This is a genomic window from Microbacterium sp. GXF7504 (assembly GCF_054798235.1).
The window spans coordinates 55,449-112,100 of record NZ_JBSJZI010000006.1 but is presented as its reverse complement, the minus strand read 5'-3'; the positions used below and the strand labels follow the sequence as shown (position 1 = coordinate 112,100).

The window sequence follows — 56,652 nt, the reverse complement described above, 5'->3', positions numbered from 1 at the left end:
GACGGCATCCGCGTGCATGGCGTCTTCGGCGCGCACCCAGGTGGCGGCGATCGTCCGCACCGGTTCGCCGGTGCGGGCGTCGAGCACGTGGTGCAGCCCGTCGCCCCACACCCGACGGTTGACCGCCGATGCGCAGAGGGCGCCGTCGGTCACCTCCCAGACACCGACGACGCGGCGCGGGTCGTACGGATGCTCGAGGCCGACGCGCACCGGGCCGCCACGGACGGCGAGGTCGCCGCTCGCGTCGACCACCACCGACCCGGGCCCGAGGTCCGGCAGCAGCGCGAGCACGAGGTCGACCAGCCTGCCCTTGCCCGCCGCGCCGACGTCGACGACGGCGGGGGCGCGCAGGGTGATGGTCCCCGCATCCGCGGCCAGCAGCGTCCGCCAGTCGGCCGGCGCAGGCACCGCTCCGCGGTCGAGGCCCGACCCGGGGGCGTCGTAGCCGCGGCGTGCGATCGCGTCGCCGACGAGCGGGTTGACGGCGCCGCCGGTGGCGTCGGAGAGCGCCGCGTAGACCTCGAGGAGCGCCGAAGCGTCGGGGGGTGCGGGCGCGGTGCCGCCGGCCGCGGCCAGACGCGACACGGTCGAGTCCGGCCGGAACCTGGACCAGTCCCGGTCGAAGGCGTCGATGCACGCCGAGACCCGCGCCCGCACGTCGTCGCCGAGCGGCACCGGGGTCTCGATCTCCCAGCGGGTGCCGATCGCCTCGAACGCCCAGCGGGCGGCGGTCATGCCGCGGCTTCGGCCTTGATCTCCTGCAGCGCCTTCATGAAGCCGCCGCTGGTGAGTGAGGAGCCGGCGACCCGGCTCACGGACACCTCGTCGATGTCCTTGCCGACGACCTCGTCCGCGATCCCGCCGATGAAGAACCCCTGGTACTGCTGGGACTCGCGGGCCTTCGGGTCGCCCACCACCTCGACGTCGGTCACGACGTCGCCGGCGAGCGTGATCGTGACGGTCACGGTCTCGACCGTCTCCGGCGTCTGGTAGCTGCCCTCGGCGGTGTACACGCCGTCGACGTAGTCGCCCGCGGCGGCGCCCGAGTCGCCCTCGGCCGGCGAGGAGGTGGCGGCGGTCCCGGATGCGGGGGCGTCGTCGGCCGGTTCGGCTTCGGCGGGTGCGCAGGCGGCGAGCGCGAGGACGCCCAGGGCGCCCGCGGCCGCGGCGGCGGTGCGGACGGGACGTGGTGCGACGTTCCGGAGCATGACGGTCCTCTCGGTGTGCGTGTCCGCGGTCGCGGCGGTCGGCCACTGCATGCAGCGGCATGGACCATGCTCCCGGACGGGACTGGGAGGGGGCTATGAGACGACGACGGCGGGCCCGCCGGCAGGCGGACCCGCCGTGCGGGCGATGCGGGTCAGGCCGCGCCGTCGAACATGCTGGTGACCGAGCCGTCCTCGAAGACCTCGCGGATCGCGCGTGCGAGCAGCGGCGCGATCGGCAGCACGGTCAGGCTCGGGAACTGCTTCTCGGCCGGCAGCGGGATGGTGTCGGTGACCACGACCTCGTCGATCGCCGCATCCTGCAGCCGTTCGACGGCCGGGTCGCTGAACACGGCGTGGGTGGCGGCGACGATGACGCGCTCGGCACCGTTCGCCTTCAGCGCCTGCGCGGCCTTCACGATCGTGCCGCCGGTGTCGATCATGTCGTCGACGAGGAGGCACACGCGGCCCTCGACGTGGCCGACGATCTCGTTGACCGTCACCTGGTTCGCGACGTTCGGGTCGCGGCGCTTGTGGATGATCGCCAGCGGTGCATCGAGGCTGTCCGACCACTGGTCGGCGACGCGCACGCGGCCGGTGTCGGGCGAGACGATCGTGAGCTTCGCGCGGTCCTCGGGCGAGAGCGTCTCCTCGAAGTGGCGCAGCAGCACGGGCTTGGCGAACAGGTGGTCGACCGGTCCGTCGAAGAAGCCCTGCACCTGTGCGGCGTGGAGGTCGACGCTCATGACGCGGTCCGCGCCGGCGGTGCGCAGCAGGTCGGCGACCAGGCGGGCGCTGATCGGCTCGCGGCCGCGGCCCTTCTTGTCCTGGCGCGAGTAGGGGTAGTAGGGGGCGACGACGGTGATGCGCTTGGCGGACGCGCGCTTGGCGGCGTCGAGCATGATGAGCAGCTCCATCAGCCACTCGTTGACCGGCGGGCCGAACGACTGGACGAGGAACACGTCGCAGCCGCGGATCGAGACCTCGAACCGGGTGAGGATCTCCCCCGACGCGAAGGTGCGGTACTCGGTCGGCACGAGCTGCGTGCCGAGCGCCGTGGCGACCTCCTCCGCGAGACCGAGGTGCGAACGGCCCGCCGCGACCACGAGTCGCTTCTTGGTCTTCGCTACCAGCCCGGGTGCGATCCCGCGTGCGCGATCGAGGTCAACTTTCTTGTCTTTGCGTGCCATCGCCCGATTCCTGTGCGGTCCGGGCCCGCTGCGCCGCTGCAGCGGCGCCGGTCCCCGGCCTGTTCTTCTCGACCCACCCCTCGACGTTGCGCTGAGGGGCGACGGTCAGAGCCAGTGCGCCGGCCGGGACGTCCTTGCGGACGACCGCACCGGCGCCGGTCTTCGCGCCATCTCCGATCCTAACCGGCGCGACGAAGACGTTGTGCGATCCGGTGTGCACCTCGTCGCCGATCACGGTGCGGTGCTTGGTCAGGTCGTCGTAGTTCGCGGTGATCGCGCCGGCGCCGAGGTTCACGTTCCGGCCGATGTCGGTGTCGCCGATGTACGACAGGTGGGGCACCTTGCTGCCCTCGCCGATCTGCGAGTTCTTCACCTCGACGTAGGTGCCGATCTTGCCGTCGGCGCCGAGCACCGCGCCGGGACGGAGGTACGCGAACGGACCGACCGTGGCACGCGCGCCGATCACGGCGAGGGTGCCGTCGGTGCGCCGGATGACGGCGTCCTCCCCCACCTCGCAGTCGCTGAGGGTCGTGTCGGGGCCGATGGTCGCGCCGGCGCCGACGACGGTGGCGCGCAGCAGCTGCGTGTTCGGGAGGATCGTGACGTCCTCGGCGAGGGTGACGGTCGCGTCGATCCACGTGGTGGCCGGGTCCTGCACGGTGACCCCGGCACGCTGCCAGCGGCGCACGATGCGCTCGTTCAGCAGCCGTGCGGCCTCGGCGAGCTGCACCCGGTCGTTGACGCCGAGCGCGGCGGTCGCGTCGGGCGCGGGGGACGCGGCGACCCGCTCCCCCGCCCGGCGGGCGAGGGCGACGACGTCGGTGAGGTACATCTCCCGCTGGGCGTTGTCGCGCGTGACGTTCCCCAGGTGCCCGGCCAGCGCGCTCGCACGGAAGACGTAGACGCCCGCGTTGATCTCGGCGACCTGCAGCTCGTGGTCGGTGGCGTCCTTGTGCTCGACGATCCGCTCGACGTCGCCGGACGCGTCGCGCAGCACCCGGCCGTACCCGGTGGGGTCGGCGAGGTGGGCGCTGAGCACCGTGACGGATGCGGCGCGGCCCCGGTGCGCGTCGACGAGCGCGGCCAGGGTGTCCCGCTCGATGAGCGGCACGTCGCCGCTGAGCACGAGCACGTCGCCGTCGAAGCCCTCGAGCGCGTCGAGCGCCTGCTGGACGGCGCGACCGGTGCCGGGGATGTCGTCCTGGTCGACGACGACGGCGTCGGGGGCCAGCGAGGCGACGGCGCCGGCGACGGCCTCGCGCTCGTGGCGCACCACGACGACGACGCGTGCGGGGGCGAGGTCGCGGGCGGTGGCGAGCACATGGCCCAGCAGGGGCGCACCGGCGATCGGGTGCAGCACCTTCGGGGTGCGCGAACGCATCCGGGTGCCCTGCCCGGCGGCGAGGACGACGACGGCGAGGGCGGGATCGAACTGTTCGGACATGCTCCGCCGCCAGGACTCGAACCTAGACCTCACAGCTCCAAAGGCTGTCGTGCTGCCATTACACCACGGCGGACCGCGCCATCCGGCGCCGCTCCAGTCTGCCATCCCGGCGCGGCCGGCGCCGCCCGCGATAATGGTGGCATGGCGCAGGAGACGGACGAGGTCGACCGGATCGTCGGGGCGTGGCGCACGCAGCGCCCGGACCTCGAGTTCTCCCCGATGGAGGTGCTCTCGCGGGTCGACCGCCTCTCCCGCCACCTCGACCGCGCCCGCCGCGAGGCGTTCCAGCGCAGCGACCTGGAGCCGTGGGAATGGGACGTGCTGTCGGCGCTGCGGCGGGCGGGCGAACCGTTCCAGCTGAGTCCGAAGCAGCTGCTGCAGCAGACGCTCGTCTCCAGCGGCACCATGACCAACCGCATCGACCGGCTCGTGGGCCGTCGCCTGGTGCGACGCGAGGACGACCCCGACGACGGGCGCAGCGTGCTGGTGACCCTCACGGAGGAGGGCCGCATCCGGGTCGACGCCGCGATCACCCGCCTCGTGGACGCCGAGGCGGTGCTGCTGCAGCGGCTCCCCCGCGGCGACCGGGAGCGGCTCGCCTCGCTCCTGCGCAAGCTCTCGCTGGGATTCGACGCATGAACGCCGGGGGCGTCCGGCCGCTGCCCGCCCCGGGCCGGCGGGAGAGGTTCCAGGCGTGGTTCGACACCCGGTTCCGCACCCCGGCCACGATCTACGGCCTGCTCGTGTACGCGTCGCTGCTGCTCGTGATGAGCGACCACGACGAGGACGTCCTGAACTGCGTCGTCGAGGCGGTCAGCATCCTCATCGTCTTCTTCATCGCGCACCTGTTCGCGCACACGGTCGCCGACCACGGCGAGCACCCGCTGTCGACGGCGATCCGCAACGCGTTCGCGCACTCCTCGGGCATGCTGTACGCCGCGATCCCCGCCACGGCCGCGATGTTCATCGCGGGCCTCAGCGGCGACGACGCGGACGACGCCAGCGGCTGGGCGTTCATCGTGGCGATCATCACCCTGGGCGTCCTCGGCTGGCTCGCCTACTCGCGCAGCGGCGCGCCGGTCTGGGCCCGTGTCGCCGGTGCGGTGTCCACGGCGCTCCTCGGCGGGTTCGTCGCACTCCTCGAATACGCGTCGCACTGATCCGGCACGCAGGCCGCGCCCCGTAGCCTGGAGGGGATGGCACATCTGCTCGGGGCCGACTCGCTCCACCTGGAATTCCCCACCCGCGTCGTCTTCGACGCCGTCTCCCTCGGCGTGAACGAGGGCGACCGCATCGGCATCGTCGGGCGCAACGGCGACGGCAAGTCGAGCCTGCTGGCGATGCTGGCCGGACGCCTCCGGCCGGATGCGGGCAAGGTCACCGTCCGTGGCGGGGTGCGCGTGGGCGTGCTCGACCAGGCCGACACGCTCGCCGACGACGACACGGTCGGCCGGGCGATCGTCGGCGACGTGCCCGAGCACGAGTGGGCGGGCGACCCGCGGGTGCGCGACGTGCTCGCCGGCCTCGTGACCGACCTCGCGTGGGACGCGCCGCTGTCCTCGCTCTCGGGCGGTCAGCGCCGCCGCGTCGCGCTCGCGCGCCTCCTCATCGGCGACTGGGACGTGCTGGCCCTCGACGAGCCCACGAACCACCTCGACGTCGAGGCCATCGCCTGGCTCGCAGCACACCTGCAGCAGCGCTGGGCGAAGGATGCAGGGGGCCTGCTGGTCGTCACCCACGACCGGTGGTTCCTCGACGAGGTCTGCACCGCCACCTGGGAGGTGCACGACCGCATCGTCGAGCCGTTCGAGGGCGGGTACGCGGCGTACATCCTGCAGCGCGTCGAGCGCGACCGCCAGGCCGCCGCGATCGAGGCGCGCCGGCAGAACCTCGCCCGCAAGGAGCTCGCCTGGCTGCGTCGTGGCGCGCCCGCGCGCACGTCGAAGCCGCGGTTCCGCATCGACGCCGCGAACGCGCTCATCGCCGACGTGCCGGAGATACGCGACCCCGTGCAGCTGCAGTCGCTCGCGGTCGCCCGGCTCGGCAAGGACGTCGTCGACCTGCTCGACGCGGCCGTCTCCTACGACGGCCGGCAGGTGCTGCATCCGATCGAGTGGCGCCTCGCGCCCGGCGAGCGCACCGGCATCCTCGGGGTGAACGGCGCCGGCAAGTCCACCCTGCTCGGACTCATCGCCGGGACCGTCCAGCCCACGACCGGCCGGGTGAAGCGCGGCAAGACCGTGAAGGTGGCGATCCTCAGCCAGCGCATGGACGAGCTCGACCGGCACATGGACGAGCCGGTGCGGGTGGTCGTCTCGGGTCTGCGGACCAGCTACACGCTCGGCACCGGGTCGAAGGCGCAGGAGCTCACCCCGGGGCAGCTCCTGGAGCGGCTCGGCTTCGCGAGCGCGCAACTGTCCACGCCGGTGAAGGACCTCTCCGGCGGTCAGCAGCGTCGGCTGCAGCTGCTGCTCATCCTGCTCGACCAGCCGAACGTGCTCATCCTCGACGAGCCCACGAACGACCTCGACACCGACATGCTCGCGGCGCTCGAGGACCTCCTCGACTCGTGGGCCGGCACGCTCATCGTCGTCTCGCACGACCGGTACTTCATGGAGCGCGTCACCGACCAGCAGTATGCGATCCTCGACGGCCGGCTCCGGCACCTCCCCGGCGGCGTGGACGAGTACCTGCGGCTGCGCCGCGACGGCGTCGGGCGCACCGACGCACGGCCGGCGGCCGCCGCATCCGCCGACGAGGCGTCCACGCTCTCCGGCGCGGACCGTCGGGCTGCGCAGAAGGAGATCGCCGCGATCGACCGCCGACTGGCGAAGCTCGGCGGCGAGATCGCGGCGGTGGATGCGGACCTCGCCGGTGCGCACGACGACTATCCGCGGCTGATGGAGCTGCAGCGCACGCGCGATGCGCTCAGCGACGAGGTCGCGACGCTCGAGGAGCGCTGGCTGGAGCTGCAGGAGGCCCTCGACGGCTGAGCGCCGAGGGCCTCCGCGGGTCAGCCGATGAGGCCGTTCTCGGTCAGCCAGCGCGTCGCGATCTCGGGTGTCGAGTCCTGATCGACCGTGCTCTGCACGTTCATCGCGACGAGGCCCTCCGGGGTCAGCGCCGCGCTGACGGCGTCGATCACGGAAGCGATGTCGTCGGCGATGTCGGTGCTCACCAGCGGCACCACGTTGGATGCGAGGAACAGCGCCTTCGGGTCCTCCAGCACGACCAGGTCGTCGGTCTGGATGCGGGGGTCCGCCGTGAACACGTTGGCGACGTTCACGGTGCCGGCGAGGAGGTCCTCCACGGTCGTGTCGCCGGTGGGGCTGAAGCCGACCTCGATGCCGTAGACCTCCTGCAGGCCGTCCGGTCCGTAGGGGCGTTCGGCCAGCTCCGGCGGCCCGCCGAGGGTCAGCGGCACGCCGACGCCGGCGAGGTCCTCGATGGAGGTGAGGCCATACTCCTGGGCGAACGCGGCGGTGACCGTGTAGGAGTCCTGGTCGGTCGCGGTCGACTGGTCGAGGACCGTGAGGCCCTCAGGCAGCGCCTCGGTGAGGGCGTCGTACACGTCCTCCGGCGAGCGCGCCTCGGTCTCCGGGTCGAAGTACTGCAGGAGGTTGCCGGAGTACTCGGGGAACAGCGTGATCGCGCCCGCCTCGAGCTCCGGGAGGTAGGCGTCGCGCTGGCCGATGCCGAACTTGCGCTCGACCGTGAAGCCGGCGTCCTCGAGCGCCTGCGCGTAGATCTCGGCGATGATCTCGTTCGAGTAGTACGACTGCGAGCCGATGACGATCGTGCCGTCGTCGACGCGCTCGGTGGGCTCGGCGAGCGGGTCTGCGCCGGCGCAGCCGGAGAGCGCCAGGGCGCCGCCGAGGATCGCGGCCACGGCGAACGTGGCGCGGGTGCGGTGGATGGACATGGGATTCCTCTCTGGGGGACGGACGTGTTCAGGCGGTGCGGGTGAGGGTCCTGCGGCGGGTGACGCCGCGGTCGTCGCGGGCGGCGCGCAGGCCCCGCGGGACCGTGGCGCGCTGGACGAGGGCGAGCAGGCCGTCCAGGGCGAGGGCGAGGACGGCGACCAGCAGGGCGCCGCCGAGCACCTCGTCGTAGCGGCGGAGGCTGAGGCCCGCGATGATCGGCTGCCCGAGTCCGCCGAGCCCGACGTAGGCGGCGATCGTGACCGTGGCGACCACCTGCAGCGCGGCTGCGCGAAGGCCCGCGACCAGCAGCGGCAGCCCCAACGGCACCTCGACGCGCCAGAGCACCTGACGCCCGGTCATGCCCATCGCCCGGGCGGCGTCGATCACCTGCCGGTCGATCGCCTCGAAGCCGGTGTAGGCCCCCGCCAGCAGGGACGGAAGGGCGAGCAGGACGAACGTGATGAGCGCGGCCTCGGGCTTGTGGAGCACGCCGAGCAGGAGCACGAGCAGCACGAGCAGGCCGAACGACGGCACGGCGCGGGCGAGGCCGGCCGCTGCGGTCGCCACGTCGCGGCCGCGGCCGGTGTGGCCGATGGCCCAGCCGGCCGGCACGGCGATCACCGCGGCGACCAGGACCGCGGCCGCCGTGTAGGCCAGGTGCTGCCCGAGCAGGACCGCGAGGGAGCCGCTCCCCTGCCACTGTTCGGGGTCGAGGATCCAGGCCAGCGCCGCGGCGAAGAGGTTCACGGGGTCGCCTCCGCGGTGCGCCGGGCCCCGGCGCGCGCCGGCCGGGCGAGCCTGGTCCAGGGCATCAGGAGGCGCCCGGCCATGACGAGCAGGAGGTCGACGAGGAGCGCGACGATCACGACGGCGAGGACGCCGGTGAGCACCTCCGGCACGATGCGACGCTGCAGCCCGTTGGTGAAGAGGTAGCCGAGGTTGGTGATCCCCACGAGCACCCCGACCGTGGCGAGCGAGATCGTGCTGACGGCGGTCACGCGCAGCCCGGCGAGGACGACGGAGCCGGCGAGCGGGAACTCGACGGTCCAGAACCTCCGCATCGGTCCGTACCCGACGGCGGTGGCCGACTGCCGCGCGTCCGGCGGCACGGCGTCGAGCCCGTCGGCGACGGCGCGCACCATGATCGCCACGGCGTAGACCGTCAGGGCGACGACGAGGTTCGCCTCACTCGTGACCCGGTAGCCGAGCACCCCGGGCAGGATCGTGAGGAGCGCGAGCGAGGGGATGGTGTATAGGAGCCCCGTGACGGTGATGACGGTGCCGCGCAGCAGCCGGTACCGCCAGGCGAGCCACCCGAGCGGGACGGCGATCACGAACCCGAGGACGATCGCGATCACGCTCTGGCGCAGATGCACCAGGAGCAGGCCCGCGATGAGCGGGAGGTTCGCGAGCACCCAGGTCATCTCAGCCGTCCGCCGCCAGCGCGCCCAGTGCCCGCCCGTCGCCGTCGACGACGACGTCGCCCGCATCCGTCCGGCGGATGCGGAGCGTGCGTCGTCCCCGGTCGGCGCCGATGAAGGCCGCGACGAAGTCGTCCGCCGGGGCGGCCAGGATCTCCGCCGGGGTCCCGAGCTGCACCGGTCGGGCGCCCTTCGCGAGGATCACCACGTGGTCCCCGAGCAGGAACGCCTCGTCGATGTCGTGTGTGACGAACACGACCGTCTTGCGCAGCTCCCGCTGCAACCGGAGCACCTCGCGCTGGAGCTCCGCCCGCACGATCGGGTCGACCGCGCCGAACGGCTCGTCCATGAGCAGGATGTCGGGGTCGGCGGCGAGCGCGCGTGCCACGCCGACGCGCTGCTGCTGCCCGCCGCTCAGCTGCGCCGGGTACCGGTCGGCGAGCGCGGGGTCGAGCCCGACCACGTCGAGGAGCTCCTGCGCCCGGGACCGGGCGTCGCGCCGCGCGACACCGTTCAGGCGCGGGACGGTCGCGATGTTGTCCGCCACCGTGAGGTGCGGGAGGAGACCGCCGTTCTGCATGACGTAGCCGATGCGGCGGCGGAGGGCGACCGCGGAACCGGCGGCGACGTCCTCGCCGTCGATCTCGATGCGGCCGCCGGACGGTTCGACCATCCGGTTGACCATGCGCAGCAGGGTCGTCTTGCCGCACCCCGACGACCCGACCAGCACGGTGGTGCGGTGCGAGGGGACGACGAGACTGAGGTCCTCGACCGCGACGGTGCCGTCGGGGAAGCGTTTCGAGACGTGCGTGAACTCGATCATCGCGGCATCCCTGCCCGGGTCAGTCGCCGACCTCGACTTCCTTCCAGAAGGCGACGTACCCGGAGAAGTCGGTGCCGACGCGCTCGATCGCGGTCGGGTACGGCTCCGGATAGCTCCACGCACGGTCGGGCAGCTCGCGGCCGTCCGCCGTGACGGTGTAGTACTGGCACGCGCCCTTCCATGGGCACGTGTAGGGGGTGGGGCTCTCGCTCAGCACCCCGGGCGTGACACTCGCGGGCGGGAAGTACCAGTTGCCCTCGATGCGGACGAGGTCGCTCTCGGGCGCCTCGGCGAGGACCGTGTCCCCGAGTCGTGCTCTCATGGCCCCGACGATACCGCCGCGCGGCGACACCGGGGCGGGTGTTGCGTGATCCGTCCCGCTGACGGTAGGGCGGCTCAGTACCAGTAGCTGAGCCGTGCCGGCGGATCCCACCGGAACACGTCGTCGAGCATGCCGGGATCGCTCGCGCGGAGGCGGCCCGCCGCCGCGAGCACGCGCGCGGACACCTGGCCGAGCAGCAGCGCGGAGAGCTCGGTGATGCCGGTCGCGACCGTGACCGTGCCGGTCGCGCGGGTGCCCGCCGGGGCGACGACGGCGAATCCGTCGTCGTCCACGGTCAGCACGAACCGGCCCCCGGCGATCCCGAGCGGGTCGTCGAGCTCCAGCAGCATGCGGCAGGCGCGGCGGTAGCGGCGCGCCTGGAGCGCGGCGGGCACGTCGAGGATGCGCACGTAGTGGTGGTCCCGGATCGTCACGGTGGCCGCACGCCGGTCCGTCAGCATCCACAGCACCGGTTCGTCGATCGACTGCTCGGACGCATGGAGGGTGCCGATGAGGTCCATCTCGACGAAGAACCGCCAGAGCGCCGCGTACGCGTCGTCGCCGGCGGCGATGAGGCTGTGCACGTCGACGCGCGACTTCGTGTAATCGGCGTCGTTCTCGGTGACGGTGTACATCGCGACGCCGGCGACCGTGCCGTCCGGCGCGGTGTACTGCACCGCGCGCAACCGTTCCGGGCGGTCCGCGTCGGGGCGCAGGCCCGCGGCACGGTCCCAGTGGCCGCCCGGCATCTCGAGCTCACCGGGTCGACCGCGCCGGACGCGCTCGAACACGTCGGGGGCGGTCTCGCGCCAGCGTTCACGGGTGACGAAGTCGACCCGCCCCGCGGGCACGGGCCCCGCCCACGCCGTGCGCTTGACGTCGATCTCGATCGTGGCGACGGATGCGGCGGCGCCGAAGCCGTACCTGCCGTACAGCGGCGCCTCGGTCACGGTGAGGGAGGCGACGGGGACCCCCACGGATGCGGCGACCCGCAGCTCCCCCTCCAGCAGCGCCCGGGCGATCCCCCGCCGACGGTGCGTGGGGGCGACGGTGACCGAGCTGATCGCGCACGAGGGCAGTTCGCCGCCGGGGACCGTCAGCGCGCCGACCCACGACGACAGGGTGCCGACCGGCTGGTCGGGCACGGGTGCGGCGGGGTCGAGCACGCCGGTGAGGCGGCGTGCGGACCACGCGTCACGGGCGGCGTCGCGCTGGAGGGCGCTCGGCGCGGGGTCGAGGAAGCCGCGCCGGACGGCCTCGTTCCAACCGGCGAACGCGTCGCCGTCGTTCGGGACGACCCGCAGCTCGAGTCCGCCCGACGCGAGGCGCTGCGCCGACCCCGGATCGACCGGGGCCGATCGCTGGCGTTCGATCAGGGTGTCGTCCATGTGCCGCCTCCTCAGTCGATGACGCGCGCCCCCGGGACGGGCCCGTGGACGTGCAGCGCCGTGTGGCCGGCGGCGCTGAGCACCACCTGCAGCTCGATCGCCGTCTCCGGGTCGGCGGCGAGGAACGCGAGCGTGGGTCCGGAGCCGGAGACGATCCCGGCGAGCGCCCCGGCGCGCTCCCCGTCCGCGAGCACGTCGGCGAGGTCGGGGCGCAGCGCGAGGGTCGCCGACTGCAGGTCGTTGCGGACGCACGCCGCCAGCATCCCGGCGTCGCCCGCACGCAGCGCGTGGAGCACGTCGGGGTCCACGCCGGGGCGGCGCGGGGCCGGTTCGATGTCGGGTCGGCGCTCGCTGCGCAGCGTGTCGAGTGCGGCGTAGACCTCGGGCGTCGACAGGCCCCGGTCGCTTGTGACCATGACCCAGTCGAACCGACCGCGCGCCAACGCCGGGCTGAGTTCGTCGCCGCGGCCCATCCCGATCGCCGTGCCGCCCATGAGCGCGAACGGCACGTCCGCACCGAGCCGGGCGCCGAGCGCCTGCAGGTCGTGCGACCCGAGCCCGGTGCCCCAGAGCGCGTCGCAGGCGACGAGCGCGGCGGCGGCGTCGGCCGAGCCCCCGCCCATGCCGCCGGCGACCGGGACTCCCTTGCGGACGTCGAGGTGCACCCCGCCGCGGTACCCGGTCTCCCGGGCGAGGAGCCTCGCGGCGCGCACGGCGAGGTTGCGGTCGTCCACGGGCACGCCGCCGACGTCGACGGTGCCGGTCACCGCGATGGTCATGTCGTCGGCGGGCGTGGCCCAGACGTCCTCGACGGCGGAGACCGCCTGGTAGGCGGATGCGACGTCGTGGTAGCCGTCGTCCTGCACCTGCCCGACCTCGAAGAAGACGTTGATCTTCCCGGGTGCACGCACGTGCACGCGGCGGTTCTCGGCGGGAGTGCTCACAGTCTCGACGACACCGCCCACAGGTCGACGTCGATGCCGGTCGCGATCGCGTCGATCCGCGCCAGCTCGTCCGCCTCGAACGCGGGACCGTCGAGGGCGGCGAGGTTCTCGTCGAGCTGCTCCGTGCTGGACGCACCGACCAGCGCGGACGCCACCACCGGGTCGCGGAGCACCCACTGGATCGCCATCTGCGCGAGCGTCTGCCCGCGCTCCTTCGCGATCGTGTTGAGGCTCCGCAGCGCCGCGATGGTCCCGTGCGAAAGGGGCTTGTCGGGCAGGGAGGACCGCTGCTGCGAGCGCTGGCCGCGCCCGTCGCCGAGGTAGCGGCCGGTGAGCAGGCCCTGCGCGAGCGGGGTGAACGCGATCGCGCCCATCTCCTCCTGGCGGAGCGCGGCGGTCAGGCCGTCCTCGACCCAGCGGTTGAGGATCGAGTACGCCGGCTGGTGGATGATGAGCGGCGTGCCCAGGCTCCGGGCCACGGCGGCGGCCATGACCGTCCGCTCCGGACTGTACGAGGAGATGCCGACGTACAGCGCCTTCCCCTGCCGCACGAGCGTGTCGAGCGCCCCGATGGTCTCCTCGATCGGGGTCACCGGGTCGACCCGGTGCGAATAGAACACGTCGACGTAGTCGAGCCCCATCCGCTGCAGCGACTGCTCGGCGCTCGCGATGAGGTACTTGCGCGAACCGAAGTCGCCGTACGGCCCCGGCCACATGTCCCACCCGGCCTTGGACGAGATGACGAGCTCGTCCCGGTACGGCTTGAAGTCCTCGCGCAGCATCCGGCCGAAGTTCGTCTCGGCCGACCCGTACGGCGGACCGTAGTTGTTCGCCAGGTCGAAGTGGGTGATGCCGCGGTCGAAGGCGTGGCGCAGCACCGCGCGCTGCCGGTCGAACGGCACGTTGTCGCCGAAGTTCCACCACAGCCCGAGGGAGAGCTCGGGCAGGTACAGCCCGGAGGCACCCACCCGCCGGTACCGCATCCCCGCGTTCCGCGCCGGGGCTGCCACGTAGGGACGGTGGACGTCGGGGATGTCCGGGCGGAAGCGCTGGTCACTCACGTCAGCAGCCTATCCGCGCGCGGTGGCGTCCCGGCACCCGGCGGTAACCGGCTTGACACACACGCGTCGTACGCTGATCCTTCCGAATCGAGAGAAAGGGGATGCATGGCGACACTGTCGGCGATTCCGGGACACCCGCACCCGTGGACCTCGCTCCTCGGACGCGAGGACGTCCTGCTCGATCAGGGCGTGCTCCACCTCCGGCACGAGGGGCTCTCGCCCGAGGACGCGCGCATCGCGGACCTGCTGCTGATCGCGACGACGCTCGAGGACGCCGGGGTCGAGGTCACGCTCATACGGCACGGCCTGCGCGAACCCGCCCTGGCCGTCGACGCCGCCGACCGGGAGCGGGCACGCGCAGCGCTCCTCGCCCTCGCCGAGCACGAACCCGTCTACGCCAAGCCCAAGGGCATGGCGGCGGTCCCCGTCCCCGACGCCGTCCACCGCGCGGCGGGGATCGGCAGCATCCGGCTCTTCCGTCCCCGCATCACCGGCCCCGGCGGCCTCCGCTACGGCGCCTCCTGCGGCATCCGGCTCGAGTTCTGGCGCTTCGGCGGCGAGACCGTCGAGGCGCCCTCCGAGAACGCGCTGACCCGCCGCGTCATCCCCGCCGCCGACCTCGAGTTCACCGAGGTCACCCGGTACGGCCGCACCTGGCGCACCCTCGCCGGCATGTTCGACCCGCATCCGTCCGAGGTCACCGACGAGATCGACATGGTCTTCTCCTGGGTCGACGGGTCCTCCAGCGCCTTCCAGCGTCAGCGGGCCGCCCAGCTCGCCGAGTACGTCGTGGGCGAGGGCGACGATGGGCCCGCCCGGTTCCGCCACGTCGACGAACTCCGCTACGCGCTGCGCAGCGTCCACATGTACGCGCCCTGGGTGCGCCGGATCTTCATCGCGACCGACTCCCCCGCGCCGCGCTGGCTCGCCGACCATCCGAAGGTCACGATCGTGCGCAGCGAGGAGTTCTTCGCCGACCCGTCGGTGCTGCCCACGCACAACTCGCACGCCGTCGAGGCGCAGCTGCACCGCATCCCGGGGCTGGCCGAGCACTTCCTCTACTCCAACGACGACATGTTCTTCGGCCGTCCGGTCGAGCCCGAGCTGTTCTTCTCCCCCGCCGGGGTCACGAAGTTCGTCGAGTGCGACGTGCGGATCGGCACCGGCCCCACCCGCACCCACCGCAGCGGCCACGACAACGGCCTGCGCGTCAACCGTGGACTGCTGCACGAGCGCTTCGGGCGGACGATCGTGCGCGACCTCGAGCACTGTGCCACGCCGCTGCGCAAGAGCGTGATGTTCGAGCTCGAGCGGGAGTTCGCCGACGACTTCGCCCGGACGGCCGCATCCCGGTTCCGTTCGGCGACCGACATCTCGGTCACGAACAGCCTGTACCACTACTACGCGCTGTTCACGGGGCGCGCGGTGCCGACGACCGCGCCGCGGACCCGGTACTACCAGACCACGATGGCGGAGTCGCTGCGGCGGACCGAGCGACTCGTCGCCCGCGGCGACATCGACATGTTCTGCCTGAACGACGGCGGTGAGACCGAGGTGCCCGAGGAGGTGCGGGTGCAGGTGGTCACGCAGCTGCTGGAGCGGATGTTCCCGGTCCGCGCCCCGTGGGAGCGGGACGCGGTCAGCGCAGTACCGGCAGCGGCCGGGTCGGCGGGTCGATCCGCCGCAGCCCGCTGACGGCCTGGTCGATGCCGGCGGCGTGCAGTCGCCGCTGCGCCTCGGCCGCGTCGATGTACTCGAGCGGCGCGGGCGGCTCGACCGCGACGACCGAGTGCACGACCGTCTCGTCGTAGACGTGCACGAGGTTGAACGAGCGCGCGCCGTCCTGCGGGCGGGTGCCGCCGACCGGCACGGTGAGGTCCTGTGCGTAACAGGTGGAGGACGCGACCGACACCGGGATGCCGGCGAACGTCGCGAACGTCGAGTAGTGCAGGTGCCCGGCGATGATCGCGCGCACGTCGCTGCCGCGCAGCACCTCGGCGAGCCGCTGCTGGTCGCGCAGCTCCACGCTCGCCGCGAGCGGCAGCACGCTCGGGACCGGCGGGTGGTGCATCGCGAGGATCGTGCCGAGCGGCGCCGGGGTGGCGAGCACGTCGGCGAGCCAGTCGAGCTGCGCCTGGCGCAGTTCGCCGTGGTGCTCACCGGGGACGGTGGAGTCGAGGGTGACCAGCCGCAGACCGTCGAGCTCGTCGACGCGGTCGAACGGCGCGACCCCGTCGGCCGTCTCGTCCGCGGCGAGCGCGGCGCGGAAGGCGGTGCGGTCGTCGTGGTTGCCCATGACCCAGAAGACGGGGGCGCCCAGGCGCGCGGCGACCGGTTCGACGAGGTCTCGCAGCGCCGCGTACGCGTCGGGCTCGCCGAGGTCGACGAGGTCGCCGGTGAAGACGATCCCGTCCGGTCGGATGCCGGAGGCCTCGATGCCGGCGAGTGCCTGCGCGAGATGCGCCCGACCGTCGACGGTGCCGAAGAGCTGCGGCCCGGGGGCGCGCAGGTGGGTGTCGGACAGGTGGAGCAGGACCCGCTCCGCTGCGGGGTACTCGGCCTTGCGCATGGGTTCGTTCTCCCAGGTCCACCGCGAGGCGAGGTGCCCGGGTTCCGGACGGTGGACGCCGCCATGTTACCGGCATGTTTCGTACGCACCCTGAACGGACGCGCAACACGGCGTGACATCCCGTCGCCATCCGCCCCCGCATCCCGCCCGTCCGCGGTGCGCGGCCCGCTGTGGCTCGCGGCCCGCGCCCCCCCAGCGGACACAACTGCGGATGCGGCGCCCGACACGCCGCATCCGAGGCCCGCGCCCCCGGCGTGTCGCCCACGAACTCCGCAGTTGTGCACGGCGCGCGGTGCGGATGCCGTGCTGCACCGGCTTGTAAAACTGTTCACGTGTAATGCTTCACACGCTCGGAACGCCCGTGTTTGACTGCGAATCCCACAGCACCCGGGCGCCTCGCCGGCATCCTCCGGCGTGCGCGAAGACGAGGAGGTCTCCGATGCAATCACGTCCCACCCGCCCCCGACTGGTGATGGCCGTCGCCGCACTGTCGGCGGTGGCACTCACCGCGACGGCGTGCGCGTCGTCGAACAAGCCGAGCGCCGACGACGAGCCCGCCGCCCGCGGCGGCACGCTGCGGATCGCGCTGGACAAGGCACCCACGAGCCTCGACCCCGCGAACATGGAGCAGTCCACGAGCCCGTTCGCGCAGCCGGCGTACGACGCGCTCATCGACGTGGAGGAGGACGGCTCGCTCGTGCCGGGCCTCGCGACCGAGTGGGGCTTCGTCGACGACGAGAACACCGTCTTCGAGATCACCGTCCGCGACGGCGTGACGTTCTCCGACGGCGCGGAGCTCGACGCCGACGCGCTCATCGCGAACCTCGAGCACCTCGACACCGGCCTCAGCAACGTGGCGTCGCTCGTCAACGGCGGCAGCTACGAGAAGGTCGACGACGACACCGTCCGCATCACCTGGGACACCCCGCATCCGCTCGCACCGCAGGCGTTCACCCAGCGGTGGGTCGCGGGCATGGTGGTCTCGCCCCTCGCCCTCGAGGAGGACGTGGAGTCGCTCGCGACCCAGACCGCCGGCGCGGGCCCGTACGAGCTCGACGCCTCGCAGACCGTGGCAGGGTCCACCTACGTCTACACCGCCCGCGACGACTACTGGGACCCGGAGACGCAGTACTGGGACGAGATCGTCATCACCGTGATGGAGAACGCGGAGCAGCGCCTCAACGCGCTGAAGACCGGTGAGATCGACTACGCCGCCGGCGACCTCGGCACGGCCGGCGGCGCCGAGACCGCGGGACTCCAGATCCTCTCCGCCCCGACCGTCTTCTACGGCCTCAGCCTGCTCGACCGCGAGGGCACCCTCGGCAGCCCCCTGCAGGAACTGAAGGTGCGCCAGGCGATCAACTACGCGCTCGACCGGGAGAGCATCGCGACCGCGCTGCTCGGCGAGTACGGGTTCGCCACCGAGCAGACCGTGGTGCCCAGCGAGGCCGGCTACGTCGACGACCTCGAGGGCCACTACGCGTACGACCCGGACAAGGCCAAGCAGCTCCTGGCCGAGGCGGGCTACCCCGACGGGTTCACGATCCCGGTGATCGCGAGCACATCCGCCACCGCCGCGACGCTCTCCCAGGTGCTCGTGGAGCAGCTCGCCGCCGTCGGCGTGCAGCTCCAGCTGGACGCCCGACCGAGCGCCGACTACTTCGCCGCCATGACGTCGGGCACCTTCCCGGCCGCGGTCATCGGCTACGGCTCGCAGCCGATGCCGATGGAGTACGACGGCCTGTTCGGGCCCACCGCGACCTTCAACCCGCTCGGGTCCACGAGCCCCTCCATCGACGACACCATGCTGCAGGCGATGGCGTCGCCGGAGGACGAGGCGACGGCGCTGTACGAGGAGGTCGAGCGCGAGCTCGTCGAGCAGGCCTGGTTCGCGCCGGCCGTGTTCGCACCGGTGTTCTACTTCGCCGCCGACACCCTCGCCCCACTGTCCGTGTCCGCCGCGCGGCCGCAGACACCCCTGACCGAGATCGCACCCGCCAAGTGATCCCAGGGCCGGCCGGGACCCCGCGTCCCGGCCGGCCCCTCCCGTCCCCGAGGAGGACCCGGTGCCACTGCGTCGGTTGCTGAACTGGCTCGTGATGAGCCTCATCCTGTTCTTCGTCATCTCCGCCCTGCTGTTCGTCCTGGTCTCGCTCACGCCCGGTGACGCGGCACGCACCATCGTGGGGCCGAGCGCCACGACCGAGCAGTACGAGCGGGTCCGCGAGGAGCTCGGACTGAACCTCCCGCTGTGGGCGCAGTACGGGCAGTGGCTGGGCGGACTCTTCCGGGGCGACCTCGGCAACTCGATCGTGAGCGGGGTCCCGGTCGTGCAGGTGCTCGCCGACCGGCTCGAGCCGACGCTCGCGCTGATCCTGTGCACGTTCGTCTGCGCCTCGATCCTCGGCATCCTGCTCGGCGTCGTCGGCGCGTCCCGGCCGGGCGCGGTCGGCAAGCTGGCGGATGCGGGGAGCGTCGTCGGCTCCGCCGTGCCGAGCTTCTGGATCGGTCTCGTGCTCGCGGCGATCTTCGCGGTCGAGCTGCGCTGGGTGCCGACGAGCGGGTACTCGCCGATCGTGGACGGATTCGGCGACTGGCTCGCGCACATGATCCTCCCCGTGGCCACCCTCACGATCGGCGGTACCGCGCTGCTGGCGAAACAGACCCGGGATGCGGTCGCCGAGCAGCTCGCACAGCCGTACATCCTCCTGCTGCGCGCGCACGGCGTGAGCGAACGCCGCATCCTCTGGCGGCACGCCCTCCGCGGCGCGGCCATCCCGATCGTCACGATCCTCGGCATGAAGATGATCGGCCTCACCACCGGCACCGTGCTCGTGGAGAGCGTCTTCGTCATCCCCGGGTTCGCGGGGTACTCGGTGAACGCGACCCTGCTGCACGACATCCCGGTGGTGCAGGCGATCACCCTCATCTTCACGATCGTCATCATCGTGACCAACCTCGTCGTGGAGCTGGCCTACAGCCGGCTCGACGTGAAGGAGAACGCATGACCGCCGTCGCCACCGATCCCCGCCCCGGCGCCGCGCAGGAGCCGCCCGCGCCGCGCGAGGACACCCGGCAGGTGCAGCCGCTGTGGCGGCTCCTGCTGCGGCGTCCGCAGTTCATCGTGTGCAGCGCGATCCTGCTCGTCATCGTGGGCGCCGTCGCCCTCGCACCGCTCATCGCGCCGTACCCGCCGACGGCGCAGGATCTCACCGACGTCCTGTCCGGCCCCACTGCGGCGCACCCGCTCGGCACCGACGAACTCGGCCGCGACGTGCTCTCGCGACTCCTGTACGGCGGCCGCACCACCCTGCTCGGGGTGGTGCAGGCGCTCGTCGTGTTCCTGCTCGTGGGCGTCACGTTCGGCCTCGCCGCCGGCATGTCCCGCGGCGTCGTGGACACCGTGGTCGTGCGCGCCGCCGAGGTGCTGCTGAGCGTCCCGTCCTTCATCATCCTGCTGGTGATGCTCTCGATCGTCCCCGGCGACATGACGATCGCGATGGTCGCGCTCGGCGTGCTCACCAGCCCGCTCCTCATCCGGGTGGTGCGTGGGACGACCCGCACCGTGCGGAACGAACTGTTCGTCAAGGGTGCCCGCACGATGGGTCTGACGGAGTTCCAGATCACCGTGCGGCACGTGCTGCCCCGGCTCGCGGGCCCCATCATCGTGCAGGCGACCATCTTCAGCGGTGTGGTCATCATGGCCGAGACGGGGCTCGGCTACCTCGGGTTCGGCGTGCGCCTGCCCGCGCCAAGCTGGGGCAACATGGTGCAGTCCGCGAGCGAGAACATCTCCCGCTCCCCCTGGCTGCTCGTGCCGACCGGTGGCATCATCATCGTCACCGTGATGGCCCTCATGCTCACCGGCGACAGCGTCCGCGACGCGGTGGCCGAGCGCTGGACCGGCGCGCCCGCCCGCCGCCGCGCACCGCGCCCCGCCCGTGCCGTCCGGGGCGACGCGACCACGGCCGCCCCGGAGCGCTCCGGCGCGCTCCTGGAGGTGACGGGCCTCTCGATCGTCGCGGACACCGCCGCGGGCACGGTGCCGCTCGTGACCGACGTGTCGTTCCATCTCGACGCGGGTGAGACCCTGTGCCTGGTCGGCGAGTCCGGATCCGGCAAGTCGGTCACCTCGCTCGCGCTGCTCGGCCTCGGGCGCGGCACCCGCATCACCGCGGGCAGCATCCGGGTGGACGGCGTGGAGGTCGTCGCCGGCGACCCGGAACGGATGCGGCGGCTGCGCGCCGAGAGCTTCGGCTACATCACCCAGGACCCGCAGCCCTCGCTCGATCCGTCCATGCGGGTCGGCGACCTCCTCGTCCAGCTCGTGCGCCTGCACCAGGGCGGGACGAAGGCCGAGGCGCGGACCCGGATGCTGGAGCTCCTCGAACGCGTGCGGATCCCTGATCCCGCAGCCGTGGCCCGCCGGTACCCGCACCAGCTCTCCGGCGGGATGGCCCAGCGCGTGGTGATCGCGGCGGCGCTCAGCGCGCGACCGAAGGTGCTCATCGCGGACGAGCCGACCACCGCCCTCGACGTCACCGTCCAGGCCGAGGTGCTGGGACTCCTCCACGAGCTGTGCGACGCGGACGACTCCATGTCGCTGCTGCTCGTGACGCACGACTGGGGGGTCGTCGCCGACATCGCCGACCGCGTCGTCGTCATGCGCGGGGGCCGCCTCGTGGAGGAGGCGCCGGTGCGGGAGATCTTCGCGCAGCCGGAGCACCCGCACACCCGTGCCATGCTCGCCGCCGACCCGGGCCGGCTCGACGTCCACGCCGAGCGCCCCGAGTCCCCGGTGCTGCTCTCGATCCGGGATCTGCGCATCGCGTACCCGGCACGTGACGAACGCGGCCGGCACACGACCCACACCGCCGTCGACGGCATCGGCCTCGACGTCCGGCGGGGGCGCACGCTCGGCCTCATCGGCGAGTCCGGGTCGGGCAAGTCGAGCGTGGGCAACGCCGTGGTCGGGCTCGTGGAGCCGGTCGGCGGCAGCATCCGGCTCGACGGCGAAGAGCTCGTCGGCCTGCCGCGGGCACGTCGCAGGGCGCTGTCCCGGCGCGTGCAGATCATCTTCCAGGACCCCTACGGCTCGCTCAACCCGGTGCGGACCGTCGGCTCGACGCTCGCCGAGCCGCTCGTGCTCGCGCACGGGATGACCCGCCGCGACGCGCAGCGCGAGGTGCGTACCGCCCTCGACCGGGTCGGGCTGCCGGCGAGCGCCGCATCGCGGTACCCGGCGCAGTTCTCGGGCGGGCAGCGGCAGCGCATCGCGATCGCGCGGGCGCTCGTCCTCGGGCCCGAGCTCATCGTGTGCGACGAACCGGTGAGCGCGCTCGACCTGACGATCCAGGACCAGGTGCTCACCCTCCTCGCCGAGCTGCAGGACGACCTCGGCATCGCGTACCTGTTCATCTCGCACGACCTGTCCGTGGTGCGCAGTTTCTGCGACGACATCGCCGTGATGTACCGCGGTCGCATCGTCGAGCAGGGCACCGCACGCGAGGTCGTCCTCGACCCGGCGCACCCGTACACGCGATCGTTGCTGGACGCGGCACCCATCCCGGATCCGGCGCTCCAGCGCGGCCGGTCGCTCCGCGTCGAACGGTACCGCGCATGAGCGGCGCCATCACGATCCGCGACGTCGCGCGGGAGGCGGGCGTCTCGATCGCCACGGTCTCGAACGCCATGAACCGTCCCGGACGGGTCTCCGCCGACACCCGGACGCGCGTCCTGGACGCGGCGGACCGCCTGGGGTACGTGCCGCACGCGATCGCGCACCAGCGCGCACGGCTCGGCCGCAAGCGGATCGGGGTCATCGCCCCGTTCACCACCTACCCGTCGTACGCCGCACGGCTCCAGGGCATCCTCGGCGTGGTGGGGGCGGACCGGATGGAGGCGATCGTCTTCGACCACCCCTCGGCGAGCCGCTCCCCGTCCCCCCGCTTGGCCTCGCTGCCGTTCTCGGGCGACCTCGACGGGCTCATCATCATGGGGGTCCCGGTGGACACGGGGCTCAGCTCCCGCATCCTGGACCGGTCGTTGCCCACCGTGCTGGTGGACTCCACGCATCCGCAGTTCACCTCCGTGATCCTCGACGAGTCGCACGGCGCGCGGCTCGCGAGCGAACACCTGGTCGCGCAGGGCTACGAGCGGTTCGTGTACGTGACCGAGGGGCAGGTCTCGAACGACTACATCTCACAGGGCAAGCGTCGGCTGACCGGCTTCGTTCGCGCACTCGCAGACTGCGGGGTGCCCGAGAGCAGTGTGCACTGCATCACGGCCCGCTCCGGCGACGTCACGGCCGGCCGCGCGGCGGCGGGCGCGATCGCGGGCATGGCGAAGGGTGTGCGGGTGGGGGTGCTGGCCGGCCACGACACGCTCGCCGCGGGTGTGCTGGCCGGGCTCCGGGACCTGCGCGTGGACGTGCCGGGGATGATCGGGGTCATGGGCTGGGACGGCGGCGAGCTCGTCGAGGCACTCGGACTGACGACGGTGCGTCAGCCGCTCGTGGAATCCGGGCGGACGGGCGCGGAACGCCTGATCGCCCGCATCCAGGACGCCGACGCACCGTGCGAGCGCATCGTGCTCATGCCCGCGCTCAGCATCGGATCGACGACGTGAGCGGCGTGATCGACGCCGGCCTCGGGATGCTGCTCGAGGCCCTCGCCGCCGACGGTGCGCGGTCGGCCCCGTCGCCGCGGTTCGACCGCGATGCGCGGGAGAGCCCTGCGGACTGGCTCGCGCGGGTGCGCCGGGCCCGTGCCGCGGCGGACGCGCATGCGCTCCGGCACCGGGAGGCGCTGGACCGCATCGGTGCGCGCCGGTTCGCCGCGACCGTCGGCGACCTCGTCCCGGCCGCGCGCGTCCCGCTCAGTCGCGAGGTCGCCGTGGTCGAGGTCCCGGCCGGGGCCCAGCTCGACGACCTCGTGCCCGCACTGTCGGGGACCGCGCCGCGGGGCCCGGCACCCCGTGTGCCGGACGGCCCGGTCCTCCGTGTCGAGGTGGCCGTGACCGCGCCGCCCCGGCCGCGGGGGGCGGTCGTCCGGCTGCACGGCGGCGCGTTCTGGATGGGTGGCGGAGAGGTCGCGGGCCGGATCGACCGCGCCCTGGTCGACACGCTCGCCGGCGCCACCGGCCTCGCCGTGTTCGACGTGGACTACCGGCTGGCGCCGGAGCACCCCTACCCGGCCGCGATCGTCGACGCGCTGCTCGTGCTCGACGCGATCCGCCACGGACGGATCGGGCCACGGGTGGACCCCGCCCGGATCGCGCTCGTCGGCACCTCGAGCGGTGCGAACACCGTCGCGCTCGCCGCCGCGGCCGACGCCCTGCGAGCCCGGCCCGCCCCGCTCGCCGGGCTCGGACTCGTCGTGCCGTCGATGCTGCTCGCGCGCACCCGGCCGGATCTGCCGACGCAGGCCCGCCTCGCGCGGGAGGAGCAGCTGCGCGGCTACCTCGGGACGGACGTGCCGGCCGACCACCCGTGGGTGTCGCCCGGGGTGCGGACGACGATCGCCGGGATGCCGCCCGTGTTCGCGGCCGTCGCCGAGTACGACGACGTGGCGTTCGGCGGTGAGGAGCTGTGCGCCGCGGTCGTCGCCGGTGGCGGGACCGCCGAGGTGCGGCGGTACCCGATGACGCACACGAGCGCGACCCCGGCGGTGGAGGCCGCGGTCATCCGCGACCTCGCGGGGTTCCTCGCGACGCGGATCGGCGACTAGGCCGACACGCGGGCGACGCGCAGGAAGTCCTCGACCGTGAGCTGCTCCCCGCGGGCGGTCGGGTCGACCCCGGCCTGCACGAGCACCTCCGAGGCGGATGCGGCCGACCCGCCGAGCACGGACGAGAGCGACTGCCGGAGCATCTTGCGACGCTGACCGAACGCGGCGTCGACGAGTTCGAACGTGCGGCGGCGCTCCGTCTCGGTGCCGCGGGCGACCGCATCCCGCTCGAACCCGACGAGCACGCTGTCCACCCCCGGGACCGGCCAGAACACCTGCCGGGACACCGTGCCGGCGAGCCGCCACGGACCGTACCAGGCGGCCTTGACACTGGGGGCGCCGTAGACCTTCGAACCGGGCGGGGCCGCGAGCCGCTCCCCCACCTCCGCCTGCACCATGACGACGCCGCGCGAGATGGCGGGGAAGGTCTCCATGAAGTGCAGCAGCACGGGCACCGACACGTTGTACGGCAGGTTCGCGATGAGCACCGTCGGGTCACCCGGGAGCTCGGTCACCTGCAGCGCGTCGGCGTGGACGACCGTGAGGGCGCCGTCGGGCACCCCGTGGGCGGCGGCGGTCTGGGCGAGCCGCGCCGCCAGCCGGCCGTCGATCTCGACCGCGACGACCTGCGCGCCGGTCTCCAGCACCGCGAGGGTCAGCGAGCCGAGGCCCGGGCCGATCTCGACCACGCGGTCGTCGGAGCCGACGCGCCCGGCCTGCACGATCTTGCGCACCGTGTTCGCGTCGTGGACGAAGTTCTGACCGAGCTTCTTCGTCGGCGTGACGTCCAGCTCGGCGGCCAGAGCGCGGATCTCGGCCGCGCCGAGCAGGTGCACGGTCATGCCTCAATGCTAATCGCGCCGAGGTCAATCCCCAGGACACGCAGGGACGCGGGGTTAGGGTTGACGTTCGTGAACAGTAGCGACGCGCTCCCCACGGGTGCATTCAAGATGTCCAGCCCGTACGGGCGCCGGGCGATCGGACTCTCGATCGCCGCCGCGGTCGGCGGCTTCCTCTTCGGTTTCGACTCCTCCGTCATCAACGGCGCCGTCGACTCGATCGAGCGCACGTTCGAGACCAGCGCGTTCCTGACCGGGTTCGTCGTGGCCGTCGCGCTGCTCGGCTGCGCGGCCGGCGCCATGCTGGCCGGTGCGCTGTCCGACCGCTGGGGGCGCCTGCGGGTCATGTTCCTCGGCGCGATCCTCTTCTTCGTGTCGTCGATCGGCACCGCGCTGACCTTCAGCATCGCCGACCTGTTCGTCTGGCGCGTGCTCAGCGGCCTCGGCATCGGCATCGCCTCGGTCGTGGCCCCGGCGTACATCGCCGAGATCGCGCCGCGGCAGATCCGCGGCTCGCTGGCGTCGCTGCAGCAGCTGGCCATCACGCTCGGTATCTTCGGCGCCCTGCTCTCCGACGCGCTCCTGGCCACCGCCGCGGACGGCGCGTCGAACGAGCTGTGGCTCGGCATGGAGGCCTGGCGCTGGATGTTCCTGGTCGGCGTCATCCCCTCCGCCGTCTACGGCATCCTCGCGTTCACAGTGCCGGAATCGCCGCGCTACCTCATCGCCAAGGGCCGCACCGACGAAGCGCGCAAGATCTTCTCGCGCCTGGTCCCGGAGGTCGACCTCGACCAGACGATGAAGGACCTCACGAAGGCCATCGAGGAGGACAAGAAGAACAAGGGCGCGACGCTGCGCGGCCCGCGGTTCGGCCTCCAGCCGATCGTCTGGGTGGGTATCATCCTGTCGGTGTTCCAGCAGTTCGTCGGCATCAACGTGATCTTCTACTACTCGACGACGCTGTGGAAGGCGGTCGGGTTCGACGAGGGCGATTCGCTCCTCATCAGCGTCATCACGAGCGTCACCAACGTGCTCGTCACCCTCATCGCGATCTGGCTCGTCGACCGTGTCGGCCGCAAGCCGATCCTCCTCACCGGTTCCGCGCTCATGACCGTGTCGCTGGGCACCATGGCACTGGCCTTCGCCTTCGCCGTGAAGGTCGACGGCGAGGTCTCGCTCCCGGGCGCCTGGGGTCCGATCGCGCTCATCGCCGCGAACCTGTTCGTCGTCGGGTTCGGCGCGTCCTGGGGCCCGCTGGTGTGGGTGCTGCTCGGTGAGATCTTCCCCAGCCGCATCCGCGGCAAGGCGCTCGGTGTGGCCGCCGGCGCGCAGTGGATCGCGAACTTCCTCATCACGATGACGTTCCCGGTGATGTCGGACTGGTCGCTGCCGCTGACCTACGGCATGTACGCCGCCTTCGCCGCCCTCTCCCTGCTGTACGTGCTGTGGCGGGTGCCGGAGACGAAGGGCATGGAGCTCGAGAAGACCGAGACCCTCTTCGTGCAGAAGCCCAAGCAGCCCAAGCACTGAGCCGCCTCGCCGGACCGGCCCGCTCCCCTCGGGGACGGGCCGGTTCGTCGTTCCGCGGTGCGCATCCGGATGCGGGCGCATGAAGACGACGACGCCGGCTCCCCCGTAGGGGTGGAGCCGGCGTCGTGTGTGCGGCGGGTCAGTCCTCGTCGTCGCGGGGCGCGGCGTACGGGTCGGCGTCGCCGGCGTACTGCGCCTTCGCGGCGAGGTGCGCCACCTGCTCGTCCCGCTCCCGCGCCTCGCGCAGGAGGTCCTCGATGTGCCCCGCGTTCTCCGGGATGCCGTCGAGGATGAACTCGAGGGTCGGCGTCAGCCGGGTGTTGAGCTTGCGCCCCACCTCGCTGCGCAGCATCCCGGTCGCGGCACGCAGCGCGTCCGCGGTGTCGGTGCGCTCCTGCTCGCTGCCGAGCACCGTGTAGAACACGGAGGCATGCTGCAGGTCGCCGGTCACCCGGACGTCGGTGATCGTCACGAACCCGAGCCGCGGGTCGCGCAGCCCCTTCTCGAGACGCTCCGCGATGAGCACCCGGATGCGGTCGGCCAGTCGGGCCTGTCGTTCGCTCGCCATCGTTCTTCCCCTTCGTCAAGACGGAAGGGGGACGCCCGCAGGCGCCCCCCGAACCGTTCTCGGATCAGCCGCGCGGCTTCTCCACCATCTCGGTCGTCTCGATCTCGTCGCCGACCTGGATGTCGTTGTACTTGCCGAGGCCGATACCGCACTCGAAGTCCGTGCGGACCTCGGTGACGTCGTCCTTGAACCGGCGCAGCGACTCGATGGCCAGCCCGTCCGCGATGACCACGCCGTCGCGGATGACGCGGGCCTTCGCGTTGCGGGTGATGGTGCCGCTGCGGACGATGACACCGGCGATGTTGCCGAACTTGGAGGAACGGAACACCTCGCGGATCTCCGCGACACCCGACTGGACCTCTTCGTACTCCGGCTTGAGCAGGCCCTTGAGCGACTGCTCGACATCGTCGATCGCGTTGTAGATGACGGAGTAGAAGCGCACGTCCACACCCTCGCGGGCGGCACGCTCGCGGGCCTTCGTGTCGGGGCGGACGTTGAACCCGATGACGATCGCGTTGTCGATCGTCGCGAGGTTGATGTCCGACTCGGTGATGGCACCGACGCCGCGGTGGATGATGCGCAGCTGCACCGAGTCGTCGACCTCGATCTCGAGGAGCGACTGCTCCAGCGCCTCGACGGCACCGGACACGTCGCCCTTGATGATGAGGTTGAGCGACTCGACCTTGCCCTCTTCGAGCGCGCGGGTGAAGTCCTCGAGCGAGATGCGCTTGCGGGCCTTGGCCAGCTGGGCGTTCCGCTCGGCCGCTTCACGCTTCTCGGCGATCTGACGGGCCATGCGGTCCTCTTCGGTGACGATGAAGGTGTCACCGGCGCGCGGCACGGAGTTCAGACCCTGCACCTGGACCGGGCGGGACGGAGCCGCCTCTTCGACGTGGTCGCCGTTCTCGTCGAGCATCGCCCGGACGCGGCCGTACGCGGTGCCCGCGACGATCGCGTCGCCGACCCGGAGCGTTCCGGACTGGATGAGCACCGTCGCGACGGAACCGCGGCCCTTGTCGAGCTTGGCCTCGATCGCGACACCGCGCGCCGCCTTGTTCGGGTTCGCCGTGAGGTCGAGCCCGGCGTCGGCGGTGAGCAGCACCGCGTCCAGGAGCTCCTGGATGCCGGTGTTCTGACGGGCCGAGACGTCGACGAACATGACGTCGCCGCCGTACTCCTCGGCCACCAGGCCGTACTCGGTCAGCTGCTGGCGGACCTTGGCGGGGTTGGCGTCGGGCTTGTCGACCTTGTTCACCGCGACCACGATCGGCACGTTCGCCGCCTGGGCGTGGTTCAGGGCCTCCACCGTCTGCGGCATGATGCCGTCGTCGGCCGCGACCACCAGGATCGCGATGTCGGTGACCTGCGCACCACGGGCACGCATGGCGGTGAACGCCTCGTGACCAGGCGTGTCGATGAAGGTGATGGCACGCTCGATGCCGTCGTGCTCGGTCCACACCTGGTACGCACCGATGTGCTGCGTGATGCCGCCGGCCTCACCCGAGACCACGTTCGTGTTGCGGATGGCGTCGAGCAGTCGCGTCTTACCGTGGTCGACGTGACCCATGACGGTGACCACCGGGGGACGGATCTCGAGGTCGTCCTCGTTCTCCTCCTCCAGCTCCTTCTCCAGGTCGAGACCGAAGCCCTCGAGGATCTCGCGGTCCTCGTCCTCGGGCGAGACCATCTGGATCTTGTAGCCCAGCTCCTCACCGAGGATCTCGAAGGTGGCCTCGTCGAGCGACTCGGTCGCGGTCGCCATCTCGCCCAGGTTGAACAGGATGGTCACCAGCGTGCCGGGCTGCACGGTGTAGCCGCGCAGCGCCTCGAGCTTGTCCGCGAAGTCGGAGATCGACGCGCCGCGGCGCAGGCGGATGATCTCGCCGTTACCCTTCTGGACGTTGACGCCGCCGACGACCGGCGCCGACCGCATCTCGAACTCTTGCCGCTTCGCCCGACGCGACTTGCGCTGCTTGGACTTGCCGCCGCCCTTGCCGAAGGCACCCGCGGTACCACCGCCGGGACCACGGCCACGGCCGCCACCGCCACCGGGACGACCGGCGAACCCGCCGGTCGGACCGCCGGGACGACCGGCGAAGCCGCCGCCGCCACCGGGACGGCCGGGGCCGCCGGAGCGCTGCTGGAACGGCGCGCCGGGACGACCGCCGCCGCCGGGACGACCCGCGCCGCCCGGACGCGGGGCGCCGGGACGCGGGGAGCCGGGACGCGGCGGCTGGGGCCGCGGGATGTTGCCGGGGTTCGGGCGCTGGCCCATGCCCTGCGCCGAGGCGAACGGGTTGTTCCCCGGACGGGGACCCGCGGGGCGCTGCCCCATGCCCTGCGAGGACGCGAAGGGGTTGTTGCCGGGGCGCGGGGCGCCACCCGGACGCGGGGCCTGCGGGGCCGCGCCACCGGGACGCGGCGCCGGGGTGGGCGCACCGCCGGGACCGGGCTTCGCCGCGGGGGCGGCGGGCTTGGCGGCCTCGGGGGTCGCCGGCTCCGATGCGGCCGCCGGCGCCGCGGGGGCTGCCGGGGCGGCGGGCGCGGCGGGGGCCGCCGGGCGCGCGGGACCGGGGGTCGGCGCACCGGAGGCGGGCGCCGACGGGCGCACCGGACCGGGGCGGCCGGCGGGGCGCGGCGCCTGCTTGGCGGGCGCGGCGGCGTCAGCGGGCTTCGCCGTGCCGTCGGCCTGCAGCGCCGCACGGAGCTTCCGGGCGACGGGGGGTTCGATGGTCGAGGAAGGGCTCTTGACGAATTCGCCGAGCTCCTTCAGCTTCGCGAGGGCGACCTTGCTGTCGACGCCGAGCTCGGAAGCGATCTCGTGTACGCGTGGTTTTGCCACAATTCTCCTGTCTGGGGTCCACCCAGACAGGGCAGACCGTTAGTCGCGGACGGGTCTCATTTCGAGCCGTTCACTTTGTGTCCATAGCCATTCAGCCGTTTCTCGATGGTCTGCGTGTCAAGCGGTGCCGACACACGCAATGCCCGTACGAATGCGCGACGCCGCAGCGCGGTGTCCATGCACTCGGACGTCGGATGCACCCACGCGCCCCGCCCGGGGAGCACGGCCCGCTCGTCGATGACGAGTTCCTGGCCTTGCACGACCACCCGGAGGAGGTCGGAGCGGGGAGCACGCGTGCGACAACCGACGCACGTCCGTACGGGTTCCATCCTACACCTCGGCGCCTGGGCGGCCGCTCAGCTCTCCAGGATCGAGTCCGGCTGGATGTCGATCTTGGCGCCCGTGAGCTTCGCGGCCAGGCGGGCGTTCTGCCCCTCCTTGCCGATCGCGAGCGAGAGCTGGTAGTCAGGCACCAGGGCGCGCACCGCCTTGGTCTTGGCGTCGAGGATGAAGCTCGAGGTGACCTTCGCCGGCGACAGCGCGTTCGCGACGAAGGCGGCGAGCTCCGGGTTGTGGTCCACGATGTCGATCTTCTCGCCGCCGAGTTCCTCCGTGACCGCGCGGACGCGGCGGCCGAGCTCGCCGATGCAGGCGCCCTTGGCGTTCACCGACGGGTCCTCGGTGCGCACGGCCATCTTCGTGCGGTGACCGGCCTCGCGGGCGAGGGCGACGATCTCGACGACGCCGGACGCGATCTCCGGGACCTCGAGCGCGAAGAGCTTGCGGACGAGGCCCGGATGCGTGCGGGAGACCGTGATCGAGGGGCCCTTCGTGCCCTTGGAGACGGACGTGACGTAGACGCGGATGCGGGAGCCGTGACGGTACTCCTCGCCCGGCACCTGCTCCTCCGGGGGCAGGATCGCCTCGACGGTGCCGAGGTCCACGTGCACCATCCGCGGGTTCGGGCCCTGCTGGATGACGCCGGCGACGATGTCGCCCTCCTTGCCGCGGAACTCGCCGAGCACGGCGTCGTCGGCGATGTCGCGGAGGCGCTGGCTGATGACCTGCTTGGCGGCGAAGGCGGCGATGCGGCCGAAGTCCTCGGGGGTGGACTCCTCCTCGCCGATGACCACGCCCTCCTCGTCGCGCAGCGGCACGAACACGGCGACGTGACCGGTCTTGCGGTCGAGTTCGGCCCGCGCACCGGCCGGCAGCTCGCCGTCCACGGAGGTGTGCTTCGCGTAGGCGGTGAGGATCGCCTGCTCGATGATGGCGACGAGCTCCTCGAAGGGGATCTCCTTCTCTCGCTCGACGGTGCGCAGCAGTCCGAGATCGATGTCCACAGTGGGCCTCCCTCTTCAGTTCTCGTCGGCGTACCGCGCCGACATCCCTCCTACGTTACCCGATCCGGGGCCGCCCCTCCGGCTGAGGGCCGTCAGCGCCCGCAATCGTCGAGCGGGTATGCGAGCTGGAGCGGCGTCGGGTCGTCCGCCATGATCGTGCGGGTCCACCGCATGAGCAGCGGGATGAGCTGCGACGGCGGCTGGAGGATGTCCTGGTGGTGGTTCTCGGCGAACACCTCCCAGCGCACCCGCTCCCCCGCCTCGCACAGGCGCGTCACGAGCTGCTCCTGCGTCTCGGGCGGCAGCACCTCGTCCTGCGCGCCCCACGCGACCAGGATGGGGGTGTTCCAGGGCCCGGTGGGCGTGTTCTCCTGCAGCCGGCGCGCCATCGGGCCGGTCGTGAGGTCGGCGGTGTCGATGGGGGTGTCCTCGCTGAGGCCGAGCGCGGTCAGCGCCGAGACGACCACGCCCGGTTCGGTGAGGCACCGCTGCGTCATCTCGCGGATGATCGGGCGCGCGGCGGCGGTGACGTAGCGGTCGAGGTCGATGTCGGCGTAGGTCTCCGAGTACGGCACCAGCACCCACGACATCATGATCGTGAGCAGCGAGTTGTCGCCGCTCTGCCGCGTCAGCACCTCGGCGAGCGCCATCGGGTCGCCCGCCGGCGCGAGGGCGGCGGTGCCGCGGACGTCGAGCCCGGGCGTGTACTCCGGTGCGATCTGCGAGGTCCACAGCGCCGCGTGCCCGCCCTGCGAGTGGCCCCACACGGCGGTGGTCGGGGAGAGCACCAGGTCGGTGTCGATCTCCCCGGCGGCCAGCACCGCGTCCAGCGCCGAGCGCGCCTCCCCCTCGCCGATGAGGTACGGGAACGAACCCTCCGCGCCCTGCCCGCTGTAGTCGGTCGCGACGACCACCCAGCCCTGGGCGAGCGCCTGCTCGAGCCCTGGGATCGCCCATTTCGTCGCCGTCCCGTCGGCGAGGCTCGGCGCGCAGCCGCGCGCGACGCCGGTCGTGCCGTGGTTCCAGATGACGACGGGATGCGGGCCCGATTCGCTGTCGTCGGTGTCGGGGTCCGGCGGGAGCGGCGTGATGACCATCGCGCTCGCCACGGCGGGGGCGCCGTTGGCGTCCTGCGTCGTGTACAGGATGCGTCGCACCTCGCCGTTCACGGGGGCGCGTCCGTTGTAGTCGCCCACGCGGATGAGTCGCCCGTGACCGGACGGGACCTCGTCGGGCGTCGCGTAGAACGCGTCGATGACCGGCGCACCGCCGGAGAGCCACTGGTTGAGCCCCCAACTGCCCGCGACGAGCCCGACGAGCAGCAGCGAGACGACGTAACGCCCGGCGGCCGCCCACGCGAGCGCCGCGCGGGAGCGCGGGCGCACGTCCCGCGGCGACTCGCCGCGACGCAGCGCCCGTGCGGCACGGGCCGCCCGCGCGCCTCGCAGGAGCAGGGTGACGCCGAAGACGGCGGTGCGCGCCCCGAACACGATGGCCACGAGCAGGAGCGTGACGTCGGGCCAGGTGCGCGAGAGCACGCCGAACGCGATCTGCGCGCCGCCCCAGACGAACGTGAGGACGCGGACGCTGATCCGGCCGCGGCCGAGGGCGTCGCCGATGGACGCGAGCCCACCGATGACGAGCAGCACCGAGAGGGCGACCGGGAGCAGTTCGATGTTGCGACCGAACCACACGATGACGAACAGTCCGCCGAGGATCCACGCGACGCCGAACAGCCGTGTCCACCATTCCGGGGTGCCGTGGCGGCTGATGAGCTCCACCACGCCCGCTGCGATCGCGCTGAGTCCGATGTAGACGCCGAGCAGCACGAGCGAGGCGAGGGGGCGCACGACGATGAGGGCGCCGAGGGCGGTGATGACCAGGCCCACGAGCACGAGGATGCGCGGCGGCGCCTTCTCCATGAGTCCCGGCAGTGCGCTCCAGCGCACCTTGCGCGCGGGCCGGTCCGGGGAACTCACCGAGTCAGGATATTGCCGTCACTGCTCCGGCGACGATTCGCGGCGCGCGGCCCGCATCCCTGTCAAGGGAGGCATCGTCAGGCGCGGGCGGCCATAGCGTCGTGCCATGGACAACGCCGCCGCGGACGCGATGCGCGAGGCGCGCGCCCAGCCGTGGGCGCGACGCGTGGCACGGGCCGGCTACGCCGCGACCGGCGTGGTGCACGCGCTCATCGGCTCGATCATCATCGCGGTCGCCGCCGGCGACGAGGCGGACTCCGGGCACACCGGCGCGTTCCGGGCGATCGCGGAGGTCCCGTTTGGGTTCGTGCTGCTGTGGATCCTCACCGCATGCCTCGCCGCGCTCGGGCTGTGGCACGCCTCGTCGGCGCTGGTGGTGCACGGTCGCGATCGGGCGACCTGGGGCATCCGGTTCTCCGAGGCCGGGCAGGCCGTCGCGTTCCTCACGCTCGGCGGTCTCGCCGCGGCCATCGCGCTCGGCGCACGGCCGCAGTCCGAGCGCACCGCGCACGACGCGAGCCGCAACCTGCTGTCCCTCCCCGGCGGGCCGTGGTTGCTCGGCGCCGTCGGGCTCGGGATCGGGGTCGCGGGGATCGTCTTCGTCGCGATCGGCGTCCGGCGCGGGTTCCGGAAGGTCATGGACCTCCCGGGCGGCGCGGTGGGCCGGACCGTCACGGTCCTCGGCGTCGTGGGCTACACCGCGAAGGGGGCGGCGCTCCTCATCATCGCGGTGCTCCTCGCGGTGGCCGCCGTGACGCTCGACCCGGATGCGGCGGGCGGCCTCGACGGGGCCGTCCACGCGCTGCGCGGGATGCTGCTCGGGCCGGTGCTCGTCGGTCTCGTCGGGGCCGGGTTCGTCGCGTACGGCGTGTTCTGCGGCGCCCGCACCCGCTACGCCCGGATGGAGCGCAGGGGCGGCGCCGGGAAGACGACGCAGGCCCGCTGATCCGAAGGGTCAGCGGGCCTGCACCACGATCGGAGCGGCGCTCGTCTCAGCCGGCGAGGCGCGCGACGGCCTCGTCGGCCGACACGACCTCGCGCTCGCCCGTGCGGCGGTCCCACAGCTCGACCTGGCCGTCGGCCGCACCGCGCCCCACGATGAGGATGCGGGGCACGCCGACGAGCTCGGCGTCACCGAACTTCACGCCGGGCGACACCTTCGGGCGGTCGTCGAACAGCACGTCCCGCCCGGCCGCCTCGAGCTGCGCGGACAGCGACTCGGCGAGTTCGAACGCCACCTGGTCCCGGCCGGTGGCGACCACGTGCACGTCGAAGGGGGCGACCGAGGCGGGCCAGATGAGGCCCTTGGCGTCGTTGTTCAGTTCGGCGATGATCGCGAGGATGCGGGTGACGCCGATGCCGTAGGAGCCCATCGTGACGGTGACGAGCTTGCCGTTCTCGTCGAGCACCTTCAGCCCGAGCGCCTCGGCGTACTTGCGGCCGAGCTGGAAGACGTGGCCGATCTCCATGCCGCGTGCGAGCGAGACGGGGCCGGAGCCGTCGGGTGCCGGGTCGCCCTCGCGGACGTTCGCGACCTCGACGACGCCGTCGCCGAAGAAGTCACGGCCGGCGACGAGGGAGTGCACGTGCTTCTGGTCGATGTTCGCACCGGTGATCCAGCTGGTGCCGTCGACGACGCGGGGGTCGAGCAGGTACCGGATGCCGGTGGCGGACTCCTCGCCGAGCACCGCGCCCTCGGGCGACCACGGGCCGATGTAGCCCTTGACGAGCAGCGGGTGCTTCGCGAAGTCCGCCTCGTTCGCGGCTTCGACCGCGGCGGGGGCGAACGCCACCTCGGCGCGCTTGTCGTCGACCTCGCGGTCACCGGGGATGCCGACGACGACGAGCTCGCGCGTACCGTCGAGGTGGGTGAGGGCGAGCACGACGTTCTTCAGCGTGTGCGCGGCCGTCCACGCCGTGGCGCCGTCGGTCGCGGGTCCGGCGACACCAGGCGCGGGCGCGTCGAGGTGCGCGTTGCTGTGGGCGACGAGCGTGTCGATGGTCGGGGTGTCCGGGGAGTCGAAGATCACCGGCTCGGGGAGGCCGTCGAACGGGATGGGTGCCGGCGCCTCGGTCGTGAACGCCTCGACGTTCGCCGCGTACCCGCCCTCGGAGCGCACGAAGGTGTCCTCGCCGACCGGGGTCGGGTGCAGGAACTCCTCGCTGCGCGAACCGCCCATCGCGCCCGCATCCGCTTTGACGATGGCGTACTCGAGGCCGAGGCGGGTGAAGATGCGCTCGTAGGCGTCCCGCTGCGCCGTGTACGACGCGTCGAGACCGGCGTCGGTGTAGTCGAAGGAGTAGGCGTCCTTCATCGTGAACTCGCGGCCGCGCAGGAGCCCGGCGCGGGGACGCGCCTCGTCGCGGTACTTGTCCTGGATCTGGTAGATCGTCAGCGGGAGGTCCTTGTACGAGGAGTACAGGTCCTTCACGAGGAGCGTGAACGCCTCCTCGTGGGTGGGCGCGAGCAGGTAGTCGGCACCCTTGCGGTCCTGCAGGCGGAACAGCAGGTCGCCGTACTCGTCCCACCGGCCGGTCGCCTCGTAGGGCTCGCGCGGCATGAGGGCCGGGAAGTGCACCTCCTGCGCACCGGCGGCCGTCATCTCCTCGCGGATGATCGTCTCGATGCGCGCCTTCACGCGCAGGCCGAGCGGCAGCCAGGCGAACACACCGGCGGCCTGGCGGCGGATGTAGCCCGCCCGGACCAGCAGCTTGTGGCTCGTGACCTCCGCCTCGGCGGGGTCTTCACGGAGCGTGCGCAGGAAGAAGTTGGAGAGACGTGTGACCACGAGCGTCAAGTCTAGGCGCTGCGGGATACGACGCCCCGTGCGCTCACCCCGCGGCCAGCATCGCGGAGGCCGCCGGTGCGAGGCGTCCCGGGTCCGTGTCGCCGTCGGGGGCGAGGGTGATGACGTTCACGCCGTCCGTGATGACGAGCACGTTCCACGCGCCGTCGTAGCGGTCGGCACCGGGAACCCAGCGAGCCTCCGCCGCACCGGGAACCGCCACGTCCTGCCCGTCGCGAGCCGTCCGGACGGTGTCGAAGGCGACGGCACCGCCCGGGACGACTGTCGCCCGGATGAGTCCGTGCTGCGCGGCGTCACCGGAGCCCGAGACGGTTTCGATCGTGCACGCCGTCGCGTACCCGGCGAGGATCGCCACCGGCGGTTCGAAGTTCCCCTCGACCACGGGCGGCTCGGGACGGACGACGAGCTCGTCGACACCCAGGTCGGCGGGCGTGATCCGGCCGGCGAGATCCGCGCAGGTCGCGTCGGTCCACGCCGCGGTGCGGACGGCGGCCCGCGCAGGTTCATGCGCCGTCGCGCGGGCGGTGGCCAGCCCGAAGAGCTCGCCGACCGAATCCGGCGCGATGTCGGCACCGGCGACCCGCATGCCGATCCACGTCCCGTCGACCACCGCGGAGCGCACGCACCGGACGGTGTCGCCGTCCAGGACGCAGTCGCCGTCGTCGTATTCCGCGCGGATGGCATCGGGCACGACGCGCTCCGGGTAGGCCACGAGCGACACCTTGGCGGCGGCATAGGCATCGGTGGACACCCAGAGGCAGTCCAGTCCCCCGGGCACCGCGATCGCGCCGGAGTCCCAGCGCAGCGGACTCAGGGTCATCCCGGCCCCGCGCAGCGCCGTCACCTCGTCGTCGGTGAGCGCGTTCACGCATTCCCCGCCGAACGCGGACACCGGCGCTGGGTCTTCGTCGACCGTCTCGCTCGGCGTCGGAACGGGCGCCGAGGTGGTCGGGTCCGGGGTCGCCGCGATCGGGTCGCGGGGCGCGAGGAGCGCGGTGGACAGCCCGGCGGTCACACCGCCGACCAGGACCACGGCCACCGCGCCGCCGATCACGCGGGCCCGGCGCACGCGCCGCTCCTGCAGGCGTTTCGCACCACGGGTGATCATCGAGCGGAGGTCACCCCGCTCGCTCGGGCTGAGCCGGTCGTCGTTCAGGTCCACGATGCCTCCATTGCGATGATCTCGTCGCGGAGCTTCGCCTTCGCTCGTGCAAGGCGCGACTTCACGGTTCCGACGGGGATGCCCAGGGTCTGTGCCGCTTCCCGCTCCGGGTAGCCGGACAGGACGGTCAGCACGACGACGCTCTGCTCGGCGGCCGGGAGCCGCCGCAGCGCCGCGAGCACGCCGGTCTCGTCATCCGCCTGCGGCGGCGCGACGGTCGCCGCCGCCGGGGTCCGGTGGATCAGGGCGCGGTAGCGGCGGGCGGAGCGCTCCAGGTTCTGTGCCGTGTGCGTCACGGTCACCAGCAGCCACGGCAGCGGTGAGCCGTCGACCACGCGGACCGACGTCCGCTTGCGCCACAGCTCGAACAACGCGATCACCACCGCGTCCTTCGCGTCCTCCCGGTTCGAGAGCATCCGGCGCGCATGCCGGAAGAGCCGGTCCTGGAGGAGGTCGAACAGGGTCCCCAGCGCGCTCTCATCGCCCCCGCGCACCTGCTGCCACAACGTGGCCACGTCATCGTTCACACCCTGTAGTGTCCGGCATGCGCGAAAAGGTTCACGGGAGGCGGGATCCCCGCCGCGCGCCGTGACGGGATGCGGTCAGCGGCGGCCCGCGACGATGTCCCCGGCGAGACCGAGGAGGGCCTGCTGGTCGAGGAATCGAGCCGAGACGGCCAGCGTGTTCCCGCCTGCCTCCACGTAGACGGTCGACCCCTCCGGCCCCTGGTCCGCTCGCAGGAAGGCGCGATCGGCGCCGAGAACGTCCACCGGCGTCGCCCCCGCCGCAGCGAGTGCGGCATCCGGGAACCCTGCCGAGCCGGGCCCGAAGTCGGCCGAGATCTGCTCGAGGTAGCGGTCGTCGCCGGTGCCGTGCATCGCGCACCACCCGGCGGCGCCGTTCGCGGTGAGGACGTCCCAGCCCATGCCGGCGGGGGACGCGTCGCCGGCGTACGGCCGCAGGTCCGAACGGCCCAGCGCTGCGGCGACGTCCTCGCGCAACGCGTCGCAGTCCGGCACGATCCACGCCCCGGCACCGGGCGCGCCCGGCGTGCCCGGGGCGGCCTCCGCTCGGGGCCCGACGAGCCCCACGACCCGCTCGGGCACGCCCGCCTCGAACGCGCGGGCCATGACCCAGGCCTCACCGAAGACCTGGGCGTACTCGCACCGGTCGCCGCCGTCGCACTGCGGCTGTCGGCCGGCGAGCGCGAGGACCTCCGCGGGGACCACCCCGACCGGGTAGACGCTCACCTGGAGGCCGTTCCCGGAGGAACCGGTCCAGCCGCAGTCGACACCGCCCAGGACGCCGCCGTCGCCGACGCGCACGCGGGACTCGGGAGACGCGGCCTCGCCGAGGATGTCGCCGGCCTCGGCGTCGGTGAGCGCGGCGGCGCAGTCGCCCCCGAGCGCGACCGCGGGCGCCTCGGCCGTCGGCGTCGGCGTCTGCAGGGGCGAGGAGGACGTGGCGCCCGGTTCGACGGCATCCGCATCGCCGCCGGCGGAGGCGAGGAGGATGCCACCGGTGGCGGCCGCGACCACCACGACCGCGGCCGCCGCGATCGTCCATGGCAGCCAGCGGCGTCGCGTCGGCGATGCGACCCGGTCGTCCGTGGCACGTCGGTCGTCGCCGGTCATCTCTGCCCCATCCCCCGCGTGGTCGATGACGACGAGCCTAGGCACGGATGTCGTGCTGCACGCTCGACCCGCCGCATCCCGCGGGGCTCAGCGCCCGCCGAGGCGCAGCACGGTCCGCACGATGAGCCCGGCGACCAGCGCCCAGAACGCGGCGCTCACCCCGAGGATCGAGACACCCGAGGCGGCCACCAGGAACGTGACGACCGCGGGGATCCGCTCCTCCGCATCGGCCATCGCCTGCTGCACGGCGGAACCGAACGCGCCGAACAGTGCCACGCCCGCGACGGCGGGGATCACCGCGGCCGGGGCGAGCACGACGAGCGCAGCGAACAGGGATGCTGCGAGCCCGAGCAGCATGTACGACACCCCGGTCGACACCCCGGCGATCCAGCGTCGGCCGCGGTCCTCCCCCGCGTCGGGGCCGGCGGCGAGCGCCGCGCTGATCGCCGCGAGGTTGATCGCGTGCCCGCCCGCGGGGGCGCCGACCGCGGTGCCGACGCCGGTCACGAGCATCGATGCGCGCCACGGCACGCGGTAGTCGAAGCTCCGCATGACCGCTACGCCGGGGAGGTTCTGCGACGCCATCGTCACGATGAACAGCGGCAGCGCGAGGCCGACGACCGCGCCGACCGAGAGCGTGGGGGCGGTGAGCTCGACCCGCGGCAGCAGCACGGCCGGATCGACCGCGGCCCCCGAGGACACCAACCCCACGACGACGACCACGGCCGCGGCGACGAAGGCGAGCGGCACCGCCCAGCGCGGCAGCAGCCGGACGAAGACGAGCCACACGACGAGCACCGGCAGCACGCCCCACGGGTTCAGCACGATGCCGGTCACCGGGGCGAGACACAGCGGCAGCAGGACCCCGGCGAGCATCGCCTGCGCGATCGCCGGCGGGATGCGGGCGATGAGCGTGCCGAGGCCGGACCACAGTCCGCTCAGCAGGATGAGCGCGGCGGTGACGAGGAACGCGCCCACCGCGGCGGGCCAGCCGCCCTCGACCGCGCCGGTCGCGACGAGGAGCGCGGCACCGGGCGTCGACCACGCGACGGTGATCGGCATCCGGTACCGCAGCGACAGCACGATGCAGGCGAGGCCCATCGTGAGGCTCAGCGCGAGCAGCCCGCTCGCGGCCTGCCCGGGGGTCGCGCCGACCGCGTCGAGCCCGGTGAGCACGACCGCGAACGAGCTCGTGAACCCGACGAGGGCGGTGACGATCCCGGCGACGACCGGGCGCGCGAGGGCGGCTCGGGACTGCGCGGGCATGGCCGGTACGCTAGCGCACGCCCGTCGCGGGCGTTACGCGGTGACGACCTGCGCCGTGCCGATCGGGGCGTCGGGGCCCAGCTCGTCGGCGATGCGGTTGGCCTCGGCGATGAGCGTCTCGACGATCTCCGCCTCGCGCACGGTCTTGATGACCTCGCCCTTCACGAAGATCTGCCCCTTGCCGTTGCCGCTCGCGACGCCGAGGTCGGCCTCGCGCGCCTCGCCCGGACCGTTGACGACGCAGCCCATCACGGCGACGCGGAGCGGCACCGTGACGTCCTTCAGCCCCTCGGTGACGCTCTCGGCCAGCGAGTACACGTCGACCTGGGCGCGGCCGCACGACGGGCACGACACGATCTCGAGCCGGCGCTCACGCAGGTTCAACGACTGCAGGATCTGCAGGCCGACCTTGATCTCCTCCGCCGGCGGGGCCGACAGCGAGACGCGGATGGTGTCGCCGATGCCCTCGGCGAGCAGGATGCCGAACGCGGTCGCCGACTTGATGGTGCCCTGGAACGCGGGGCCCGCCTCGGTCACGCCGAGGTGGAGCGGCCAGTCGCCGCGCTGCGCGAGCAGGCGGTACGCCTGCACCATGACGACGGGGTCGTTGTGCTTGACCGAGATCTTGAAGTCGTGGAAGTCGTGCTCCTCGAACAGCGACGCCTCCCACACGGCGCTCTCCACGAGCGCCTCCGGGGTGGCCCTGCCGTACTTCTCCAGCAGGCGCTTGTCGAGCGAACCGGCGTTCACGCCGATCCGGAGCGAGACGCCCGCATCCTTCGCGGCCTTCGCGATCTCGCCCACCTGGTCGTCGAACTTGCGGATGTTGCCCGGGTTCACGCGGACCGCGGCGCATCCCGCGTCGATCGCCTGGAAGACGTACTTCGGCTGGAAGTGGATGTCGGCGATGACCGGGATCTGGCTCTTCTTCGCGATGATGTGCAGCACGTCGGCGTCGTCCTGGCTGGGCACCGCGACGCGGACGATCTCGCAGCCGGCGGCGGTGAGCTCCGCGATCTGCTGCAGCGTCGCGTTGATGTCGGTCGTCTTCGTCGTCGTCATGGACTGCACGCTGACGGGCGCGTCACCGCCGACGAGCACCTTGCCGACGCGGATCTGCCGGCTCTTGCGGCGGGGGGCGAGGGTCGCGGGGACGAGCGGGGTCCCGAGGTTGACTGCTGGCACGATCCAAGCCTACGCCGCGGAGTCTGGACGGGGCCCGGAGGCCGGGCGGCCCCGCGGATCTGGTATCTTCGGCCCATGCTCGCGAACCGCTCCTGGTGGCTCACCGCCTGAGGCGGTGTGCGCGTGCGACACGACCGCCCTCGGGGCGGTCTTCTGCGTCAGGCGGCCGCTCCCACGACGAAAGATCTGTCATGACCGGAACCGCTTCGGCCGTCCTCGCCGACCTGTCCTCCTCCGCCGCGCCGTTCGCGCTCATCGCGCGCGAGCCCGGCTGGGTCGAGGTGCTCACCGGTGAGGTCGTCGACGTCGACCGGCTCGCCGACATCCCGCTGACGGATGCGGCCGGCCGCCCCCGCGAGGTGCTCGCGCTCGTGCCGTTCCGGCAGGTGGTCGAGCGCGGCTTCGACTGCCACGACGACGCCGCACCGCTGCGCTGCCTCGTCGTCGACGAGCACCGCCGCCTGCCGCGCGAGGAGGTCGTGTCGGCGCTCCCGACCGCGACGATCCCGCTCGCCGACGCCGGGTTCGACGTCACCGACGACGAGTACGCCGAGACGGTCCGGACGGTGATCCGTGAGGAGATCGGCTCGGGCGAGGGGGCGAACTTCGTCATCCGCCGCGACTTCACCGCATCCGTCGACGCCGACCCGGCCCTGGCCGGGCTCACCTGGTTCCGTGCGCTGCTCGAGCACGAACGCGGCGCCTACTGGACCTTCCTCGTCGTCACCGAGGGCCACGTCGCGGTCGGCGCGAGCCCCGAGGCGCACGTGCGCGCGCACGGCGGGGTCGTCACGATGAACCCGATCTCCGGCACCTTCCGCCACCCGGCGGGCGGCGCGACCGTCGAGACGCTGTCGGAGTTCCTGGAGTCGACCAAGGAGACCGAGGAGCTCTTCATGGTCGTCGACGAGGAGCTGAAGATGATGAGCGCCGTCTGCAGCGACGGCGGCCGCATCACCGGGCCGCACCTGAAGGAGATGTCGCGGCTCACCCACACCGAGTACGAGCTCGAGGGGCACTCGACGCTCGACCCGCGCGACATCCTGCGCGAGACGATGTTCGCCCCGACCGTGACCGGCTCGCCGATGCAGAACGCATGCACCGTCATCACCCGCCACGAGCTCACCCCGCGCGGCTACTATTCCGGCGTCGCGGCGCTGTTCACCCCGACCGCCGACGGCGCGGACCACGACCTCGACGCGCCCATCCTCATCCGCACCGCGTACCTCGTGGACGGCCGCCTCCGCGTGCCCGTCGGCGCGACGCTCGTGCGCCACTCCGACCCGGCCGGTGAGGTGAGCGAGACCCACGGCAAGGCCGCCGGCGTGCTCGGCGCGATCGGCGCGATCCCGCGCGACGTCGCCCCCGTGACGGAGGCCGATCCGGACGAGCCCGCGCCCGAGCCGCGCCCGCTCGCGGAGGACCCGCACATCGCCGCGCTGCTCGCATCCCGCAACAGCCGGCTCGCCGCGTTCTGGCTGAACCCGCAGGACGTGACCGGCGAGGGCCCGTTCGCGGGGCACCGCGCGGTCGTCGTCGACGCGGAGGACCGCTTCACCACGATGCTCGCCCACCAGCTGCGTCACCTCGGCCTCGAGGTCGAGGTCGTGCCGTGGCCGGATGCGACGCCCGCGGTGCTCGACGCGGCCGACCTCGTGGTGTGCGGCCCCGGTCCCGGCGACCCCCGCGACGAGGAGAGCCCCCGGATCGCCCGGATGCGGGAGGTCGTCGTCCACCGGCTGGAGGGCGGCCGCCCCCTGCTGACCGTGTGCCTCAGCCACCAGGTGCTCGCGCACCGGCTCGGCATCGCGCTGGAGCCGCTCGCACGTCCGCACCAGGGCCTGCAGCTCGAGGTGGACCTGTTCGGCGAGCCCGCGTCCATCGGGTTCTACAACACCTTCACGGCCCGGGTGCCCGCCGGCACGACGCACGTCGGCCCGGCCGAGGTCGCCGCGGACGCGTCCGGCGACGTGTACGGGCTGCGCGGCGCCGCGTTCGCGTCGGTGCAGGGGCACCTGGAGTCGATCCTCTCCCGCGACGGCATGGCCGTGCTGGAGCGGCTCGTCGGCCACGCCCTCACCCCCGTCGGCGACTGACCGCATCCCCGCCTTCCCCCCGCGCGAGCCACCCCTCTTTCTGCGAGCCACCCCTCTTTCCACGGTCGGAAGAGGGGTGGCTCGCTGAAAAGGGGGTCGCTCGGCACCGGGTCGGGCGCGGCGGCCGGCGCCGGGCGGGCGGGCGGGCGGGCGGGCGACTCAGAACAGCGAGATCGGGTTGAACAGGTCGGCGAGGATGAGCGCCGCGCCCATCGCGACGAGCGCGATCACCACGACGAACGTGAGCGGGACGAGCTTCGTGGCGTCGACCGGCTTCGGCGGCGGACGGTGGAAGAGCTTCGCCGCCGTGCGCTTGGCACCGTCCCAGAGGGCGACCACCACGTGCCCGCCGTCCAGCGGCAGCAGCGGGATGAGGTTGAACACGAACAGCGCGATGTTCAGCGATCCGAGCAGGCCGATCATGAACGACACCCGGTTGATGATCGGGGCCTCGGATGCGGCGGCCTCCCCCGCGATGACGCTCGCGCCGACGACGCTGAGCGGTCCGTCGGGATCGCGTTCCTCGCCCGTGAACAGCGAGCCCGCGGCCTGCGCGACCTTCACCGGCAGCTGCCAGATGATCCCGGTGACCGCGCCGACGTTCTCGACCGCGGCGACCGCGCCCGACCAGACCGGCTGCCGGACGAACTCGCTGTCGGGCCGGAACCCGACGAAGCCGACCTCGGTCTCGACCTCCTCGCCGTCCGCGCCGACGACCGCGGCGGGCACCGCCACCGGCGTGACCGCGACCGTGCGCTGCTGACCGTCGCGCTCGACGAGGAGGCTCAACTGCCGCCCGGCGGAGGACTGGATGATCGCCGAGGCGTCGGCGAAGGTCTCCACCGGCGTGCCGTCGATCGCGAGGATCTCGTCGCCCGGCTCGAGGCCGGCGGCCTGCGCCGGGGTGGTCTCGGCGGCGCACGCCTGCGACCCCGAGGCCGCCGGCACGCAGTCGCTCAGCGACGCCACGCTCGCGGTCGCGGTCTGCAGGCCGATGCCGCTCAGCAGGATCGTGAACAGCACGATCGCGAGCAGCAGGTTCGTGATCGGGCCGCCGAGCATCACCACGACGCGCTTCCACACCGGGAGCCGGTAGAACACCCGGTCGTCGTCGGCGCCGACGAGGGTCTCGTCGTTCGCGGCGCGGGCGTCCTGCACCATGACCGAGAAGAACCGCCCCGCCCGCCGTCGTCCGGCGTCCGCCGCCGCATCCTGCGTCGCCTCGGCCTCGGCACCGACCGGCACGCGGTCGCCGAGTCCCGGCGAGGGCGGGTACATGCCCGCCATCGAGATGTAGCCGCCCAGCGGGATCGCCTTCACCCCGTACTCGGTCTCGCCCTTCCGGCGCGAGAACAGGGTGGGGCCGAACCCCACCATGTACTGGCCGACCCGCACGCCGAACGCCTTGGCGGGCAGCAGGTGGCCGAGTTCGTGCAGGGCGATCGACACCGCGAGCCCGACGACGAGCACGACGATGCCGATGACGAAGGCGAGGACGCTCACGCTCCCACGCTAGCCTCGGCGCCTTCGAATCAGCCGTTAGGGTGCTGCCATGCGCACACGTGACGAGCGGACCATGCGGGCCCGCCGTCACCGCGTCGCACGCGGCGGCGCCGCGACCGTGGTCGGGGTGCTGCTCGCCGCCGTGTCGCACACGTTCGGCGGCGGTTCGGCGCCCGGCCCCTGGACCGTGCTCGTCGCAGCGCTCCTGACCTGGCCGGTGGCGGTGCTGTTCGCGGCGCGTCGCCCGCGCCTCCTCGGCGCGGCTGTCGGAGCGCTGTGGGCGCAGGCGACGCTGCACACGCTCGCCGCACTCACCGTGGGCGCGACCGGCACGGTGCACGTCGCGCACCACGGCGTCATCGGCCTCGGTCCGGCCGGCGGGATCGTCCCGCCCGAGCCGGGGATGCTGGCGGCGCACCTGGCCGCGGCGGTCGCGGCGCTCACGGTCATCGGCTGCGGCACGCGCGTCCTGCGCGCGATCGCCCGCGGTCTGGGCGGCGCCGTCCGCCGCGCGACCGTCCGGCCGCGACCCCGGCCCGCGCCGCGCCTGCACGTCGCCGTCGCGTGCGCGCTGCCCGCCCCCGCGGCGTGGACCCGCACCCGGCACGGCCGGGCTCCCCCGCCGCTCCTCTCCCGCTGATCCGCCGCGACGACGCGTCGCCCCGGATCCGCCGATCCCGCCGTCACCCCGTCGGCGGGTCGTCCGTGCGCGCGCGGCGCCCTCGCCCGCGCGCCAGAACCGAGAGGAACCACCATGTCCGCATCCCGTCTCCGCAGCCCCGCCGCGCTCGCCGGCGCGGCCGCCCTCGCCGCCGCACTCGTGCTCGTGCCGCAGTCGGCGCACGCCCACGTCACCGTCACGCCCGACGCACCCGCCGTCGCCGGCGGGCACGGCGTGCTCGCCTTCGCGTTCAGCCACGGCTGCGACGGCGCCCCCACGACCGCCGTCACCATCGGCATCCCCGCGGGCATCGCCTCGGTCGCACCCACCGTCGCCCCCGGCTGGGACATCGCGGTGGTGCGCGGCGGCGGAGGCACCGGCATGGTCGAGGAGGTCGTGTTCACCGCCGCCGACCCGGTGCCGGACGGCCTCCGGGCCGAGCTCACCCTCGGCGTCGGCTACGCGCCGGAGAGCGCGGGCACGCAGCTCGTGTTCCCGGTGATCCAGACCTGCACCGAGGGCGAGCACGCGTGGACCGAGATCGCCCAGGACGGCGACGACCCGCACGGGCTCGATGCGCCGGCCCCCGTCGTGACGGTCGGCCCCGCGGCGGCCGCGCACGAGGGGCACGGCGCCGAGGGCTCCGCCACGGCGGCCGGAGCGGATGCCGACGGCGACCGTCTCGGCGTCTGGCTCGGCGCCGGCGGACTCGTCCTCGGCGCCGCCGGGCTCGTCACCGGCGCCGCGGCCTTCCGCCGGACCCGCCGCTGAGGCACGACGCGCGCCGCTCCGCTCACAGGGGCGGCGCGCGTCCCGTCTGGTTGAATGGAAGCCCATGTCGAGCACTGAACCTCCCGCCTCCCTGCCTCCGGTGCTGCGCCCGGAGCACCCGCCCCGGCGGAGCCTCCGCGCCCTGGCCGACCTCGCCTCAGCGCGCGTCATCGGTGACCTCGACGACGTGTGGCTGACCGGGATCACCCTCGCCACCGCCGACCTGCGGGCCGGCGAGGCGTTCGTCGCGCTGCAGGGGGTCAACCGCCACGGTGCCGAGTTCGCGGCGCAGGCCGCCGCATCCGGCGCGGTCGCCGTCATCACCGACGAGGCGGGCGCCGAGCTCGCCGCCGCATCCGGGCTCCCCGTGCTGGTCGTCGCGGAACCGCGCGCCCGGCTCGGCGAGCTGTCGGCATGGGTGTACGGCACGGGGCAGGACGACGACCTGCCGCTCCTGTTCGGCACGACCGGCACGAACGGCAAGACGAGCGTCTCGCACCTGCTGGAGGGGATGCTGAGCCAGCTCGGCGTCGTCACGGGCCTGTCGTCCACCGCCGAGCGGCACATCGCCGGCCAGGTCATCGTGTCCCGGCTGACGACGCCCGAGGCGAGCGAGTTCCACGCCCTGCTCGCGCTGATGCGCGAGCGCGGCGTCGAGGCGGTGGCCGTCGAGGTGAGCGCGCAGGCGCTGAGCCGCCACCGGGTCGACGGCATCGTGTTCGACGTCGCCTCGTTCACGAACCTCAGCCACGACCACCTCGACGACTACGCCGACATGCAGGAGTACCTCGAGGCGAAGCTGCCGCTGCTGCGCCCCGACCGCTCACGCCGTGCGGTCGTCTGCCTCGACTCGGCCGCCGGCGCCGAGGCGGTCGCCCGCTGCGAGGTGCCGTGCACGACGATCGTCACGCCCGCCATCGCGGCCGACCCCACGGTGCAGGCCGACTGGACCGTCGAGATCCTCGAGGAGCGGCAGGACGGCACGCGCTTCGCGCTGACCGGCCCGGCCGGCCGGCTCGAGACGACGGTGCCGGTCATCGGCCGGCACATGGCCGCAAACGCCGGGCTCGCGATCGTGATGCTGCTCGAGGGCGGCTTCGCCTGGGACCGCATCGCCGGCGCGCTCGACGGCGGCCGCATCCAGGCGTACCTCCCCGGCCGCACCGAGCGGGTCTCGGGTGAGCGCGGCCCCGCCGTGTACGTCGATTTCGGTCACTCCCCCGACGCGTTCGAGAAGACGCTCGCGGCGGTGCGCCACGTGACCCCCGGCCGCGTGCTCATGCTCTTCGGCGCCGACGGCGACCGCGACGCCACGAAACGGCACGACATGGGACGCACCGCGGTGGAGGGCAGCGACATCCTCGTGGTCACCGACCACCACCCGCGCCACGAGGACCCGGACGCCATCCGCGCCACGCTCCTCGAGGGCGCCCGTCGCGCCCGCCCCGACGCGGAGATCCACGAGTCCTCACCGCCCGAGCGCGCGATCCGCGAGGCCGTGGCGCTCGTCGGCGACGGTGACGCGATCCTCTGGGCCGGTCCCGGGCACCAGGACTACCGCGACATCCGCGGCGTCCGCACGCCCTACTCGGCGCGGGAGCTCGCCCGCCGGGCGCTCCGCGACGCCGGCTGGCCGGTGCCGGAGCCGCACTGGCCGGTGCCGTACCCGGAGGACCGCACGCCGGACTCCGACCCCACGCGTCCGTCGGCCTGATCCGCAGCGCTCACCGTCCGGCCGCGAGCGCTCGTCGGCGGCGGCTCACCGCCGCATCCGGTCCTGGCGGCTGCCCGCCCGCATCCGGTGATGGGGACTGCCCGCCGCATCCGGTGATGGGGACTGCCCGCCGCAACGGTGACGGCGTTCGGAGATGTCACGGGATTCGGGTCGGATGCGGCGATCCGCGCCGAATTCCGTGACACCCCCGAATCCGGTGACCTCCGAATCCCGTGACGGCCCGAATTCCGTGACACCCCCGAATCCGGTGACCCCCCGAATCCGGTGACCTCCGAATCCCGTGGCCTCGGATGCGACGCCGGGAGCGGCGGGTTCAGGCCGCGGCGATGGCGGCGTCGGCCGTGCGGCGCGCCCAGCCCTCGGCCTCGGCGAGCGAGTCCCGGGTGAGGGTCGAGGGTGCGTCGTGCGCGTCGACGACGCGGGCGACGGTGTCGACGATGCCGGTGAACGGCAGCCGCCCCTCGTGGAACGCGTCGACGGCCTGCTCGTTCGCGGCGTTGAACACCGCCGGGAACGTCCCGCCCGCGCGTCCGACCTGCTTGGCCAGGCGCACGGCCGGGAAGGCGGTCTCGTCGAGCGGCTCGAAGGTCCACGACGACGCGACGGTCCAGTCGAGCGGGGTCCCGACGCCGGCGACCCGGTGCGGCCAGTCGAGGCCGAGCGAGATCGGCAGCCGCATGTCCGGCGGCGAGGCCTGCGCGATCGTCGAGCCGTCGGTGAACTCCACCATCGAGTGCACGATCGACTGCGGGTGCACCACCACGTCGATGCGGTCGTAGGGCACCCCGAACAGCAGGTGCGCCTCGATGACCTCGAGCCCCTTGTTCACGAGGGTCGCGGAGTTCGTGGTGACCACCCGGCCCATGTCCCACGTCGGGTGCGCGAGCGCCTCCGCCGGCGTGACGTCGCGGAGCTCGTCGCGGCTCCGGCCCCGGAACGGCCCACCGGATGCGGTCACCACGAGCCTGCGGACCTCGTGCGCCGCGCCCGAGCGCAGCGCCTGGGCGATCGCGGAGTGCTCGGAGTCGACCGGCACGATCTGCCCGGGGGCGGCCAGCGCCGTGACGAGGTCGCCGCCCACGATGAGCGACTCCTTGTTCGCGAGGGCGAGCGTCCGCCCCGTCTCGAGCGCCGCGAGGGTCGGGCCGAGCCCGACCGACCCGGTGATGCCGTTCAGCACCACGTCGGCCTCGACGTCGCGGACGAGCTGCTCGGCCTCGGCCGCGCCGAGCGCGGTGTGCTCGACGCCGAACGCCTCCGCCTGCGCGGCGAGCCCGTCGCGGTCGGAGCCCGCGGCCAGGCCCACGACCGTGAAGCGACCGGGGTTGGCCCGGATCACGTCCAGGGCCTGGGTGCCGATGGAGCCGGTGGAACCGAGGATCAGGACGCGACGCATCCGCTCAGCCTAACGATCAGCCCTGGTCGACGGCCTGGATGTCGATCACGAAGATCAGCGTCTCGTTCTGCAGCTCGTGGCCGGTGGAGGCGCCGTAGCCGCAGGACGGGGGCATCGAGACGAGGACGGTGGAGCCGACCTTCTGGCCGACGAGGGCGTTGCCGAACCCGGCGACGACCTGCGTGGTCGCGAAGGTGGCGGGCTCGCCGCGGTCCCAGCTGGAGTCGAAGACGGTGCCGTCGGACCATTTCACACCGTGGTAGTCGACCGTCACGTCGTCGCCGGCCTCGACGGTCTCGCCGTCGCCCTCGGTGAGCACCTCGAGGGTGACCTCGGACGGGGGCTCGACGGCCGGCACGGTCACGGTCGGGGCGCCGTCCTCACCGAACTCGACGGTCGGGAACGCGGCCGGATCGGTCGGCTCGACCGGCTGGCACCACTTGTCGGCGGGGACCGCGCCGAGCAGGTCGATGACGTAGACCGCCGCCGAGCTCGACTCGGTGGCGGCGGTGACCGCGGTCACGCGGGTGCCGACGGTGGCGCAGCCGAGCGCGTCGCCGAGGACACTGCCCGCGACGATCGGTGCCGGCGCGATCTCGCCGGCCGCGTAGCCTGCGCTCTCCAGCAGCTCGCCGCTCTGCGCGTCGTATGCGGCGACGGCGTAGGTGACGTAGTCGCCCTCGGCGATCTCCTCGCCCGTGCCCTCGACGACGACGGTGCGCTCGAGCGTCTCCGCCTCGAGGGGCGCGGCGAAGGTCACGGTCGGCTCGGCGCCGACCTCGCCGGAGACCTCCACGGCCTCGGATGCGGCGCCGGACTCGGCGACGTCGGCGCACAGGTCGAGGCTCGCCACGGTGCTCGCGGTCGGGTCGGGCTCGGCGTCGCCCGCGGCGCAGCCGGCGAGGGCGAGCACCGCCGCGACGGCGACGGACAGGGCGGCGATCGGTCGGACGCGCACGGGTGACCTCATTCGTTCGGGAGAAAGGACTCCCCCATCATCCCGCATCCGCTTCTGTGCGCGCTGGGAACCCCCATGCACGGACCGGCATGCGAACCGGAGTATCGTCGTGGGGTGACTTCAGCGGAGCGTCCCGATCCCATCGAGCCCACCGCCCGGACCGCCGAGGCCAAGCCCGTCACGGATGTCGGCTTCGCGTACATGCTCGGCCGGTACGTCATCGCACCCCTCGCCCGGTTGTTCTACATGCCGCGCATCGAGGGCAGGAAGCACGTGCCCAAGCAGGGCCCGGTGATCTTCGCCAGCAACCACCTGTCGTTCATCGACTCGTTCGCGATCCCGCTGGCGTCGCCGCGCCCGGTGCAGTTCCTCGCGAAGTCGAGCTACTTCGACGGCAAGGGGCTGAAGGGCTGGATCTCCCGCGAGTTCTTCACCGCCCTCGGCGCGAACCCCGTCGAGCGCGGTGCCGGTCAGGCGGCGCTGGACGCGCTCGACCAGCAGAAGCGGATGCTGGAGGCGGGCAAGGCCATCGCGCTCTACCCGGAGGGCACGCGTTCGCTCGACGGCCGGCTCTACAAGGGGCGCACCGGTGTCGCGTTCCTCGCGCTGCAGACCGGCGCGCCGGTCGTGCCGGTGGGGCTCATCGGCACGAACGAGGCGATGCCGGTCGGCGCGAGGTTCCCGCGGCTGCGCCCCCGCGTGACGATCAGGTTCGGCGAGCCGCTGGATCTCACCCCGCACGGTCCGGCGTCCTCGGGCAAGGCGCGTCGACTCGCGACCGACGACATCATGGCGGCGATCCACGGCCTGTCCGGGCAGGAGCTCGCCGGCACCTACAACGAGGTCCCCGCGCACGGCGCGATCGAGCGCATCAAGCAGGTGCTCCCGCACGAGCGCCGCTGACCCGGATCCGCTCAGGCGGCGACGACGGTCGCCTCGTGGCGCACCGGGAAGTTCACCGAGTTCGCGATGAAGCACCACGCGTTCGCCTGCGCGTGCGCGGCCTCGGCCGCCTCGACCATCGAGGCGTCGGCGACGACCACGTCGGGATGCAGCACGACCTCGACGAACGCACCGCCGCCCTTCCCGTCCTCACGCATGACGCCCGTCGCGCGGTCGCGGTAGGACACCACGATGACGCCGGCGCCCACACATGCGTGCAGGTACGACAACAGGTGGCACTCGGACAGCGCGGCCATCAGCATGTCCTCCGGGTTCCACCGGGTCGGATCGCCGCGGAACGGCGTGTCGCTCGACGCGAGCAGTTCGGGCTTGCCGGCCACCTCGACCGTGATCGACCGGTCGTAGTCGCGGTAGCCGGAGGTCCCGGTGCCACGGTTGCCGGTCCAGACGCTCGTGAGTTCGTAGCGGTGCTCGCCCATCATGCGGCCAGTCTGGCACGGGCCGTAGGCTGGGAGGATGCCTCAGACGTTCGCCGTGTCCGCCGCCGCCGAGCTCGCCGTCGTGGAGCGCAGCGGCTTCGTCGAGTCCCGGCACGCCGGGTCCGCCGTGGTCATCGCGCCCGACGGCACCACGACGCGCACGCTCGGCGACCCGTCGGCGCTGGTGCTGCCGCGGTCCACCCTCAAGCCGCTGCAGGCGCTCGCGTGCCTCACGGCCGGGGCCGACCTGCACGGTGACCACCTCGGCATCGCGACCGCGAGCCACACCGGCACCGAGCGGCACGTCGCGCTGGTGCGCGACATCCTCACCGCGGCGGGACTCACCGAGGACGACCTCGGCTGCCCGGCGGCGTGGCCGATCGACCGCGCGGCGCGCGACGAGATGGTGCGCGACCACGCCCCGGCCTCCCGCATCCGCATGGAGTGCTCGGGCAAGCACGCGGCCATGCTCCTCGCCTGCCGCGCGAACGGCTGGGAGACCGCGGGCTACCTCGACCCGTCGCACCCGCTGCAGCAGCACGTCCTGCAGGTCGTGGAGCGGCTGACCGGTGAGCGGCCGGCCGCGAGCGCCACCGACGGATGCGGCGCGCCCGTGCACGCCGTCTCGCTGACCGGGCTCGCCCGCGCCCTCCACCGGATGGGCACGGCGTCGGAGCGCTCACCGTTCGCGCTGCACCGCCACGGCGCGACCCTGCTCGCCGCGGTGCGGAACTCGCCGTGGACCATCGCCGGACCGGGCAGCCCCGACACGCTCGTGATCGAGCGGACCGGCGCGTTCGCGAAGACCGGCGCCGAGGGGGTCATGGTCATGGTCGCCCCGGACGGCACGACGGTCGCGCTGAAGACGCTCGACGGCTCGACCCGTGTCGGGGCGGTGGTCGCGCTCCGGCTCCTGGAGCAGGCCGGCGCCCTTCCCTCCGCCGACGTCGAGCGGGCGCTGGCGGACCTGCCGCTCACCTTGACCGGCGGCGGCGCCCCGGTGGGCGCGATCCGCGCGACCGTCTGAGCCCGGCTCAGTCCCCGAGGATCCGCTCGCGCACCTCGCGGCGGAGCACCTTCCCCACGAGCGAGCGCGGCAGCTCGTCCATGATGACCACGCGTCGGGGCACCTTGTACGCGGCGAGGTGCGCGCGGCAGTAGTCGCGGAGCGCATCCGGACCGGCGGCGGCGCCCTCGCGCAGCACGACGGCCGCCGCGACCGTCTCGCTCCCGTCCGGCCGCGGCAGGGCCACGACCGCGGCCGCCTCGACGTCGGGGTGCGTCTCGAGCGTGTTCTCCACCTCGCTCGGTGACACGTTGAAGCCGCCCGTGATGATGAGCTCCTTCAGCCGGTCGACGATCGTGACGAAGCCGTCCTCGGAGACGAGGGCGATGTCGCCGGAGCGGAGCCATCCGCCCTCCAGCAGCACGGCGGCGGTCTCCGCGGGGCGGTTCCAGTACCCCGCGAACACCTGCGGACCGCGGATGAGGAGTTCGCCCTGCTCCCCCGCGGGCAGGTCGACGGTCGGATCCGCCGGGTCGACGACGCGGATGTCGGTGCCGGGGAACGGCACCCCGACGGTGCCGGGACGCCGGGTGGGTCCCATCGGGTTGCCGAGCGCGACCGGGGAGGTCTCGGTCATGCCGTACCCCTCGACGAGCAGGCCGCCGGTCGCCTCCTCCCAGCGGCGGATGGTCGCCACCGGCAGGCTCATGGCGCCGGAGATCGCGAAGCGCACGCTGGACAGGTCGATCGTGCCGCGGGACGCGGCGCGGGCCAGCGCGTCGTAGATCGGCGGCACGGCGGGCAGGAACGTCGGCGGGCTCGTCTTCGCCGCCTGGGTGACGAGGTCGAGGTCGAACGTCGGGAACAGCACGAGTCTCGCGCCGATGCTCATCGCGAACGTGAGGCACAGGGTCATGCCGTACGCGTGGAAGAGCGGCAGCACCCCGTAGAACGTCTCCTCGCCGTCGACGAGGCCGGGCACCCAGGCGCGGCCCTGCAACGCGTTCGCGCAGAGGTTCGCGTGCGTGAGGATCGCGCCCTTCGGCTGTCCGGTCGTGCCGCTCGTGTACTGCAGCAGCGCGGTGTCCTCCAGCGCAGGACGCGGGACGCGCCGGGAGATGCGCCGGTTGTCCAGGAGCGACTCCCAGGTACGGGGCCGACGTGCGGTCGGCGGCGTGCCGAGCTTCGCGCGGGCCGCGCGCGCGGCGGGCAGGGGCAGCCGCAGGGCGATCCGCTTCGAGAGCGGCAGCGCGGTGGTGATGTCGACGCTGATGAGCTGCTCGGGCCGCACGTCGGACGGGAACTCGGCGACCGTGTCGTAGACGCGGTCCCACACGATCGCGAACCGCGCGCCATGGTCCTCGAACTGGTGGCGCAGCTCCCGCGCCGTGTAGAGCGGGTTGTGCTCGACGACGACGGCGCCCAGCCGCAGCACGGCGGAGAAGGCGACGACGTGCTGCGGGCAGTTCGGGAGGATGAGGGCGACCCGGTCGCCGCGGCGCAGGCCGAGACGCCGTAGTCCCTCCGCGACGCGGTCGACCTGCTCCCCGAGGAGCCGGTACGACGTGGTCCGGCCGAAGAACTCCAGCGCGGTCTTCGAGCCGTACGCCTTGACACTCGCCGCGAGCATGTCGGGGAGCGTCTGCAGCGGCCGGTCAATCTCCGCCGGCACGCCGGGCGCGTACGAGGCGAGCCAGGGACGGGATGCATACGGCTGAATCGGCATGATTCCATCCTGCTCCCTTGCGGCACCGACCGCAGGCGGTTGCGCACGACCGGCCCGTCGTCCCACCGTCACCAGCGGACGCGACCTGCGGCGCCGCCCGCGTCCGCCCCGGGGAGCAGCACGCGTCGGGGACGGCCGGCGCCGTCCAGCAGCCAGGCGCGACCTCGACCGGGTGCGCAGTACGGCGGCAGGGCCCGGTCGCCGGTGAGGAGTCGGTAGTCGCCGCCGCACGCGGCGTCCACGACGAGCTCCCCGTGCGCGCGGACCGCGGCCAGCTCCTGCCACGACCGCTGCCACTGGTCGACGTCACCGACGACTACACGCACGGGTCCGTCGGCGGATCCGGCCTCCCCGGGCGCCGTGACCGTCGCCCCCAGCGCGTGGAGCGCGTCGCGGATGCCGCGGGCGCGGCCGCCGCCCGAGAGGACGAGCCCGCTCACACCCGGGACCGGCCGCCACCGTTCGACGACCGGCGCGACGGCCGGAGGTGCTCCCGGGGCGTCGAGGAACTGCACGGCCGTGCCGTCGACGGTGCCGCGTCCGCGTGGTGCGTGCGGGTCGTGGGTCGCGACCTCGGCGCCGGCGCTCACGTGGTCCAGACGCGACGGCAGCCGCAGCACCGCCCGCCGTCCGCACAGGTCGACCAGGCGCGCGGCCGGGCCGCCGATGCGACCGACGGCGATCACCGGGCACCTGCCGCCGGCGCGGACCATCGTCGTGATCCGGTCCGCGACGGCCGCGGCGTGATCGGGCGGGAACCTGGTGAGCAGCACGTCGAGGTCGTCGCACACGAGGAGCGAGCCGGGCGCGGCGGGGTCCTCCGCGGCGAGCAGGTCCCATGCGGCCTCCGGGTCGGCCGGGAGCACGAGGGCGCCCGGGTCCTGCGCCGCCAGTGCACGAAGCAGTCCGCTGCGGCCGGAGCCCGGACCGCCGATCACCGCGAGCCCGCCGTCGCCGTGCCGCAGGAGCAGCGGTCCCTGCCGTTGCCGTGCCGGCTCGTCGGCGATCCCCAGCACGAACCCGTCCGGCGAGGCGGGCACGCCGTCCGCCGGCAGACGGTCGGGAAGCGGGGGCAGCCACGGTGCCCGGGGCGGCGCCCCACCGGCGGCGGCGCGGGCGACCGCGGCGATGTCGTGGTCGCCCGTGAGCGCGATGCGCACCCGCGTCGCGCGTGCGGCGTCGGCGACGCGGATGTGGGCGACCCCGTGTTCGGGTTCGACCGCCGCGTCGTCGCCGCCGAGCAGGAAGCGGCTGTCCGCCGCATCCGTGACCCGGAGGCTCACCCGCAGCGGGCAGTTCGCGAGCAGCGCGTCCCGGACCACGCCGGACGCGCGCTGCGTGCCCAGGATGAGGTGCATGCCGAGCGCACGGCCACGTGCGGCGACGTCGGTGAAGACCGCGCCGAGCTCGGGGGCGGCCTGCAGCAGCGCCGCGAACTCGTCCACCACGATCACGAGGCGCGGCAGCCCGGCGGCCGGGTCGCCGACGTCACGCACCCCGCCTGCGGCGAGCACGGCCTCCCGGTGCCGGATCTCCGCGCGGAGCGACTCGATCGCGCGCCGCGCTCCGCGGTCGTCGAGGTCGGTGACGACGCCGGTGACGTGCGGCAGCCCCGCCAGCCGGTCGAACGCGGTGCCGCCCTTGAAGTCGGCCAGCAGGAACGTGACCTCCTCGACGCCGCGACCCGCTGCCATCCCGGTGATCCAGCTGGTGAGCAGCTCGCTCTTGCCGGCACCGGTGATGCCGGCGACGACCGCATGCGGGCCGTCGGCGACGAGGTCGAGTCGGAACGGGCCGTCGGCGGTGGCACCCAGGTGGACCGCGAGTCCTCCGGTCGCCGCGGGCAGGTCGCCGAACCTCACGCCGGCGGGGAACCGCGTCGCGGGCGACGCCGTCCGCGCCCGTTCGGCGAGTGCCGCGACGACCGCCCGGGCCTGCGCGGTGGAGACGGCCTCGACGCACAGCGGGACGATGCGTCCGTCGTGGTCGAGGTGCGCGGTGTCCGGTCCGGTCAGGGTGAGGACGGCGGCGCATCCCGGAGGCGGCGGCACACCCGGCGGGAGTGCGACGACGCCGATGTCGCCGGGTGCCGACGGCGGCGCGGCGACGAGCCGGCGCGGCGCCGGCGGGGTGTGCGGCACGGCGGCGGCCCAGCGTTCGTCGAGTCCGTCGGCGAACACCGCACCGGGCGCCAGCCGGCACAGCACCTGCACCTGGAGGGCGCGCGCGACCGCCTCGGCGAGCAC

48 protein-coding genes and 1 tRNA gene (2 of these 49 running past the window's edge) are annotated in these 56,652 nt (G+C 73.2%); 17 read left to right on the top strand and 32 right to left on the bottom strand.

Annotated features, from left to right (window positions below; all coding sequences use genetic code 11):
• The 5 genes from ACWAUO_RS14375 to ACWAUO_RS14355 all read right to left on the bottom strand — a co-directional run.
• On the bottom strand, positions 1–735 hold the 5' portion of the coding sequence (locus tag ACWAUO_RS14375) for an FAD:protein FMN transferase (protein ID WP_460776393.1). It extends 126 nt beyond the left edge of the window; 735 of the gene's 861 nt are visible here — the first part of the coding sequence; the start codon lies at positions 733–735; its stop codon lies off the left edge, out of view.
• Positions 732–1,208 (bottom strand): hypothetical protein, encoded by a 477-nt coding sequence (locus ACWAUO_RS14370; protein WP_460776391.1) that lies wholly within the window; start codon positions 1,206–1,208, stop codon positions 732–734. Before ACWAUO_RS14370 ends, ACWAUO_RS14375 begins: the two co-directional genes overlap by 4 nt.
• 152 nt (positions 1,209–1,360) lie before the next feature.
• A complete protein-coding gene (locus ACWAUO_RS14365) occupies positions 1,361–2,395 on the bottom strand; it encodes a ribose-phosphate diphosphokinase (RefSeq protein WP_460776390.1) in 1,035 nt (344 codons plus the stop codon).
• Positions 2,370–3,839, bottom strand: coding sequence for a bifunctional UDP-N-acetylglucosamine diphosphorylase/glucosamine-1-phosphate N-acetyltransferase GlmU (glmU, locus tag ACWAUO_RS14360; RefSeq protein ID WP_460776388.1), 1,470 nt, complete (start codon positions 3,837–3,839; stop codon positions 2,370–2,372). The genes ACWAUO_RS14365 and glmU overlap by 26 nt, the downstream gene beginning before the upstream one ends.
• Before the next feature lies 1 nt (position 3,840).
• Positions 3,841–3,912 (bottom strand) — tRNA-Gln (locus tag ACWAUO_RS14355).
• A gap of 68 nt (positions 3,913–3,980) precedes the next feature.
• On the opposite strand from ACWAUO_RS14355, the gene ACWAUO_RS14350 reads away from it, so the two are divergent.
• The 3 genes from ACWAUO_RS14350 to ACWAUO_RS14340 are packed head-to-tail and all read left to right on the top strand — an operon-like array spanning position 3,981 to position 6,832.
• Positions 3,981–4,478: a MarR family winged helix-turn-helix transcriptional regulator gene (locus tag ACWAUO_RS14350; protein ID WP_460776387.1), complete on the top strand. Its 498-nt coding sequence runs from the start codon at positions 3,981–3,983 to the stop codon at positions 4,476–4,478.
• Positions 4,475–4,999, top strand: a complete 525-nt coding sequence (locus ACWAUO_RS14345) for a hypothetical protein (RefSeq protein ID WP_460776386.1) — start codon at positions 4,475–4,477, stop codon at positions 4,997–4,999. The genes ACWAUO_RS14350 and ACWAUO_RS14345 overlap by 4 nt, the downstream gene beginning before the upstream one ends.
• Positions 5,000–5,035: 36 nt before the next feature.
• Entirely contained in the window at positions 5,036–6,832 is a 1,797-nt protein-coding gene (locus tag ACWAUO_RS14340; RefSeq protein ID WP_460776384.1) for an ABC-F family ATP-binding cassette domain-containing protein, read from the top strand.
• A gap of 20 nt (positions 6,833–6,852) precedes the next feature.
• Here ACWAUO_RS14340 and ACWAUO_RS14335 read toward each other — a convergent pair whose 3' ends face one another.
• The 8 genes from ACWAUO_RS14335 to ACWAUO_RS14300 all read right to left on the bottom strand — a co-directional run bounded on the left by ACWAUO_RS14335 (position 6,853) and on the right by ACWAUO_RS14300 (position 13,643).
• The gene (locus ACWAUO_RS14335; RefSeq protein WP_460776383.1) at positions 6,853–7,761 is read right to left on the bottom strand and encodes an ABC transporter substrate-binding protein; all 909 of its coding nucleotides are present in this window, start codon (positions 7,759–7,761) and stop codon (positions 6,853–6,855) included.
• A 28-nt stretch (positions 7,762–7,789) separates the two neighbouring features.
• Complete coding sequence (locus ACWAUO_RS14330) at positions 7,790–8,509, bottom strand: ABC transporter permease (protein ID WP_460776381.1); 720 nt, start codon at positions 8,507–8,509, stop codon at positions 7,790–7,792.
• Positions 8,506–9,186, bottom strand: coding sequence for an ABC transporter permease (locus ACWAUO_RS14325; RefSeq protein ID WP_460776379.1), 681 nt, complete (start codon positions 9,184–9,186; stop codon positions 8,506–8,508). The genes ACWAUO_RS14330 and ACWAUO_RS14325 overlap by 4 nt, the downstream gene beginning before the upstream one ends.
• A gap of 1 nt (position 9,187) precedes the next feature.
• Complete coding sequence (locus ACWAUO_RS14320) at positions 9,188–10,006, bottom strand: ABC transporter ATP-binding protein (RefSeq protein WP_460776377.1); 819 nt, start codon at positions 10,004–10,006, stop codon at positions 9,188–9,190.
• A gap of 19 nt (positions 10,007–10,025) precedes the next feature.
• Positions 10,026–10,328 (bottom strand): DUF427 domain-containing protein, encoded by a 303-nt coding sequence (locus ACWAUO_RS14315; protein WP_460776376.1) that lies wholly within the window; start codon positions 10,326–10,328, stop codon positions 10,026–10,028.
• 74 nt (positions 10,329–10,402) lie between these two features.
• Positions 10,403–11,716 (bottom strand): GNAT family N-acetyltransferase, encoded by a 1,314-nt coding sequence (locus ACWAUO_RS14310; RefSeq protein WP_460776374.1) that lies wholly within the window; start codon positions 11,714–11,716, stop codon positions 10,403–10,405.
• 11 nt (positions 11,717–11,727) lie between these two features.
• Complete coding sequence (locus ACWAUO_RS14305) at positions 11,728–12,660, bottom strand: 4-(cytidine 5'-diphospho)-2-C-methyl-D-erythritol kinase (RefSeq protein ID WP_460776373.1); 933 nt, start codon at positions 12,658–12,660, stop codon at positions 11,728–11,730.
• Complete coding sequence (locus ACWAUO_RS14300; RefSeq protein ID WP_460776514.1) at positions 12,657–13,643, bottom strand: aldo/keto reductase; 987 nt, start codon at positions 13,641–13,643, stop codon at positions 12,657–12,659. Before ACWAUO_RS14300 ends, ACWAUO_RS14305 begins: the two co-directional genes overlap by 4 nt.
• Positions 13,644–13,826: 183 nt before the next feature.
• On the opposite strand from ACWAUO_RS14300, the gene ACWAUO_RS14295 reads away from it, so the two are divergent.
• A complete protein-coding gene (locus tag ACWAUO_RS14295) occupies positions 13,827–15,416 on the top strand; it encodes a stealth conserved region 3 domain-containing protein (RefSeq protein ID WP_460776371.1) in 1,590 nt (529 codons plus the stop codon).
• Here ACWAUO_RS14295 and ACWAUO_RS14290 read toward each other — a convergent pair.
• Positions 15,361–16,290, bottom strand: coding sequence for a phosphodiesterase (locus ACWAUO_RS14290; protein ID WP_460776370.1), 930 nt, complete (start codon positions 16,288–16,290; stop codon positions 15,361–15,363). The two genes, ACWAUO_RS14295 and ACWAUO_RS14290, sit on opposite strands and share 56 nt — an antisense overlap.
• Before the next feature lie 439 nt (positions 16,291–16,729).
• Between ACWAUO_RS14290 and ACWAUO_RS14285 the strand changes: the two genes are divergently transcribed.
• The 5 genes from ACWAUO_RS14285 to ACWAUO_RS14265 all read left to right on the top strand — a co-directional run bounded on the left by ACWAUO_RS14285 (position 16,730) and on the right by ACWAUO_RS14265 (position 24,017).
• Positions 16,730–18,295, top strand: coding sequence for an ABC transporter substrate-binding protein (locus ACWAUO_RS14285; protein ID WP_460776369.1), 1,566 nt, complete (start codon positions 16,730–16,732; stop codon positions 18,293–18,295).
• Between the two features lie 61 nt (positions 18,296–18,356).
• On the top strand, positions 18,357–19,298 hold the full coding sequence (locus ACWAUO_RS14280; protein ID WP_460776367.1) for an ABC transporter permease: 942 nt from the start codon (positions 18,357–18,359) through the stop codon (positions 19,296–19,298).
• On the top strand, positions 19,295–21,913 hold the full coding sequence (locus ACWAUO_RS14275) for a dipeptide ABC transporter ATP-binding protein (RefSeq protein ID WP_460776365.1): 2,619 nt from the start codon (positions 19,295–19,297) through the stop codon (positions 21,911–21,913). Before ACWAUO_RS14280 ends, ACWAUO_RS14275 begins: the two co-directional genes overlap by 4 nt.
• Positions 21,910–22,917: a LacI family DNA-binding transcriptional regulator gene (locus ACWAUO_RS14270; RefSeq protein WP_460776363.1), complete on the top strand. Its 1,008-nt coding sequence runs from the start codon at positions 21,910–21,912 to the stop codon at positions 22,915–22,917. Before ACWAUO_RS14275 ends, ACWAUO_RS14270 begins: the two co-directional genes overlap by 4 nt.
• On the top strand, positions 22,914–24,017 hold the full coding sequence (locus ACWAUO_RS14265; protein ID WP_460776361.1) for an alpha/beta hydrolase fold domain-containing protein: 1,104 nt from the start codon (positions 22,914–22,916) through the stop codon (positions 24,015–24,017). The genes ACWAUO_RS14270 and ACWAUO_RS14265 overlap by 4 nt, the downstream gene beginning before the upstream one ends.
• Here ACWAUO_RS14265 and rsmA read toward each other — a convergent pair.
• Complete coding sequence (rsmA, locus tag ACWAUO_RS14260) at positions 24,014–24,859, bottom strand: 16S rRNA (adenine(1518)-N(6)/adenine(1519)-N(6))-dimethyltransferase RsmA (protein ID WP_460776360.1); 846 nt, start codon at positions 24,857–24,859, stop codon at positions 24,014–24,016. The two genes, ACWAUO_RS14265 and rsmA, sit on opposite strands and share 4 nt — an antisense overlap.
• 108 nt (positions 24,860–24,967) lie before the next feature.
• Here rsmA and ACWAUO_RS14255 point away from each other — a divergent pair, with 108 nt between their 5' ends.
• On the top strand, positions 24,968–26,386 hold the full coding sequence (locus ACWAUO_RS14255) for a sugar porter family MFS transporter (RefSeq protein WP_460776513.1): 1,419 nt from the start codon (positions 24,968–24,970) through the stop codon (positions 26,384–26,386).
• A 139-nt stretch (positions 26,387–26,525) separates the two neighbouring features.
• Here the strand turns inward: ACWAUO_RS14255 and rbfA are convergent, their stop codons facing one another.
• The 5 genes from rbfA to ACWAUO_RS14230 all read right to left on the bottom strand — a co-directional run bounded on the left by rbfA (position 26,526) and on the right by ACWAUO_RS14230 (position 33,118).
• Positions 26,526–26,954 carry a 30S ribosome-binding factor RbfA gene (rbfA, locus tag ACWAUO_RS14250; RefSeq protein ID WP_460776358.1) on the bottom strand — a complete coding sequence of 143 codons (429 nt, stop codon included), beginning with the start codon at positions 26,952–26,954 and terminating at the stop codon, positions 26,526–26,528.
• Between the two features lie 64 nt (positions 26,955–27,018).
• The gene (infB, locus tag ACWAUO_RS14245; RefSeq protein WP_460776356.1) at positions 27,019–29,796 is read right to left on the bottom strand and encodes a translation initiation factor IF-2; all 2,778 of its coding nucleotides are present in this window, start codon (positions 29,794–29,796) and stop codon (positions 27,019–27,021) included.
• A gap of 56 nt (positions 29,797–29,852) precedes the next feature.
• Positions 29,853–30,125 (bottom strand): YlxR family protein, encoded by a 273-nt coding sequence (locus tag ACWAUO_RS14240; protein WP_460776355.1) that lies wholly within the window; start codon positions 30,123–30,125, stop codon positions 29,853–29,855.
• A gap of 27 nt (positions 30,126–30,152) precedes the next feature.
• Positions 30,153–31,139, bottom strand: a complete 987-nt coding sequence (gene nusA, locus ACWAUO_RS14235; RefSeq protein WP_460776353.1) for a transcription termination factor NusA — start codon at positions 31,137–31,139, stop codon at positions 30,153–30,155.
• A 92-nt stretch (positions 31,140–31,231) separates the two neighbouring features.
• Positions 31,232–33,118, bottom strand: coding sequence for a lipase family protein (locus ACWAUO_RS14230; RefSeq protein WP_460776352.1), 1,887 nt, complete (start codon positions 33,116–33,118; stop codon positions 31,232–31,234).
• Positions 33,119–33,224: 106 nt separating this feature from the next.
• Here ACWAUO_RS14230 and ACWAUO_RS14225 point away from each other — a divergent pair, with 106 nt between their 5' ends.
• Entirely contained in the window at positions 33,225–34,064 is an 840-nt protein-coding gene (locus tag ACWAUO_RS14225) for a DUF1206 domain-containing protein (RefSeq protein ID WP_460776351.1), read from the top strand.
• 46 nt (positions 34,065–34,110) lie between these two features.
• Here the strand turns inward: ACWAUO_RS14225 and ACWAUO_RS14220 are convergent, their stop codons facing one another.
• The 6 genes from ACWAUO_RS14220 to ispG form a co-directional block, all read right to left on the bottom strand.
• Positions 34,111–35,907 (bottom strand): proline--tRNA ligase, encoded by a 1,797-nt coding sequence (locus ACWAUO_RS14220; protein WP_460776349.1) that lies wholly within the window; start codon positions 35,905–35,907, stop codon positions 34,111–34,113.
• Positions 35,908–35,950: 43 nt separating this feature from the next.
• Complete coding sequence (locus ACWAUO_RS14215; RefSeq protein WP_460776348.1) at positions 35,951–37,087, bottom strand: hypothetical protein; 1,137 nt, start codon at positions 37,085–37,087, stop codon at positions 35,951–35,953.
• Complete coding sequence (locus tag ACWAUO_RS14210) at positions 37,078–37,614, bottom strand: RNA polymerase sigma factor (protein ID WP_460776346.1); 537 nt, start codon at positions 37,612–37,614, stop codon at positions 37,078–37,080. Before ACWAUO_RS14210 ends, ACWAUO_RS14215 begins: the two co-directional genes overlap by 10 nt.
• Positions 37,615–37,689: 75 nt before the next feature.
• Positions 37,690–38,721: a hypothetical protein gene (locus tag ACWAUO_RS14205; RefSeq protein WP_460776345.1), complete on the bottom strand. Its 1,032-nt coding sequence runs from the start codon at positions 38,719–38,721 to the stop codon at positions 37,690–37,692.
• A gap of 87 nt (positions 38,722–38,808) precedes the next feature.
• A complete protein-coding gene (locus ACWAUO_RS14200; protein ID WP_460776344.1) occupies positions 38,809–39,987 on the bottom strand; it encodes a benzoate/H(+) symporter BenE family transporter in 1,179 nt (392 codons plus the stop codon).
• 33 nt (positions 39,988–40,020) lie between these two features.
• Positions 40,021–41,172, bottom strand: coding sequence for a flavodoxin-dependent (E)-4-hydroxy-3-methylbut-2-enyl-diphosphate synthase (gene ispG, locus ACWAUO_RS14195; RefSeq protein WP_460776342.1), 1,152 nt, complete (start codon positions 41,170–41,172; stop codon positions 40,021–40,023).
• 191 nt (positions 41,173–41,363) lie between these two features.
• Here ispG and ACWAUO_RS14190 point away from each other — a divergent pair, with 191 nt between their 5' ends.
• Positions 41,364–43,268 (top strand): chorismate-binding protein, encoded by a 1,905-nt coding sequence (locus tag ACWAUO_RS14190; RefSeq protein WP_460776341.1) that lies wholly within the window; start codon positions 41,364–41,366, stop codon positions 43,266–43,268.
• Between the two features lie 159 nt (positions 43,269–43,427).
• Here the strand turns inward: ACWAUO_RS14190 and ACWAUO_RS14185 are convergent, their stop codons facing one another.
• Complete coding sequence (locus ACWAUO_RS14185) at positions 43,428–44,771, bottom strand: M50 family metallopeptidase (protein WP_460776340.1); 1,344 nt, start codon at positions 44,769–44,771, stop codon at positions 43,428–43,430.
• 49 nt (positions 44,772–44,820) lie between these two features.
• Between ACWAUO_RS14185 and ACWAUO_RS14180 the strand changes: the two genes are divergently transcribed.
• From ACWAUO_RS14180 to ACWAUO_RS14170, 3 genes are all read left to right on the top strand, one after another.
• Positions 44,821–45,411 (top strand): hypothetical protein, encoded by a 591-nt coding sequence (locus tag ACWAUO_RS14180; protein ID WP_460776338.1) that lies wholly within the window; start codon positions 44,821–44,823, stop codon positions 45,409–45,411.
• 114 nt (positions 45,412–45,525) lie between these two features.
• Positions 45,526–46,203 (top strand): YcnI family protein, encoded by a 678-nt coding sequence (locus ACWAUO_RS14175; RefSeq protein WP_460776337.1) that lies wholly within the window; start codon positions 45,526–45,528, stop codon positions 46,201–46,203.
• Positions 46,204–46,267: 64 nt separating this feature from the next.
• The gene (locus ACWAUO_RS14170) at positions 46,268–47,917 is read left to right on the top strand and encodes a Mur ligase family protein (protein WP_460776335.1); all 1,650 of its coding nucleotides are present in this window, start codon (positions 46,268–46,270) and stop codon (positions 47,915–47,917) included.
• Between the two features lie 334 nt (positions 47,918–48,251).
• Here ACWAUO_RS14170 and dxr read toward each other — a convergent pair whose 3' ends face one another.
• The gene (gene dxr / locus ACWAUO_RS14165) at positions 48,252–49,334 is read right to left on the bottom strand and encodes a 1-deoxy-D-xylulose-5-phosphate reductoisomerase (protein WP_460776334.1); all 1,083 of its coding nucleotides are present in this window, start codon (positions 49,332–49,334) and stop codon (positions 48,252–48,254) included.
• A gap of 16 nt (positions 49,335–49,350) precedes the next feature.
• A complete protein-coding gene (locus ACWAUO_RS14160; RefSeq protein ID WP_460776332.1) occupies positions 49,351–50,292 on the bottom strand; it encodes an FKBP-type peptidyl-prolyl cis-trans isomerase in 942 nt (313 codons plus the stop codon).
• A 75-nt stretch (positions 50,293–50,367) separates the two neighbouring features.
• On the opposite strand from ACWAUO_RS14160, the gene ACWAUO_RS14155 reads away from it, so the two are divergent.
• Entirely contained in the window at positions 50,368–51,195 is an 828-nt protein-coding gene (locus ACWAUO_RS14155; RefSeq protein ID WP_460776331.1) for a lysophospholipid acyltransferase family protein, read from the top strand.
• A gap of 11 nt (positions 51,196–51,206) precedes the next feature.
• On the opposite strand, the gene ACWAUO_RS14150 is transcribed toward ACWAUO_RS14155, so the two are convergent.
• Positions 51,207–51,677, bottom strand: coding sequence for an OsmC family protein (locus ACWAUO_RS14150; RefSeq protein WP_460776329.1), 471 nt, complete (start codon positions 51,675–51,677; stop codon positions 51,207–51,209).
• A 34-nt stretch (positions 51,678–51,711) separates the two neighbouring features.
• On the opposite strand from ACWAUO_RS14150, the gene ACWAUO_RS14145 reads away from it, so the two are divergent.
• Positions 51,712–52,701, top strand: a complete 990-nt coding sequence (locus tag ACWAUO_RS14145; RefSeq protein WP_460776327.1) for an asparaginase — start codon at positions 51,712–51,714, stop codon at positions 52,699–52,701.
• A 7-nt stretch (positions 52,702–52,708) separates the two neighbouring features.
• On the opposite strand, the gene ACWAUO_RS14140 is transcribed toward ACWAUO_RS14145, so the two are convergent.
• Positions 52,709–54,406 (bottom strand): long-chain-fatty-acid--CoA ligase, encoded by a 1,698-nt coding sequence (locus ACWAUO_RS14140; RefSeq protein ID WP_460776325.1) that lies wholly within the window; start codon positions 54,404–54,406, stop codon positions 52,709–52,711.
• A 68-nt stretch (positions 54,407–54,474) separates the two neighbouring features.
• Positions 54,475–56,652: the 3' portion of an FtsK/SpoIIIE domain-containing protein gene (locus ACWAUO_RS14135; protein WP_460776324.1), read on the bottom strand. It continues 471 nt past the right edge of the window; 2,178 of the gene's 2,649 nt are visible here — the last part of the coding sequence; the start codon falls outside the window, past its right edge; it ends in the stop codon at positions 54,475–54,477.

What these genes read in the sequence shown, in the direction of transcription:
- ACWAUO_RS14310 (WP_460776374.1), bottom strand. Translation starts at nt 11,716, where the DNA reads ATGGACGACACCCTGATCGAACGCCAGCGATCGGCCCCGGTCGATCCG.
- ACWAUO_RS14370 (WP_460776391.1), bottom strand. Translation starts at nt 1,208, where the DNA reads ATGCTCCGGAACGTCGCACCACGTCCCGTCCGCACCGCCGCCGCGGCC.
- ACWAUO_RS14180 (WP_460776338.1), top strand. Translation starts at nt 44,821, where the DNA reads ATGCGCACACGTGACGAGCGGACCATGCGGGCCCGCCGTCACCGCGTC.
- ACWAUO_RS14225 (WP_460776351.1), top strand. Translation starts at nt 33,225, where the DNA reads ATGGACAACGCCGCCGCGGACGCGATGCGCGAGGCGCGCGCCCAGCCG.
- ACWAUO_RS14150 (WP_460776329.1), bottom strand. Translation starts at nt 51,677, where the DNA reads ATGATGGGCGAGCACCGCTACGAACTCACGAGCGTCTGGACCGGCAAC.
- ACWAUO_RS14140 (WP_460776325.1), bottom strand. Translation starts at nt 54,406, where the DNA reads ATGCCGATTCAGCCGTATGCATCCCGTCCCTGGCTCGCCTCGTACGCG.
- ACWAUO_RS14205 (WP_460776345.1), bottom strand. Translation starts at nt 38,721, where the DNA reads ATGACCGGCGACGACCGACGTGCCACGGACGACCGGGTCGCATCGCCG.
- ACWAUO_RS14315 (WP_460776376.1), bottom strand. Translation starts at nt 10,328, where the DNA reads ATGAGAGCACGACTCGGGGACACGGTCCTCGCCGAGGCGCCCGAGAGC.
- ACWAUO_RS14320 (WP_460776377.1), bottom strand. Translation starts at nt 10,006, where the DNA reads ATGATCGAGTTCACGCACGTCTCGAAACGCTTCCCCGACGGCACCGTC.
- ACWAUO_RS14200 (WP_460776344.1), bottom strand. Translation starts at nt 39,987, where the DNA reads ATGCCCGCGCAGTCCCGAGCCGCCCTCGCGCGCCCGGTCGTCGCCGGG.
- ACWAUO_RS14325 (WP_460776379.1), bottom strand. Translation starts at nt 9,186, where the DNA reads ATGACCTGGGTGCTCGCGAACCTCCCGCTCATCGCGGGCCTGCTCCTG.
- ACWAUO_RS14350 (WP_460776387.1), top strand. Translation starts at nt 3,981, where the DNA reads ATGGCGCAGGAGACGGACGAGGTCGACCGGATCGTCGGGGCGTGGCGC.
- rsmA (WP_460776360.1), bottom strand. Translation starts at nt 24,859, where the DNA reads ATGACCGTGCACCTGCTCGGCGCGGCCGAGATCCGCGCTCTGGCCGCC.
- ACWAUO_RS14290 (WP_460776370.1), bottom strand. Translation starts at nt 16,290, where the DNA reads ATGCGCAAGGCCGAGTACCCCGCAGCGGAGCGGGTCCTGCTCCACCTG.
- ACWAUO_RS14335 (WP_460776383.1), bottom strand. Translation starts at nt 7,761, where the DNA reads ATGTCCATCCACCGCACCCGCGCCACGTTCGCCGTGGCCGCGATCCTC.
- ACWAUO_RS14345 (WP_460776386.1), top strand. Translation starts at nt 4,475, where the DNA reads ATGAACGCCGGGGGCGTCCGGCCGCTGCCCGCCCCGGGCCGGCGGGAG.
- ACWAUO_RS14365 (WP_460776390.1), bottom strand. Translation starts at nt 2,395, where the DNA reads ATGGCACGCAAAGACAAGAAAGTTGACCTCGATCGCGCACGCGGGATC.
- ACWAUO_RS14300 (WP_460776514.1), bottom strand. Translation starts at nt 13,643, where the DNA reads ATGCGGTACCGGCGGGTGGGTGCCTCCGGGCTGTACCTGCCCGAGCTC.
- ACWAUO_RS14240 (WP_460776355.1), bottom strand. Translation starts at nt 30,125, where the DNA reads ATGGAACCCGTACGGACGTGCGTCGGTTGTCGCACGCGTGCTCCCCGC.
- glmU (WP_460776388.1), bottom strand. Translation starts at nt 3,839, where the DNA reads ATGTCCGAACAGTTCGATCCCGCCCTCGCCGTCGTCGTCCTCGCCGCC.
- ACWAUO_RS14190 (WP_460776341.1), top strand. Translation starts at nt 41,364, where the DNA reads ATGACCGGAACCGCTTCGGCCGTCCTCGCCGACCTGTCCTCCTCCGCC.
- dxr (WP_460776334.1), bottom strand. Translation starts at nt 49,334, where the DNA reads ATGCGTCGCGTCCTGATCCTCGGTTCCACCGGCTCCATCGGCACCCAG.
- ACWAUO_RS14285 (WP_460776369.1), top strand. Translation starts at nt 16,730, where the DNA reads ATGCAATCACGTCCCACCCGCCCCCGACTGGTGATGGCCGTCGCCGCA.
- ACWAUO_RS14295 (WP_460776371.1), top strand. Translation starts at nt 13,827, where the DNA reads ATGGCGACACTGTCGGCGATTCCGGGACACCCGCACCCGTGGACCTCG.
- ACWAUO_RS14155 (WP_460776331.1), top strand. Translation starts at nt 50,368, where the DNA reads ATGCACGGACCGGCATGCGAACCGGAGTATCGTCGTGGGGTGACTTCA.
- ACWAUO_RS14270 (WP_460776363.1), top strand. Translation starts at nt 21,910, where the DNA reads ATGAGCGGCGCCATCACGATCCGCGACGTCGCGCGGGAGGCGGGCGTC.
- ACWAUO_RS14275 (WP_460776365.1), top strand. Translation starts at nt 19,295, where the DNA reads ATGACCGCCGTCGCCACCGATCCCCGCCCCGGCGCCGCGCAGGAGCCG.
- rbfA (WP_460776358.1), bottom strand. Translation starts at nt 26,954, where the DNA reads ATGGCGAGCGAACGACAGGCCCGACTGGCCGACCGCATCCGGGTGCTC.
- ACWAUO_RS14255 (WP_460776513.1), top strand. Translation starts at nt 24,968, where the DNA reads ATGTCCAGCCCGTACGGGCGCCGGGCGATCGGACTCTCGATCGCCGCC.
- ACWAUO_RS14340 (WP_460776384.1), top strand. Translation starts at nt 5,036, where the DNA reads ATGGCACATCTGCTCGGGGCCGACTCGCTCCACCTGGAATTCCCCACC.
- ACWAUO_RS14145 (WP_460776327.1), top strand. Translation starts at nt 51,712, where the DNA reads ATGCCTCAGACGTTCGCCGTGTCCGCCGCCGCCGAGCTCGCCGTCGTG.
- ACWAUO_RS14175 (WP_460776337.1), top strand. Translation starts at nt 45,526, where the DNA reads ATGTCCGCATCCCGTCTCCGCAGCCCCGCCGCGCTCGCCGGCGCGGCC.
- ACWAUO_RS14170 (WP_460776335.1), top strand. Translation starts at nt 46,268, where the DNA reads ATGTCGAGCACTGAACCTCCCGCCTCCCTGCCTCCGGTGCTGCGCCCG.